At 61.3% G+C, this 56,702-nt stretch carries 56 protein-coding genes (1 of these 56 only partly in view); 28 read left to right on the top strand and 28 right to left on the bottom strand.

The annotated features are described in order from the left end of the window. The 4 genes from ASC97_RS07150 to ASC97_RS07135 all read right to left on the bottom strand — a co-directional run. Positions 1-322, bottom strand: partial view of a DUF2161 domain-containing phosphodiesterase gene (locus ASC97_RS07150; protein ID WP_057467656.1) — the 5' end (the start) only. It extends 401 nt beyond the left edge of the window; the window shows 322 of its 723 coding nt (coding positions 1-322); the start codon lies at positions 320-322; its stop codon lies beyond the left edge, outside the window. Between the two features lie 82 nt (positions 323-404). Then, positions 405-821, bottom strand: a complete 417-nt coding sequence (locus tag ASC97_RS07145) for a hypothetical protein (protein WP_057467694.1) — start codon at positions 819-821, stop codon at positions 405-407. A gap of 191 nt (positions 822-1,012) precedes the next feature. Continuing rightward, entirely contained in the window at positions 1,013-3,202 is a 2,190-nt protein-coding gene (locus ASC97_RS07140) for an anthranilate synthase (RefSeq protein WP_057467655.1), read from the bottom strand. Between the two features lie 263 nt (positions 3,203-3,465). Next, a complete protein-coding gene (locus ASC97_RS07135) occupies positions 3,466-5,706 on the bottom strand; it encodes a TonB-dependent hemoglobin/transferrin/lactoferrin family receptor (protein WP_057467654.1) in 2,241 nt (746 codons plus the stop codon). Positions 5,707-5,964: 258 nt separating this feature from the next. Between ASC97_RS07135 and ASC97_RS07130 the strand changes: the two genes are divergently transcribed. Continuing rightward, a complete protein-coding gene (locus ASC97_RS07130; RefSeq protein ID WP_244481403.1) occupies positions 5,965-6,822 on the top strand; it encodes an extensin-like domain-containing protein in 858 nt (285 codons plus the stop codon). Positions 6,823-6,917: 95 nt separating this feature from the next. Further along, positions 6,918-7,196 (top strand): hypothetical protein, encoded by a 279-nt coding sequence (locus ASC97_RS33785; protein WP_057467653.1) that lies wholly within the window; start codon positions 6,918-6,920, stop codon positions 7,194-7,196. Between the two features lie 21 nt (positions 7,197-7,217). Here the strand turns inward: ASC97_RS33785 and ASC97_RS07120 are convergent, their stop codons facing one another. Continuing rightward, entirely contained in the window at positions 7,218-8,897 is a 1,680-nt protein-coding gene (locus ASC97_RS07120) for a formate--tetrahydrofolate ligase (protein WP_057467652.1), read from the bottom strand. Between the two features lie 153 nt (positions 8,898-9,050). Between ASC97_RS07120 and ASC97_RS07115 the strand changes: the two genes are divergently transcribed. Together ASC97_RS07115 and ASC97_RS07110 are read left to right on the top strand one after the other, a co-directional pair. Further along, positions 9,051-9,563 carry a TIGR00645 family protein gene (locus tag ASC97_RS07115; protein ID WP_057467651.1) on the top strand — a complete coding sequence of 171 codons (513 nt, stop codon included), beginning with the start codon at positions 9,051-9,053 and terminating at the stop codon, positions 9,561-9,563. 287 nt (positions 9,564-9,850) lie between these two features. After that, entirely contained in the window at positions 9,851-10,570 is a 720-nt protein-coding gene (locus ASC97_RS07110; RefSeq protein ID WP_057467650.1) for a LuxR C-terminal-related transcriptional regulator, read from the top strand. 6 nt (positions 10,571-10,576) lie between these two features. Here ASC97_RS07110 and ASC97_RS07105 read toward each other — a convergent pair whose 3' ends face one another. From ASC97_RS07105 to ASC97_RS07095, 3 genes are all read right to left on the bottom strand, one after another. Beyond that, complete coding sequence (locus tag ASC97_RS07105) at positions 10,577-11,707, bottom strand: DUF2333 family protein (RefSeq protein WP_057467649.1); 1,131 nt, start codon at positions 11,705-11,707, stop codon at positions 10,577-10,579. 98 nt (positions 11,708-11,805) lie between these two features. Further along, positions 11,806-12,879, bottom strand: coding sequence for a hypothetical protein (locus ASC97_RS07100; protein ID WP_082529897.1), 1,074 nt, complete (start codon positions 12,877-12,879; stop codon positions 11,806-11,808). Positions 12,880-12,946: 67 nt separating this feature from the next. Continuing rightward, positions 12,947-13,549 carry a thymidine kinase gene (locus ASC97_RS07095; protein ID WP_057467648.1) on the bottom strand — a complete coding sequence of 201 codons (603 nt, stop codon included), beginning with the start codon at positions 13,547-13,549 and terminating at the stop codon, positions 12,947-12,949. 236 nt (positions 13,550-13,785) lie between these two features. Here ASC97_RS07095 and ASC97_RS07090 point away from each other — a divergent pair, with 236 nt between their 5' ends. The 7 genes from ASC97_RS07090 (at position 13,786) to ASC97_RS07060 (ending at position 20,863) form a co-directional block, all read left to right on the top strand. Next, on the top strand, positions 13,786-14,742 hold the full coding sequence (locus ASC97_RS07090) for a choline ABC transporter substrate-binding protein (protein ID WP_057467647.1): 957 nt from the start codon (positions 13,786-13,788) through the stop codon (positions 14,740-14,742). An 81-nt stretch (positions 14,743-14,823) separates the two neighbouring features. Further along, entirely contained in the window at positions 14,824-15,669 is an 846-nt protein-coding gene (gene choW / locus ASC97_RS07085; RefSeq protein ID WP_057467646.1) for a choline ABC transporter permease subunit, read from the top strand. Next, the gene (gene choV, locus ASC97_RS07080; protein WP_057467645.1) at positions 15,666-16,715 is read left to right on the top strand and encodes a choline ABC transporter ATP-binding protein; all 1,050 of its coding nucleotides are present in this window, start codon (positions 15,666-15,668) and stop codon (positions 16,713-16,715) included. The genes choW and choV overlap by 4 nt, the downstream gene beginning before the upstream one ends. A 31-nt stretch (positions 16,716-16,746) precedes the next feature. Further along, the gene (locus ASC97_RS07075) at positions 16,747-17,502 is read left to right on the top strand and encodes a HugZ family pyridoxamine 5'-phosphate oxidase (RefSeq protein WP_057467644.1); all 756 of its coding nucleotides are present in this window, start codon (positions 16,747-16,749) and stop codon (positions 17,500-17,502) included. A gap of 100 nt (positions 17,503-17,602) precedes the next feature. Then, on the top strand, positions 17,603-17,920 hold the full coding sequence (locus ASC97_RS07070) for an ArsR/SmtB family transcription factor (RefSeq protein WP_037058726.1): 318 nt from the start codon (positions 17,603-17,605) through the stop codon (positions 17,918-17,920). Between the two features lie 254 nt (positions 17,921-18,174). Next, positions 18,175-19,503 (top strand): aspartate aminotransferase family protein, encoded by a 1,329-nt coding sequence (locus tag ASC97_RS07065; protein ID WP_057467643.1) that lies wholly within the window; start codon positions 18,175-18,177, stop codon positions 19,501-19,503. A gap of 253 nt (positions 19,504-19,756) precedes the next feature. After that, positions 19,757-20,863, top strand: a complete 1,107-nt coding sequence (locus ASC97_RS07060) for a branched-chain amino acid ABC transporter substrate-binding protein (RefSeq protein ID WP_057467642.1) — start codon at positions 19,757-19,759, stop codon at positions 20,861-20,863. Between the two features lie 70 nt (positions 20,864-20,933). On the opposite strand, the gene bglA is transcribed toward ASC97_RS07060, so the two are convergent. Then, complete coding sequence (gene bglA, locus ASC97_RS07055) at positions 20,934-22,586, bottom strand: beta-galactosidase BglA (protein ID WP_057467641.1); 1,653 nt, start codon at positions 22,584-22,586, stop codon at positions 20,934-20,936. A gap of 106 nt (positions 22,587-22,692) precedes the next feature. Beyond that, positions 22,693-22,947: a hypothetical protein gene (locus ASC97_RS07050; protein WP_057467640.1), complete on the bottom strand. Its 255-nt coding sequence runs from the start codon at positions 22,945-22,947 to the stop codon at positions 22,693-22,695. Between the two features lie 140 nt (positions 22,948-23,087). On the opposite strand from ASC97_RS07050, the gene ASC97_RS07045 reads away from it, so the two are divergent. Both ASC97_RS07045 and ASC97_RS07040 read left to right on the top strand, forming a co-directional pair. Then, entirely contained in the window at positions 23,088-24,008 is a 921-nt protein-coding gene (locus ASC97_RS07045; protein WP_057467639.1) for a sugar kinase, read from the top strand. 140 nt (positions 24,009-24,148) lie between these two features. Continuing rightward, positions 24,149-25,321: a glycosyltransferase family 4 protein gene (locus ASC97_RS07040; RefSeq protein WP_057467638.1), complete on the top strand. Its 1,173-nt coding sequence runs from the start codon at positions 24,149-24,151 to the stop codon at positions 25,319-25,321. A 179-nt stretch (positions 25,322-25,500) separates the two neighbouring features. Here the strand turns inward: ASC97_RS07040 and ASC97_RS07035 are convergent, their stop codons facing one another. Beyond that, positions 25,501-26,715: an MFS transporter gene (locus ASC97_RS07035; protein WP_057467637.1), complete on the bottom strand. Its 1,215-nt coding sequence runs from the start codon at positions 26,713-26,715 to the stop codon at positions 25,501-25,503. Between the two features lie 259 nt (positions 26,716-26,974). On the opposite strand from ASC97_RS07035, the gene ASC97_RS07030 reads away from it, so the two are divergent. Continuing rightward, positions 26,975-27,208 (top strand): hypothetical protein, encoded by a 234-nt coding sequence (locus ASC97_RS07030; RefSeq protein ID WP_057467636.1) that lies wholly within the window; start codon positions 26,975-26,977, stop codon positions 27,206-27,208. 103 nt (positions 27,209-27,311) lie between these two features. Here ASC97_RS07030 and der read toward each other — a convergent pair whose 3' ends face one another. The 3 genes from der to ASC97_RS07015 all read right to left on the bottom strand — a co-directional run bounded on the left by der (position 27,312) and on the right by ASC97_RS07015 (position 30,121). Continuing rightward, positions 27,312-28,733 carry a ribosome biogenesis GTPase Der gene (gene der / locus ASC97_RS07025; protein ID WP_057467635.1) on the bottom strand — a complete coding sequence of 474 codons (1,422 nt, stop codon included), beginning with the start codon at positions 28,731-28,733 and terminating at the stop codon, positions 27,312-27,314. A gap of 15 nt (positions 28,734-28,748) precedes the next feature. Then, entirely contained in the window at positions 28,749-29,432 is a 684-nt protein-coding gene (locus ASC97_RS07020) for a tetratricopeptide repeat protein (RefSeq protein ID WP_057467634.1), read from the bottom strand. Positions 29,433-29,536: 104 nt separating this feature from the next. After that, a complete protein-coding gene (locus tag ASC97_RS07015; protein ID WP_057467633.1) occupies positions 29,537-30,121 on the bottom strand; it encodes an NnrU family protein in 585 nt (194 codons plus the stop codon). 117 nt (positions 30,122-30,238) lie between these two features. Here ASC97_RS07015 and ASC97_RS07010 point away from each other — a divergent pair, with 117 nt between their 5' ends. Next, positions 30,239-31,234 carry a hypothetical protein gene (locus tag ASC97_RS07010; protein ID WP_057467632.1) on the top strand — a complete coding sequence of 332 codons (996 nt, stop codon included), beginning with the start codon at positions 30,239-30,241 and terminating at the stop codon, positions 31,232-31,234. Between the two features lie 181 nt (positions 31,235-31,415). Here the strand turns inward: ASC97_RS07010 and bacA are convergent, their stop codons facing one another. After that, positions 31,416-32,681, bottom strand: coding sequence for a bacteroid development protein BacA (bacA, locus tag ASC97_RS07005; protein ID WP_057467631.1), 1,266 nt, complete (start codon positions 32,679-32,681; stop codon positions 31,416-31,418). A 123-nt stretch (positions 32,682-32,804) separates the two neighbouring features. Beyond that, positions 32,805-33,989 (bottom strand): YbfB/YjiJ family MFS transporter, encoded by a 1,185-nt coding sequence (locus tag ASC97_RS07000; RefSeq protein WP_057467691.1) that lies wholly within the window; start codon positions 33,987-33,989, stop codon positions 32,805-32,807. Between the two features lie 150 nt (positions 33,990-34,139). Here ASC97_RS07000 and ASC97_RS06995 point away from each other — a divergent pair, with 150 nt between their 5' ends. Beyond that, entirely contained in the window at positions 34,140-34,703 is a 564-nt protein-coding gene (locus ASC97_RS06995; RefSeq protein WP_057467630.1) for a PadR family transcriptional regulator, read from the top strand. Positions 34,704-34,812: 109 nt separating this feature from the next. Here the strand turns inward: ASC97_RS06995 and map are convergent, their stop codons facing one another. The 7 genes from map to ASC97_RS06960 form a co-directional block, all read right to left on the bottom strand. Beyond that, on the bottom strand, positions 34,813-35,571 hold the full coding sequence (gene map / locus ASC97_RS06990; RefSeq protein WP_057467629.1) for a type I methionyl aminopeptidase: 759 nt from the start codon (positions 35,569-35,571) through the stop codon (positions 34,813-34,815). A 107-nt stretch (positions 35,572-35,678) separates the two neighbouring features. Then, the gene (locus ASC97_RS06985) at positions 35,679-36,740 is read right to left on the bottom strand and encodes an LLM class flavin-dependent oxidoreductase (RefSeq protein WP_057467628.1); all 1,062 of its coding nucleotides are present in this window, start codon (positions 36,738-36,740) and stop codon (positions 35,679-35,681) included. A 286-nt stretch (positions 36,741-37,026) separates the two neighbouring features. After that, positions 37,027-37,452: a DoxX family protein gene (locus ASC97_RS06980; protein WP_082529896.1), complete on the bottom strand. Its 426-nt coding sequence runs from the start codon at positions 37,450-37,452 to the stop codon at positions 37,027-37,029. Positions 37,453-37,483: 31 nt separating this feature from the next. Further along, entirely contained in the window at positions 37,484-37,951 is a 468-nt protein-coding gene (locus tag ASC97_RS06975; protein WP_057467627.1) for an SRPBCC family protein, read from the bottom strand. Between the two features lie 102 nt (positions 37,952-38,053). Further along, complete coding sequence (locus ASC97_RS06970) at positions 38,054-39,313, bottom strand: RNA polymerase sigma factor (protein ID WP_057467626.1); 1,260 nt, start codon at positions 39,311-39,313, stop codon at positions 38,054-38,056. Next, positions 39,310-39,684 carry a YciI family protein gene (locus tag ASC97_RS06965; protein WP_057467625.1) on the bottom strand — a complete coding sequence of 125 codons (375 nt, stop codon included), beginning with the start codon at positions 39,682-39,684 and terminating at the stop codon, positions 39,310-39,312. The genes ASC97_RS06970 and ASC97_RS06965 overlap by 4 nt, the downstream gene beginning before the upstream one ends. Before the next feature lie 165 nt (positions 39,685-39,849). Then, a complete protein-coding gene (locus tag ASC97_RS06960; RefSeq protein WP_057467689.1) occupies positions 39,850-40,293 on the bottom strand; it encodes an SRPBCC family protein in 444 nt (147 codons plus the stop codon). A gap of 263 nt (positions 40,294-40,556) precedes the next feature. On the opposite strand from ASC97_RS06960, the gene ASC97_RS06955 reads away from it, so the two are divergent. Continuing rightward, a complete protein-coding gene (locus tag ASC97_RS06955) occupies positions 40,557-40,745 on the top strand; it encodes a hypothetical protein (RefSeq protein WP_057467624.1) in 189 nt (62 codons plus the stop codon). A gap of 176 nt (positions 40,746-40,921) precedes the next feature. Continuing rightward, the gene (locus ASC97_RS06950; protein ID WP_057467623.1) at positions 40,922-41,884 is read left to right on the top strand and encodes a hypothetical protein; all 963 of its coding nucleotides are present in this window, start codon (positions 40,922-40,924) and stop codon (positions 41,882-41,884) included. Positions 41,885-42,021: 137 nt separating this feature from the next. On the opposite strand, the gene ASC97_RS06945 is transcribed toward ASC97_RS06950, so the two are convergent. Then, the gene (locus ASC97_RS06945) at positions 42,022-42,954 is read right to left on the bottom strand and encodes a S66 peptidase family protein (RefSeq protein WP_057467622.1); all 933 of its coding nucleotides are present in this window, start codon (positions 42,952-42,954) and stop codon (positions 42,022-42,024) included. 9 nt (positions 42,955-42,963) lie between these two features. After that, positions 42,964-44,457 (bottom strand): glycerol kinase GlpK, encoded by a 1,494-nt coding sequence (gene glpK, locus ASC97_RS06940; RefSeq protein ID WP_057467621.1) that lies wholly within the window; start codon positions 44,455-44,457, stop codon positions 42,964-42,966. Between the two features lie 180 nt (positions 44,458-44,637). Between glpK and ASC97_RS06935 the strand changes: the two genes are divergently transcribed. From ASC97_RS06935 to xdhC, 4 genes are all read left to right on the top strand, one after another. Beyond that, a complete protein-coding gene (locus ASC97_RS06935; protein WP_057467620.1) occupies positions 44,638-45,414 on the top strand; it encodes a 3-hydroxybutyrate dehydrogenase in 777 nt (258 codons plus the stop codon). Positions 45,415-45,447: 33 nt separating this feature from the next. Next, on the top strand, positions 45,448-46,914 hold the full coding sequence (gene xdhA, locus ASC97_RS06930; protein WP_057467619.1) for a xanthine dehydrogenase small subunit: 1,467 nt from the start codon (positions 45,448-45,450) through the stop codon (positions 46,912-46,914). Between the two features lie 298 nt (positions 46,915-47,212). Further along, entirely contained in the window at positions 47,213-49,552 is a 2,340-nt protein-coding gene (xdhB, locus tag ASC97_RS06925; RefSeq protein WP_057467618.1) for a xanthine dehydrogenase molybdopterin binding subunit, read from the top strand. Between the two features lies 1 nt (position 49,553). Beyond that, on the top strand, positions 49,554-50,405 hold the full coding sequence (xdhC, locus tag ASC97_RS06920; RefSeq protein ID WP_057467617.1) for a xanthine dehydrogenase accessory protein XdhC: 852 nt from the start codon (positions 49,554-49,556) through the stop codon (positions 50,403-50,405). On the opposite strand, the gene ASC97_RS06915 is transcribed toward xdhC, so the two are convergent. Then, positions 50,381-50,584 (bottom strand): hypothetical protein, encoded by a 204-nt coding sequence (locus tag ASC97_RS06915; RefSeq protein WP_057467616.1) that lies wholly within the window; start codon positions 50,582-50,584, stop codon positions 50,381-50,383. The two genes, xdhC and ASC97_RS06915, sit on opposite strands and share 25 nt — an antisense overlap. Positions 50,585-50,662: 78 nt before the next feature. Between ASC97_RS06915 and ASC97_RS06910 the strand changes: the two genes are divergently transcribed. Then, positions 50,663-51,604 (top strand): LysR substrate-binding domain-containing protein, encoded by a 942-nt coding sequence (locus tag ASC97_RS06910; RefSeq protein WP_057467615.1) that lies wholly within the window; start codon positions 50,663-50,665, stop codon positions 51,602-51,604. Here ASC97_RS06910 and ASC97_RS06905 read toward each other — a convergent pair. Further along, entirely contained in the window at positions 51,601-51,933 is a 333-nt protein-coding gene (locus tag ASC97_RS06905) for a hypothetical protein (RefSeq protein WP_037058921.1), read from the bottom strand. The two genes, ASC97_RS06910 and ASC97_RS06905, sit on opposite strands and share 4 nt — an antisense overlap. A gap of 221 nt (positions 51,934-52,154) precedes the next feature. Between ASC97_RS06905 and ASC97_RS06900 the strand changes: the two genes are divergently transcribed. From ASC97_RS06900 to ASC97_RS06880, 5 genes are all read left to right on the top strand, one after another. Next, the gene (locus tag ASC97_RS06900) at positions 52,155-52,640 is read left to right on the top strand and encodes a hypothetical protein (RefSeq protein ID WP_156390315.1); all 486 of its coding nucleotides are present in this window, start codon (positions 52,155-52,157) and stop codon (positions 52,638-52,640) included. A 70-nt stretch (positions 52,641-52,710) separates the two neighbouring features. Beyond that, positions 52,711-53,955, top strand: coding sequence for a urate hydroxylase PuuD (gene puuD, locus ASC97_RS06895; RefSeq protein WP_057467613.1), 1,245 nt, complete (start codon positions 52,711-52,713; stop codon positions 53,953-53,955). A gap of 5 nt (positions 53,956-53,960) precedes the next feature. After that, positions 53,961-54,380, top strand: a complete 420-nt coding sequence (locus ASC97_RS06890; RefSeq protein ID WP_057467612.1) for a COG3650 family protein — start codon at positions 53,961-53,963, stop codon at positions 54,378-54,380. Positions 54,381-54,444: 64 nt separating this feature from the next. Next, the gene (gene guaD / locus ASC97_RS06885; RefSeq protein ID WP_057467611.1) at positions 54,445-55,752 is read left to right on the top strand and encodes a guanine deaminase; all 1,308 of its coding nucleotides are present in this window, start codon (positions 54,445-54,447) and stop codon (positions 55,750-55,752) included. A gap of 120 nt (positions 55,753-55,872) precedes the next feature. Further along, a complete protein-coding gene (locus tag ASC97_RS06880) occupies positions 55,873-56,181 on the top strand; it encodes a hypothetical protein (protein ID WP_113001173.1) in 309 nt (102 codons plus the stop codon). A gap of 150 nt (positions 56,182-56,331) precedes the next feature. Here the strand turns inward: ASC97_RS06880 and ASC97_RS06875 are convergent, their stop codons facing one another. Continuing rightward, positions 56,332-56,601 (bottom strand): antibiotic biosynthesis monooxygenase, encoded by a 270-nt coding sequence (locus ASC97_RS06875; protein ID WP_057467610.1) that lies wholly within the window; start codon positions 56,599-56,601, stop codon positions 56,332-56,334. Positions 56,602-56,702 lie beyond the last annotated feature (101 nt).

The raw sequence follows: 56,702 nt of genomic DNA, 5'->3' as shown, positions 1-56,702 counted from the left end.
TGCTGACCTCGCCGGCATCGGAGACGCCGAGCATGCCGATCCCGAGCCGGCGGCACAGGTCGCGATAGCGCTTGTCGGCCTCCCGCCCGCGACCTTTGGCCGAAACCCGCGCAGCGATCCACACCTCGTCGCTCGCCGCTGCGCGGTCGACCGCCTGGAGAATGAGTTCAAGATTGAAGGAAAGCTTGAGTTCGCAGACGACGACGACCGGCGGTTCCGCATCGCTGAGCCCGACGAGATCGCATGCGCCGATCTCACCCTTGACGATATAGCCGGCGGCTTCGAGGAAGGCCTTGACCGGCAGATACAACGATGTCTCCATTCGAACAGGTCCCCCTTTCCGATGTGATCGTTTCCGAACGTCCTGATTTGCCTCACGAAGTCAACAGGACTCTGCTGACACCCTAATCCTGGAAGATGTAGGAAGCGCACATCTCGTCGGAACTGCGCGGCGGTTGGCTGCCTGTAAACACCGCCACTGTTGAAAGGCCGTCGCCCGCAGACCAGGACGCCACATAGCTGACGTCTCCCGCCCCACAAAGCGCGTTGCCGTTGAGGAGCACCGGATCCGCCGGCTCTTCGACGCGATAGAGCGATGCTGGCACGCGCTGCCCATCGACGACGAAGTGATCGCCAAGGAGATCGGAGAATGCAAGGCTCTCGCCATTGGCGAAAGCGATGCCGAAATCGTCGAAGGATATATCGCCGGTCACGCTCTCGGCTGTCTTGCTGTAGGCGGTGTAGTCATCGCCACGGGCGACAACCGACCATGTCGCAGCCATGGCCAGAGCCAAGGCAATCGTCCGCAGGTGCAAAATCATTTCATAGCCTTCCTTGAAGAGCATTGCCTCTGGTTGGCAGCCTTGCGTCCCTGCAGTGCATCCTGTCAAGGCGATGGCGCAGCCGCCGACAAGGCCGGACGGTCCACGGCAATAATGCTGGCTGCGGCTCTTTCGCGGCGAGGCCGGGGAAGTGGCCACGCCGCGGGATCGTCCTGTCAAAGCCGGCTGCCTCAGGCTGCCTTGATCTTCGCCTTGCGCGCCAGATGCGCCACGACGTTCTCGATCATCCGCATGCCGGCATCGCCGCCGAGCGTCATGATCGATTCGGGGTGGAACTGGACCGCCGCAATCGGCTCCTTGGCATGCTCGATGCCCATGATCGTGCCGTCCTCGCTTTCCGCCGTGATGATGAACTCTCGCGGCAGCGTCGACGGATCGGCGAAGATCGAGTGGTATCGGCCGACGGTCACTTCTTTGCCGAGGCCGGAGAATACGAGACCCGGCTCCAGCACGCGGATGCGCGACGGCTTGCCGTGCATCGGCAGCGCCAGATGTCGAAGCTCGCCGCCATAGGCTTCCGCGATCGCCTGCAGGCCGAGGCAGACGCCGAAGATCGGAAGATTCCGCGCCCGCGCCTTCTTGATCGTCGCCTTGCAGTCGAAATCCTTCGGATTGCCCGGGCCTGGCGACAGCACGACGAGATCCGGGTCCAGCCGGTCGAAAATCTCCTCGGCAACCGGCGAGCGGACCGTCGAAACCGTCGCTCCCGTCTGGCGGAAATAGTTGGCGAGCGTGTGGACGAAGCTGTCTTCGTGGTCGACCAACAGAATTTTGACGCCCTTGCCGACGGCAGCGACGTCACGCTGGATTTTGCCGGAGTTGCCGGCCTTGGCATCACGGATGGCGGAAAGCATGGCAGACGCCTTCAGTTCGGTTTCGGCTTCTTCCTCGTCGGGAATGGAATCGTTGAGCAAGGTGGCCCCTGCCCTGACTTCCGCAATCCCGTCCTTGATCCGCACGGTTCGCAGCGTCAGGCCCGTGTTCATGTCGCCGTTGAAGCCGACCATGCCGATTGCGCCGCCATACCAGGCGCGCGGGCTCTTTTCATGGCTTTCGATGAAGCGCATGGCCCAGAGCTTTGGCGCACCCGTCACCGTCACCGCCCAGGCGTGGGACAGGAAGCCGTCGAAGGCATCCATGTCGTCGCGCAGGCGGCCTTCGATATGATCGACCGTGTGGATGAGACGCGAATACATCTCGATCTGGCGGCGGCCGATGACCTTGACCGAACCCGGCTCGCACACACGGCTCTTGTCGTTGCGGTCGACGTCGGAGCACATCGTCAGCTCGGACTCGTCCTTCTTGGAATTCAAGAGCTTCAGGATCTGCTCGCTGTCGGCGATCGGGTCGTCGCCGCGCTTGATCGTGCCCGAGATCGGGCAGGTCTCGATGCGGCGGCCTGACACGCGCACGAACATCTCGGGCGAGGCGCCGACCAGATACTCCTGGTTTCCAAGGTTGATGAAGAAGGAATAGGGCGACGGATTGATCGCCTTCAGCCGCTTGGAGATATCCGAAGGCTTGCTGTCGCAGCGCTCCATGAACTTCTGGCCGGGCACCACCTCGAAGAGATCGCCCTTGCGGAAACTTTCCTTGGCCTTGACGACCAGCTCGGCATATTCGCCCGGACGATGATCGCTCTTCGGCGGGATGGCATCGGTACGCTGGAACGGCTCCGGCGCGATGTCGCCCGCCTTGCCCTCGGTCGAGCGGCCGCCCTTCTCGAAGTCGTAGCGGTCGATCCACGCCTTGGCCGAGTAGTTGTCGACGACGAGAATTTCGTCCGGCAGGTAGAGCACCATGTCGCGCTGGTCGGACGAGCGCACGAGCTTCAGGTCGATGGCGTCGAACTGGAAGGCAAGATCGTAGCCGAACGCGCCGTAGAGGCCAAGGCTTGCGTCCGCCTGGGAATAGAAGAGATCGGTAACGGCGCGCAGCACCGTGAACACGGTCGGGATCTTCGAGCGCTCTTCCTCGGTGAAGGCGCGATCCGGCGTCTTGACCGTCAGGTCCAGCCGCCGCGCCGTGGACGCGCCGAGTACCAGGTCGGAAATCGTCTTCAGCCGTTCGGTGACGAAGCCGAGGATCACCTCGCCGCGCTCGTTATAGGCTTCGATCCAGACCTGGCGGCCATTGCACGAAATCCCGAGCGGCGGGTCGACCACGGCGGTATCCCAGCGGGTGTAGCGGCCCGGATACTCGTAGTTCGACGAAAACACCGCGCCGCGCCGCTCGTCGAGCTTGTCGATATAGGAGGAGACCGCATCGCCATAGGGGATAGCCCGGCGCTGCCGCGTGACTGATATCCCGCCCTTGGTCTCGTAGATCTCCGCTCCGTCATCCCGAAGGATCGTTACCATTGTTTCACTCCGTTATCGGCCTGGATGACAGACGGCCTTAAAAACAAAAAAGCCGCCTGGCGTTTTTCCGGGCGGCTCACTCGTCGTCTTTGGACACGATTGGTCGAGGCCGCTTCAGCGAGCCCACCACCAGATTGCAATGTTCAAGGACGTGTTCATGGGCGGAATTGTTAGCGTGAGATCACGGAATGCGCAAGAGGCTATTCCGGGAATGAAAAGGGCGGCACGAATGCCGCCCTCTGCTAAGCGATCGATCAGTGCGATCAGAAGATCTTCGTCAGCGAAATTTTGAACGTCCGGCCCGGTTCGGAGTAGTAATCGATCGGCTGGTTGCTCGTCGAACGAGGGTTGAGATCCCGAAGTGCAATCGCGTTGAAGTACTTCTGGTCGAAGATGTTGTAGATACCAGCTTGCACCCTCAAGCCCTTCAGGCTTTCCGGTGTCCACCAGCCCGTCAGATCGACCACGCCATACCCCGGTGCATCGAACGTGGTGTCGGGAACAACACCGTCGTCGGACATTGCAGCCGAAGCCGTCATTGAAAGGTCGATGCCGTAGCTTTCCTGGCTGTAACCGGCGCCGACGATCGCCTTGAACGGAGCGACCGTGCGCAGCCGCTTGTCGGTATCCTCGTTCTTGCCATAGGCATAGGCCAGCGCAGCATGGATGTTGAAACCGTTGTCGAAGCTCTTCATCGCGCTCGCTTCAACACCGGAGATCGTCACGCTAGAGACGTTGGTATAGTTGAACTCCGTGATACCCCCCACAGACGTCTGCACCGTATCGATGAAATTCTTGTATCGATTGTGGAAGAGCGCCACGCGTCCGCTCAGGTCGTCTTGGTTGAAGTTCGCGCCGATTTCGAATCCGTTGCCGGTTTCAGGCTTCAGATCTGGATTGCCAAGCTGCGCATAACGTCCACCGGCGTTGTAGAAACGGCTGTAGAGTTCATCGACGGTTGGAGCACGGAACGACATGGACCATTGCGCAAACAGTTCAACATCCGGCGTAATGTCGTAGGTTGCCAACAGCTTAGGCGAAACGCGAGCGCCGTCCTTGTCCTCAAGCGGACCGAACAAACCGAGCGCCGGGTTGCTGGCGAAGCCGCCGGTCGCCGCTGGCTCGTATCTGTACCAGTCAAAACGCGCACCGGGGGTCAACGCAAACCCGTTGCCGAAAGAAATGCGGTCCTCGATCGTCGCGCCGACGCTATAGCTTTGTACGTCGGGAACTTCAGCCTGATTGTTGAGCGAGGGGCAAGTTGTGGTGCAAAGCGCCCAACTATACTGGCTCCAATCCGTGACCGCGGTTTCCAGGCCGAAGCTGACCGAGTGATCGTAGCCGCCGTACTCGAACTCCTTGGTCGCGTTGCCCGTGGCGCCCCACGTCTTGCTGCTGATCGAATTGTCGCGACCGTAGCCGACGCCGGCCGCAGTTCGACCGAGCGAACCCGAGGATCGTTCAAGCTCCTGCCAATAGAGTGTCGCACGTGCGGTGGTGAAAAAGGAATCCGACGACACGGCCTCGTAGTCGTAGTCAAACGAGACACGCTTGCGAGATCGGTCGTCGGTACCGTTGTAGCCTCCGATCCTATAGAGAGGCAAAGCAAGGCCCTGGTCGCTCCGGAGGTCGATATCCGCATCGCGGCGGAAGCTTTCCGCCGTCAGCCCGATACGATGTCCGCCTTCGAGTTCCTGGCGGATCTTGACCATCAGGTTGCTTTGATCGAAGTCCAGCGGGTTGGGCTCGGTGCGGGAGCGGCCGTAGCTGTCGTTTGTGCCTTGATTGTCAATCTCATGTCCCGTGCGGTAGGTGCCCTGCAGGAGGATCGAGGTCTGGTCGATTTTCTTGGCAGCGGCGACGGAGCCCGCGATGCTTTCGTCTTCGCTGTCGTAAGTCGACTTGACGATCAGGCCCCAGTCGCGGCCTTCCGGAATGATGTCTTCCGGTTCGAGCGTCCGCACAACGATCGCGCCGCCCAGCATGCCGGAACCGCCGGTGCTTGAGTCGGAGCCGGCCACCACGTCAAACGCCGAGAGCGAGGAGAAGTCAAACAAATCGCTGCCGCTGCCGTTGGCATTGCTGCGCGCGAATGCGCCTTGGCGCGCGTTGTTCGAGAGATACGGGATCGGAATGCCGTCGATGACGGTTAGGATGCGAGGACCGGAAAGGCCGCGCAAATTGACGCCCGCGTCAGCGCGAGAGAAATTGACGCGGGGATCAATGCTGCGGCCGATATCCTCGAAGTTGGTGATTTGCTGTTGCTCGAGCTCTTTCTTGCCGATCTCGGTTGCGAGCGGCGTATCCGCGATGCTCCCTGCCGGCGCCGTCGTCGTGCGGCGGTTGCCCTTAACGACGATCTTCTGCAGCGGCGTGCCGTTTTCGTCAACGGCAGCCGCAGTCGTCGTTGCTGGTGCACTTTGTGCGAAAGCCTGCGACACCGGAAGTACGAAGATGGACGCCGCGCTGACCAAGAGCATCGAGCGCCAATACTGGATAATCATAACCAACCCCTCAGGAGAATTCACCGGGCTGGCTGGTCTTCACGCATTCGCGCTTCGAGGGGCTGGCTAGGCATTTCGGCGGAGAATTCCGCCTTCTTCTTGCCGCATAAAAAACATGAGTATGGTTGTCAATATATGTCGCGAAGATATCATGAATTATTAAGTCATGTTTTCATCGCCCCCACAAGCGTTGCGAAATTGCAACGAAATCCGTCTCCATACGTTCCTCTTTCGCTGAAACGACAGACGGATGGATGCGTGACGAGGACACTTGCAGTCACAACGGCGTTTTTATGCCTCACCATATTGACCGGTGCGCAATTGCCCACCACCGGTCCGACCCCTCAGACGAAGCCCGGCGAGCAGCAGGAAAAGCCGGCCGACATCGAAGTCGCCCCGAAGCCGCAGTCGAAGCCGGATGGCGGGGAAACCGGACCGGCTTCGGGTGCGGCGCCTGTGCCTGCCGATAAGCCGACCGCGCCGCCGGAAAAGCAGGGCCCCAAACTCCCGTCCCAGCAGACACTGGAAGAGCAGCACCTGACGATCGCGTCGGAAAGCGACGACGAGCACTCCGCATGCGTGGCCGAGCTTCGAAGCCTCGGCGTGGTCTTCCAGGACATTTCCCGTATCGACGGCGGCAACGGTTGCGGCATCGACAAACCGATCAAGGTCTCCGAAGCACTGCCCGGGATCAGGTTGAAGCCTGACGGCGTTTTCCGATGCCCGGTGGCATTGGCGCTGGCCCGCTGGATGAAGGAGAGCGTCATCCCGGCCGCAGCCGCGGCAGCGCCGGATCAGGGCAGGATAACCACTATCAATCAAGCCTCGTCCTACATCTGCCGGCTGCGAAACGGCGCCGACACCGGAAAGGTTTCGGAACATGCGCGCGGCAACGCGATCGATGTCGCAAGCTTCAGCTTCGAGAAGGGAAAGGACATTGCCGTCATGCCACGCCGGGAAGACCCGACCCTTGTCGGCGCATTCCAGCGCACCGTCAGCGCCTCAGGTTGCCTTTATTTCACGACCGTGCTCGATCCGGAAAGCGACGCCGCGCACGAAACCCACTTCCATCTCGACGTGATTGAACGCAAGGGCGGGTATCGCTATTGCCACTGATGAACGCCACAAAGGCTGCTTGCTCGGGCCAGAGGAAAGCACGCTCGGCGCCCGCTCACTGATCCCGGCGTCGCGTGCATATGTAAGCTTTCTTGATGCAGACGATCTTCGGCGTGGAGCAAACGGCTTTGCCGTTTTCCATGGCGCAGACCGAGCACCGGTCGCTGAATTCGATGCAATCGGGCTCGCTCTTGATAAAATCCGCCATGCTCTGTTCCACGACGGCCGGCTGGTCCGCCGTCGACGCATCCGATACGACCAGCACAAACACCGCTGCTGCGATAATGATCCGTCTTGAAGGCGACGAAAACGGCATGATCCATCCAATCAGTGTTTCCAAGCTGCCCGGCACTGCGCGTTCCGGGCGTCGCTGATCCGGAGTAACTCAATCAAAATCAGAACAACCCCTCGATATATCCTTGGTCGTTGAGGTAGATTCGTTCGGCCGAAGGCGATTTCGGCAGGCCGGGCATCGTCATGATCTCGCCGGTAATGGCAACGACGAAGCCTGCGCCGGCCGAAAGGCGGACCTCGCGGACGGACACGATATGCCCCTCTGGCGCACCGCGCAGATTGGGGTCCGTCGAAAAGGAATACTGCGTCTTCGCCATGCAGACGGGCAGATGGCCGTAGCCCTGCTCCTCCCAGGCGTGGAGCTGGTCACGCACCGCCTTGTCAGCCGTCACCTCGCCCGCATGATAGATCTTGGACGCGATGATCTCGATCTTCTCGAACAGCGAAACCTCGTCGGGATAGAGTGGCTCGAACTTCGCCTGCCCCGATTCCGCCAGCTCGACGACCTTGTAGGCAAGCTCTTCGATCCCGGCCGAGCCTTCGGCCCAGTGACGGCACAGGATCGCTTCGGCGCCCAGCCGCGAGACATATTCTTTGACGGCGGCGATCTCGGCCTCGGTGTCGGACACGAAATGGTTGATGGCGACGACGACCGGAACGCCGAACTTGCGAACATTGGCAACATGCCGCCCGAGATTGGAGCAGCCCTTTTTCAAGGCAGCGACATTCTCCGTTCCAAGTTCTTCCTTCTTGACGCCACCGTTCATCTTCAGTGCGCGCACTGTCGCGACGATGACCGCCGCAGCCGGCTTAAGCCCCGCCTTGCGACATTTGATGTCGAAGAACTTCTCTGCCCCGAGATCCGCCCCGAACCCTGCCTCCGTCACCACGTAGTCACCGAGCTTCAGCGCCGTCTTCGTCGCGATCACCGAATTGCAGCCGTGGGCGATATTGGCGAAAGGGCCGCCATGAACCAGGGCCGGGTTATTCTCCAGCGTCTGCACGAGGTTCGGCTGCATCGCGTCCTTGAGCAATACTGCCATCGCGCCGTCGGCCTTAAGGTCGCGGGCATAGACGGCCGTCCTGTCGCGCCGGTAGCCGACGATGATGTTGCCGAGCCGCATCTCCAGATCCTGGAGGTCGCCCGCAAGGCAGAGGATCGCCATCACCTCCGAGGCGACGGTGATGTCGAAACCGTTCTCGCGCGGGAAACCATTGGCGACGCCGCCGAGCGACGACACCATTTGGCGCAGCGCCCGGTCGTTCATGTCCATGACGCGCCGCCACGTAACGCGACGCAGGTCTATATCCTGCTCGTTCCCCCAGTAGATATGGTTGTCGATCATCGCCGCGAGCAGATTGTGCGCGGACGTGATGGCATGGAAATCGCCGGTGAAATGCAGGTTGATGTCTTCCATCGGAATGACCTGCGCATAGCCGCCGCCGGCTGCACCGCCCTTTACGCCGAAGCACGGCCCGAGCGACGCCTCGCGGATGCAGACGACGGCTTTCTTGCCAATGCGGTTCAGGCCGTCGCCGAGACCGACCGTCGTCGTCGTTTTCCCCTCGCCTGCCGGCGTCGGATTGATCGCTGTCACCAATATCAGCTTGCCGTCCGGCCTGTTCGCCTGCTCCGCGATGAACTGGGCGCTGATCTTTGCCTTGTCGTGGCCATAGGGTGCGAGATGCGTGGCCGGAATGCCGAGCGTTTCACCGATCTCGAAGATCGGTTTCTTTCTTGCCGCGCGCGCGATCTCGATGTCGGATTTGTGTTCTGCCATGTCCCTGCCCCCATCGTCTGCGCGTCCACCGGCACCAGATCTATTTCAACCGGATAGCGAAATATACCGAAAGTTTGAAGGGCGCCGCGGTTGCCGAGGGACCTCGGTGGCGTTTATGACCGGACATCGATTCTGCATTTGCGAGGCCAAGTCATGAAATCACTCGAACTCGTCGTCGAGCGCATCATCCTTTCCAGCCGATGGATACTCGTCGTCTTCTACATTGGCCTTGCTATGGCGTTGGCCGTCTATGCCGTTTCCTTCGGCTTCAAGTTCATGAAGGTCGCCGGCAATGTGTTCTTGCTCGACGAGGGAGAAATGATCCTGGCCATGCTCGGACTGATCGATGCCGCGCTGGTTGCGAGCCTGATCGTGATGGTCATGATTTCGGGATACGAAAATTTCGTCAGCCGCTTCGACGAGAGCGAAGACGATGTTTCCTTCATCGGCAAGCTCGACGCCGGCAGCCTCAAGATCAAGGTCGCATCGTCGATCGTTGCAATCTCGTCCATCCATCTCCTGCAGGTGTTCCTCAACGTGAACCAGTACAGGGATGGCCAGATCATGTGGTTGACGGCCATGCACCTCGCATTCGTCGTCTCCGCCGTGATGCTCGGCTTTCTCGAACAGATGATGAAGAAATCCAAGGGCGGCGACAAGATTTAACGCGACCGATTCGGTCCGACTGGACTGCCGATGACGCGGTGCGGGCAGGAGAAACGCCTCCTGAACCACTCGCCGTCACCTTCGAGCAGTCGCGACCTGCGCGTGAATTGAAACACCTGCGCGTATTGGTTGATTTTAGTGACACTAAAAAACAACCGATGGCAGCGCGCTGTGATTAAAAATCGCCACAACGCAATTTAATCACTGTGAAAGACGTTAATTCCGGCTAGCCAATATGGCACGACGCATATCTTATGTCCGAAATGCAGGCGGACAGGAACTTGTTGATGTCTTACGTAACGACCTCGGAAAGACAGTCGCTTTTGACGGCAGAGATTGCCGCCGTCAAAACTCGACCGGCGTTTGCGCAGGTCCTCAACCGCGTGTCCGATGCATTCGGCTTCAAATACATCACGCTGATGGATGCGCCATCCGCCGACAATGTCATGCTCAAGCCGTTGCTGATCGAGACCTCGCTTCCCGCAGCTTACGTCAACCAGTTCGATCGTTGCCGCTTCATGCAGCTGCCCGTCTTTTCGAAAGCGATGTCGGACTCAGTGGTGCCGAGCCTCTGGAACCTGTCGGACGCAGGCTGCGTTTTTCCGGCAGAACTGCGGTCCTTGAAGTACGACTTCGACATGCAGATCGGCATTGCCATTCCGGGGCGCGCGACCGATGGCCATCGGTTGCTGTTCAGATTGGCCGGCAAGCGCGCGCTGCCTGGCCAGACGGAGGTCAACGAACTGACCATGGTGATGCTGCACGTGCTGGACGCCTACAACCAGCTGAAGTCCTCCAGCCCAGCCGCACATCCCACGCTTTCGGTCCGTGAACGGGAGGTCCTTCGTTGGACTGCACAGGGCAAGACTTCCATCGAGATCGGCCAGATTCTGTCGCTGTCGGACCACACGGTAAATGCCTACATGACCAGCGCGATGAAGAAGCTTGATTGCGTCAACCGCACGCAGCTGGTCGCAAAGGCGATCCGCCAGAAGCTGATCAACTGATCCCGCCTATCGGTCGAGCACCGAACGGATTTCGACTAGGTTCGACCGCACCCTCAAGATATAGAATCCCATCGTTGCCAGGTGACTCGGCATGATCCAGCCGTCTTCGCGGCCGTTGGAGATGATCGCCGGCTGAATTTGCAGCGCCGCCTGAAACTGCTTGATGGTCGCGCCAAAAATCGCTCCGAGATTGCGCTCCGCCACCACCCGCGAAAAATCCGATTGGGCAGCACTGAGGATCGCGTAGTAGGCATACAGCTGGCCGTAGGCAAACCAGAAGCGGTCGTCGGCGCGCGTGTCGAACCAGCCGCTCGAATGGTTTGCGGAACGCTCCGCCAGCACGTCGGAGGTGCTGCCGAGATCGTTCGCAATACGATCGATGAACTGGGTCAGGTTGTCGGCGCGGCCGTCGAACACGGCGTCACACCTGGCAAGATCAGCATTGAATTTTCGCAGGCTTTCGATCGCCGATCGGTAGTAGCTCGGCGTCGGCGTCTTCGGGCCGAACGGATTGAGCCCGAAATACCAGCTGTATTCATCGAACTGCAGGTTTCCGCGCGCGTTTTGCAGGTCGTTGTTGATCCCCGATGTGCCCCGCACCCGGCCAAGCGAATCGACAAGCTCCACCGCCGTCCGTCGAACGGCCTGATTCACGCCGCGCTGAAAGGAAGCCTTGTTGTCGAGAAACGGTGTATGATCCCAGTCGATCCCGAAAAATCCAAGCCGATAGAGCAGCATGGAAGAGATCCAGGCATTCTGGTTGACGTTGAAATCGGTCAGATCGGCTGCGACGTCGACGATCGCCGACCGCTGGCAGGTCTTGGCAGCAGATGCGGCGACACCGGCGGCGGCGGGGATTTCCGTTCCAGCCGGCACGGTACGCTCGGACAGACGGTACTCGTCGACGAATGAAGGATTGAAACCCGACCAGGATTGGGTCTGCCAGACGAAATACCCATAGAGGCCGACGAGCAGCGCCGCAAATCCCATGATCGGCAGGCGGATCATCCACGTGCGCCGCGCGTACCAGCCGTGCGCAGCGAGGAACGGCCAGAGAGCCCACGCCGTGAAAAGCCGCGCCCAGCGGACGATTGTCCGGCCGATCGACCTGAAAAAACCGGCGATCCCGTCGAGCATCGTCCACTCCTATGCGGCAAGAGGTTTCATCGCACTGACATATGTGTTTGTCCGCGAAATCACAACATGACGCTGATATTATTGTTTCTTCGGCGCTGTTACCGCCGCTGCAGGCGGAAGCGGAACCTCGATGATATCTTCGTTGTGTCGATGAGCGGCGCACCCGGTTCGCCTTCGCCCTTGTGCGCGAAGGCCGAAAACTTCTTGTCGAAGGCAGCGTCGGCGGTGCGCTTGCGCTGTTCCAGCTCCAGCGGCAGCAGCATGTTGCGTTCGAAGAGCACGATGGCGTCGGCGATATTCGGAAACAGCTCCGTGGAGATCTGGACCTTCGATCCCGGAATGTCGGTATCCACCTGCGCCTCGTAGATCAGCAACCGTTCCTCGGTGTCGATCGTCAGCTTGCGCATGAGGGCATTGCAGCGGCCGACGTGGCCGTTCAGAGAATCCACCAGGAGCTGGAAGATGCCGATGAAACGTTCGCGGCGCTGGCTTTCCTCCCGCATCTCATGTTCCTGGGCTGAAATGCGCTCGGCCTCCTCCTTCAGTGTATGGCGGGCCTGCTCCATCCCGTCCCATTCGACCTTGCTGCCATAAAGGCCGATCCGACCCTGCGTCGTCAGCGCCTTGGCATTCAGCTCCTTGATGCGGAGCCGGGCGATGTCGATTTCGTCGACAAGCCGCCGACGGCGTCCGACGATGTCGACAAGTCCTCTCTCCGCCACCTTGTGCGCGGAAATCGCAGCGGCGCGATAGTTGGCGATCAACCCGGCGACGGCATCCGATTTATACATAAGATCGCGCAGCCTTTCGACCACGGGTGCGGCCCGCACGCGTGCGCCGTGGCGGCGCCACATACGCTGGCGCGAGAAACGTCCGATGAACCGTTCGGCCGCCGTTAGACCGCGAAAGCCGTCCAGATCGGCGGAAACCTTCACCGTCAGCACATCGAGACCCGAGACAAGCTCCGCAAGCAGATCTGTGAAATTCGTCCCATCGGCGACAAAGGCTTGGAACAGTTCGTTTTCGGCCAGGAACCGCTCATCGTCGATCTCGGTCGAACCACGCGCAAATTCGTCAATGAAGGCAGTGCAGGCGGCAGCGGCACCCGGCAGCACTTCCGCAAGCCCGCGAGCGGCTTCAAATGTCGTGTCGAACGAGAAAGGCTTACGCACCAGACGACCCCGGGAATCGATTGGCTTGAATCTAGCCCTTCGCTCGCACAAAGAAAACAGCGGCAGGCTAAACTGCCTCGGCAATCCATTCGCCGTTCATGGCGTCGTCCCAGTGGCGGCGGCACAGCGAGACATACTTTTCGTTGCCGCCGACCTCGATCTGCGCTCCCTCCCGCGCCACGTCTCCCTTCGCGTCGAGACGCACGACCATCGTCGCCTTGCGGCCGCAATGGCAGATGGTTCGGACTTCGCGCATCTCGTCGGCGATCGCCATGAGCTCCTCGGAAACGGGGAACAGCTTGCCGAGGAAATCGGTTCGTAGGCCATAGACCATGACAGGAATGTTCAGACGATCGACAACGCGTGCAAGCTGCCAGACATGCGCGCGCGTCATGAAATGTGCCTCGTCGACGAAGACGCAGGCAATCGGTTCGCCCTCCCGGTTGAGCCCGTCGATCAGAGCAAACAGATCTTCGTCCGGCTCGAACGCGATGGCATTGGCCTGAAGCCCGATGCGCGACCCGATGATGCCCTTGCCGGCTCTTTCGTCGAAGGCGGCGATCAGGAGAACGGCACGCATTCCACGCTCTTCGTAATTGTAGGCGGCCTGCAGCAGCATCGTCGACTTGCCGGCATTCATGGTCGAGTAGTTGAAATAGAGCTTTGCCATCGTTTTCTCCGTGTTTTCGTTCTTGAAAGCTCGAAACCGCGAAGAAAAGCCCCGCATTTTGTTAGCCACAGGAAATTTAAGCGCAAAAGTCATCGAAGCCCCTGAAATTCCGACATTCCAGGAAATGTGCGAGACGTCGCAATCGGGTACGTCGATGCGGCGCAAACGCACTGTGGTCGCTTGTAAAACTCGGCTATTGGTGATTGGCTTGGGAACGTAAGACTGGGAGTCTGTAAATGAAAACGACAAGCGCATTCAAACTGATCACCGCCACGGCTGTTGCTGCTCTCGCTGTTGCAACCGCCGCAATCGCAGCAGATCCGGACAGCTGTACGACCGTCCATTTTTCGGACGTGGGCTGGACCGACATCACCTCCACCACCGCAACCGCAGCTGTCGTCCTCAAGGGCCTCGGCTACACCCCCGACATCAAGGTTCTCTCCGTGCCGGTCACCTACCAGTCGTTGAAGAACAAGGACATGGACATCTTCCTCGGCAACTGGATGCCGACGCAGGAAAAGGACGTTCGCCCGTTCCTGGACGACAAGTCTGTTGAATCGTTCGGGCCGAACCTCGTCGGCGCAAAGTACACATTGGCGACCAACGCCAAGGGCGCGGAACTCGGCATCAAGGATTTCAAGGATATCGCCGCCCACAAGGAAGACCTGGACGGCAAGATCTACGGCATCGAACCGGGCAATGACGGCAACCGCCTCGTCATGGACATGATCGACAAGGACACCTTCGGCCTGAAGGGGATGGAAGTCGTCGAATCCTCGGAACAGGGCATGCTGGCACAGGTTGCCCGCTCCGAAAAGGAAGGCAAGGCTGTCGTCTTCCTCGGCTGGGAACCGCATCCGATGAACGAGAACTTCAAGCTCACCTACCTGACCGGCGGCGATGACGTCTTCGGGCCGGACTTCGGTGGCGCCAAGGTGTTCACCAACGTCCGCGCAGGCTATCTCAACGACTGCCCGAACGTCGGCGCCCTTCTGAAGAACATGGTTTTCTCGCTGGAAATGGAAAACCAGATCATGGGCAAGATCCTGAACGATGGGGAAGACCCGGAAAAGGCGGCGACGGAATGGCTGAAGGCCAACCCGTCGGCCATCGAGCCGTGGCTTGCCGGCGTGAAAACACGCGATGGCAGCGGCGACGGGCTTCCGGCCGTCAAGAAAAGCCTCGGCCTCTGATAACGACGAACGGGGTGGCGTGCGCCGCCCCGCTTCCGCTATCATCGCACTTGTTGTTGTTCTTTCTGGATAGGCGAGCCCTTGAACTGGATCACCGACGCTAAAATTCCCATCGGCCCCTGGGCGAAAGCCTTTGTGGATTGGCTCACTTCGAACGCCGATTGGTTCTTCAACCAGCTTGCCTTCGTCCTTTCGCACGTCATCGACGGCCTGCTGTTCGTACTGCAGAAGCCACACCCGCTGATCGTCGTTTTCGGGATCAGCGCCATTGCCTACTGGTTGCGCCGCTCGATCGTCGTCGCGGTCTTCACCTGTCTTGGGCTCCTGTTCATCATGAACCAGGGCTATTGGAAAGAGACGACGGCAACGCTGGCGCTGGTGCTCGCCTCAACCTTCGTCAGCATGATCGTGGGCATTCCGCTCGGCATCGCGGCCGCGCGCCGCCCATGGGTCAATTCCCTGCTGCGTCCCATTCTCGACCTTATGCAGACCATTCCGACATTCGTCTATCTGATTCCAGCACTTATTCTTTTCGGTCTCGGCATGGTGCCTGGCCTGATCGCGACCGTCATCTTCGCGATCCCCGCTCCCATCCGCCTCACCCGTCTCGGCATCATCTCGACGCCCCCCTCGCTCGTCGAGGCTGCCGAATCCTTCGGTGCCACGCCGATGCAGGTGCTGCGCAAGGTCGAGCTGCCCTTTGCCATGCCGCAGATCATGGCGGGCCTGACGCAGACGATCATGCTGTCGCTGTCGATGGTGGTCATAGCAGCCCTCGTCGGTGCGGACGGCCTCGGCGTGCCGGTGGTGCGCGCCCTCAATACCGTCAACATCGCCAAGGGCTTCGAGGCCGGCCTCTGCATCGTCATCCTGGCCATTATTCTCGACCGAATGTTCCGCGCGGCGGGTGAAGGAGATGGCTCATGACCGCGGTTCGCTTCGACAATGTCAGCATCGTCTTCGGCGACAAGCCGGAGAATGCCCTTGCACTCGCAGATCAGGGCAAGACACGCGACGAAATCGGCGCTGCGACCGGCTTGGTGCTGGGCGTCGCCGACGCCTCGCTCTCCATCGAGGAAGGAGAAATCCTGGTACTGATGGGCCTCTCCGGCTCCGGCAAATCGACGCTGCTGCGCGCCGTCAACGGGCTTGCACCGGTGGTGCGCGGCGAGGTTTCCGTGTCGACCGCCACCGGCCCCGTCAATCCGTACAGGACCAGTGCCAAAGGCCTGCGCGATCTGCGCATGCACACCGTCTCGATGGTGTTCCAGCAGTTTGCGCTGCTCCCCTGGCGCACCGTCGCCGACAATGTCGGCTTCGGCCTAGAACTTGCCGGAATGGCGGAATCCGAGCGCAAGAAGCGCGTCGGCGAACAGCTCGAACTGGTCAACCTGACGAAATGGGCCGACCGCAAGGTCAACGAGCTGTCGGGCGGCATGCAGCAGCGCGTGGGGCTCGCCCGTGCCTTCGCGACGGGTGCCCCGATCCTCTTGATGGACGAGCCGTTTTCGGCTCTCGATCCGCTGATCCGCACGCGTCTGCAGGACGAGCTTCTCGAGTTCCAGCGGCGATTGAAGAAGACGATCCTCTTCGTCAGCCACGACCTCGACGAAGCCTTCCGCATCGGCAACCGCATCGCCATCATGGAAGGCGGACGCATCATCCAGTGCGGCACGCCGCAGGATATCGTCAAGAACCCCGCCGACCAGTACGTCGCCGACTTCGTCCAGCATATGAACCCGATCAGCATGCTGACCGCGCAGGACGTGATGCAGCCCGGGCTCGGCAACGCTGCATCCGGCACCGTCAGCGGAACGGCACGCGCCCAGACGCCGCTGATCGACATTCTGGATGCTCTGGCGCGACAGCCCGGCAGCATCGGCGTTGTCGAAAACGGCGCGGTCATCGGCACCATCTCGGCTCAGGATATCGTTGCCGGCCTGACGCAACACAGGCGGAAAGAACAGGCTTGATCCGATCCGCCACTTCCGCCAGAAAGCGGATATGAAAGATCAAGCGTCCGTTCTCAGGGAAACGGACGGAGAGGCGCGCAAGCTTGCTCGCACCCTTCTCCGCTCCGCCCGCTATGCTGCCATCGCCGTTCTCGACCCGGAGACCGGGTTTCCATTCGCAAGCCGCGTTCTCCTCGGCACCGACATCGATGGCGTTCCCGTCATTCTCGTATCCGGCCTGTCGGCGCACACCCGCGCGCTGGACGCGGATGTCAGGGCATCGTTGCTGACGGGCGAACCCGGCAAAGGCGACCCGCTGGCATATGCCCGGCTGACGACACAGTGCCGTGCCGAACCGGTGGATCGGGACAGCGTGGTTCACGCCCGGATTCGCGGCCGCTTCCTCAACCGCCACGCCAAGGCGAAACTCTATATCGACTTCCCGGATTTCCGCTTCTTCCGGCTTGTACCGCAATCGGCGAGCATGAACGGCGGGTTCGGTCGGGCCTATGTTCTGGAGGGTGCCGACTTGGCGATTCGGTCGAGTGCGAACGAGACGGTGGCGGCCCAGGCGGACGAGATATTGCGCGATCTGCTGGACAAGAACCCCGACCTCGCACGAGACGCCGCTCTAACGCTCAAAGGCGCGGACCATAAAATATGGGGTATTTGCGGTTTGGATTGCGGTGGCCTCGACCTGATTTCCGGTGAAATCCTGCTGCGCTATGAGCTTGAAACCGTTGCACAGTCGGCTTCAGAACTTTATTCGCATATATCTAAAATAAAATACGCAATACCTCAAATTTAGCTATATACAATCTTGAGCCCGTGTTGATAGTTTTTAGCGTCGGTCAATTTGAGGCAGACGCATACGTTTTTGAAATCAGTTTCACACCGGGAAGACGATTATGGACACAATTGATTTGACCGCAAACGCAAACGTTGCGGCAGCTTTATTATCGGCAATGGCCAATCCCAAAAGGCTTCTTATTCTCTGCAATTTGGTAAAAGGCGAAATTCCGGTCGGCGCTTTGGCGACCGAGGTCGGCCTCAGCCAGTCTGCGCTGTCCCAGCACCTTTCGAAGCTCCGAGCCCAGAAGCTCGTCAAGACGCGCCGCGACGCGCAGACGATCTACTACTCGAGCACGTCCGATCAGGTTATCCGTATCCTCGAAACGCTGACGCAAATCTACGCCGAGCCTGTTCGCGCCAAATCTGCTGCCTGACTGGTCTATCGAGCAGTCGGTTACAAGCCTCTCCCAGCGAGAGGCATCTGTTTTTCAGTATCCCATTATATTTGCTGACCGGTAATCTCTGATTGCCGGTCGTTTTTCGCGATGCGTTCTTTCGCCGCCTGAGCGCAAAGTCTTCGGCCTCGGCTTGACGCCCTCGGATGCGCTGATAATTTGACCGGGCAGTAAAAAAATTACGGCGCTAGCCAATACCGGGAACGGCCTCCGAAACGGCCATGGAGAACAGCATGTCCAACCGCCTCAATGCCACGCCAAACGACCTTCGCGCCTTTTGGATGCCCTTTACCGCGAACCGTCAGTTCAAGAAGGAGCCCAGGCTCTTCGTCGGCGCCAAGGACATGTATTACACCACCCATGACGGCCGTCAGGTGCTGGACGGCACGGCCGGCCTCTGGTGCGTCAATGCGGGCCACTGCCGCACGAAGATCACCGAAGCGATCGCCGCACAGGCCGGCGAGCTCGATTACGCGCCGGCCTTTCAGCTCGGCCATCCCAAGGCCTTCGAACTGGCAAACCGTCTGGTCGATCTCGCACCGGAAGGCATGAACCACGTTCTCTATACCAACTCCGGTTCCGAATCCGTGGAGACGGCGCTGAAGGTGGCGCTTGCCTACCATCGGGTCAAAGGCAACGGCTCGCGTTTCCGCCTGATCGGCCGCGAGCGCGGCTATCACGGCGTCAACTTCGGCGGCATCTCCGTCGGCGGCATCGTTTCCAACCGCAAGATGTTCGGCACCCTGCTGACCGGTGTCGATCACATGCCGCACACCCATCAGCCCGGCAAGAACAGCTTCACCAAGGGCCAGCCCGAACACGGCGGCGACATCGCGTCAGAGCTGGAGCGCATCGTCACGCTGCATGATGCCTCCACCATTGCCGCCGTCATCGTCGAGCCGGTATCGGGCTCCACCGGCGTCCTCATCCCGCCGAAGGGCTATCTTCAGAAGCTTCGCGAGATCTGCACCAAGCACGGCATCCTCCTGATCTTCGACGAAGTCATCACCGGCTTCGGCCGTCTCGGCGCGCCTTTCGCCGCCCAGTACTACGACGTCAAGCCGGACATGATCACGACGGCCAAGGGCCTGACCAACGGCGTCATCCCCATGGGCGCGGTCCTCGTCACCTCAGAGATCCATGATGCCTTCATGGAAGGGCCGGAGCACATGATCGAGTTCATGCACGGCTACACCTACTCCGGCAACCCGATCGCCTCGGCTGCGGCTCTCGCGACGCTTGACGTCTACAAGGAAGAGGGCCTTCTCACCCGTGCCGCCGAGCTTTCGGATTACTGGACGGAGGCGCTGCACTCCCTGAAGGACTGCCCGAACGTCATAGATATCAGAAACACCGGCCTGATCGGTGCGATCGAGCTCGATCCGATTGCCGGTGAGCCGACGAAGCGCGCCTTTACCGCCTTCCTGAAGTCCTACGAGAAGGGATTGCTGATCCGCACGACAGGCGACATCATCGCACTCTCGCCGCCGTTGATCATCGAGAAGCACCACATCGACGAGCTTTTCGGCAAACTGCGCGAAATTCTGAAGAACAACATCTAAAGACGCCTTCCGGGGCTCGTTTTTGTCAATTCAGGCAAAAACGAGCCCTATTTTTTTATCTTCTTGCGTAATCGGCGGTAAATTCCTAAGAAACTTGCCGTGTGTCCATCGAAGCCAAACATGGCAGGCGGGCGCATTCGCCGCGCGCGATCCGTCGTCTCTTGGCGCATCCCCTTGAGGGCTGTTGTACGACTTGGGTAGCCGCCGCGGCCGAAAAGTCGCGGGTTTCAAACCCACCCAAGGAGATAGAGAAATGAACCTCAAGACATTGTCGGGTGCGACCGTCCTCGCCTCCCTCGCCTTTGCGCCGCTTGCCCATGCAGACATCACCATCGGGCTGATCGCGCCGTTGACTGGCCCCGTGGCCGCCTATGGCGACCAGGTGAAGAACGGCGCCCAGACCGCAGTTGACGAAATCAACAAAAGCGGCGGCATCCTCGGCGAAAAAGTCATTCTGAAATACGCTGACGACGCCGGCGAGCCCAAGCAGGGCGTCTCCGCGGCAAACCAGATCGTCGGCGACGGAATCCGCTTCGTGGTCGGCCCTGTTACGTCGGGCGTTGCCATTCCGGCTTCCGACGTGCTGGCCGAAAATGGCGTGCTGATGGTCACTCCGACGGCAACCGCCCCGGATCTGACGAAGCGCGGCCTCACGAACGTCCTGCGCACCTGCGGCCGCGACGACCAGCAGGCCGAAGTCGCCGCCAACTACGTCCTGAAGAACTTCAAGGACAAGCGCGTTGCGATCATCAACGACAAGGGCGCCTACGGCAAGGGTCTGGCCGACAGCTTCAAGGCGACACTCAACGCCGGCGGCATCAAGGAAGTTCTCGACGACGCGCTCAGCCCGGGCGACAAGGACTTCAGCGCGCTGACCACCCGCCTCAAGGCCGAGAAGGTCGATGTCGTCTATTTCGGCGGCTACCACCCGGAGGGCGGCCTTCTTGCACGCCAGCTGCATGACCTCTCGGTCAACGCCACGATCATCGGCGGCGATGGCCTGTCCAACAGCGAGTTCTGGAACATCGGTACGGACGCGGCCGCCGGCACGGTCTTCACCAACGCCATGGACGCAACCAAGAGCCCGGACTCCAAGGCAGCGGCCGATGCGCTGAAGGCCAAGGGCATCCCGGCCGAAGCCTTCACGCTCAACGCCTATGCGGCCGTCGAAGTGCTCAAGGCCGGCATCGAGAAGGCAGGCAGCGCCGAAGACGCAGAAGCCGTTGCAACGGCGTTGAAGGCAGGCGAACCGGTCGCGACCGCAATCGGCAAGCTGACCTATGGCGAGACCGGCGACCTGACTTCGCAGAGCTTTGCCCTTTACAAATGGGAAGACGGCAAGATCGTCCCGGCTGAATAAGCCTCGTATTCCACACGCAGAATCCGCCGGGCGCCTTCATTGGGCGCCCGGTTTCGTTTGTAGGTAAAGCTCAAGCCAGAATCCGGCCGCAAAATGCATCCAGCGCTGCGAGCTTCACCAGGCCCGCCGCGGCGACCGCGCCGGCACCGGGCATTTCAAGCCTTTCGCCTATCGTCATGCCGACCGGCAGTGCAAACTCCGCCGGCTGCCGCGTCAGGTTGAAGACGAAAAGCAGCGTCTCCCCGCCCTTTCGACGCGTAAATGCCAGCAGATCCTGGTTGGTGCCGATGAATTCCATGTCACTGTCGACAAGCGCCGGATGGCTTTTCCGGAAGGCGAGCGTCTGGCGATAATGGTTGAGCACCGAGGCTGCGTCCGCCTCCTGGGTATCCACGGAAAGGGCAGCCTGTTCATAGGGCACGGGCAGCCACGATTTCGCCGCTGACGTGAAACCGGCATGGGCCTTGGCGGCCTCCCACGGCATCGGGGTACGGCATCCGTCGCGCCCCTTGAAGGCGGGCCAGAAGCGGATGCCATAGGGATCTCGCAGGTCCTCGAAGGCAAGCTCGGCCTCCGGCAGTCCCAGCTCCTCGCCTTGATAAAGGCAGATCGAGCCACGCAACGCCGCAAGCACCGAGATCGCAAGCTTGGCGATGACAGACCGCTCCGCCTCGGTTTTCGCGAAGCGGCTGACATGCCGATTGACGTCGTGATTGGAAAAGGCCCAGCACACCCACCCGTCCGCCACGGCCTTGATGAAGGCGTCGACACAGTTGCGAATGTGCGCTGCGGTGAAGTCGGGCCCGAGCAGATCGAAGGTGTAGCACATATGCAGCTTGTCGCCGCCTGTCGTATAGGCCGCGACCGTCTTCAGCGACCGGGCGCCGTCGCCAACTTCGCCGATCGTCGCGCGGCTCTCATAGCGGTCCAGCAACGCGCGAAAACGCTGCAGGAAGCCAATGTTCTCAGGTTGCGTCTTGTCGTAGAGGTGGTTTTGCATGCCGTAGGGGTTGGAGTCCGGCGCATCGAGCCCGGCATCGCTCGTATCGGGCTCGTGCGGTGGATTGCTCCTGAGCAGCTTGTCGCAGAAGTAGTAATTCACCGTATCGAGACGGAAGCCGTCGACGCCGCGATCCAGCCAGAATTTGACTGTTTCAAGGAGGGCGTCCTGCACCTCCTTGCTGTGGAAATTGAGGTCCGGCTGCGAGGTCAGGAAGTTGTGCTGGTAGTATTGCCGGCGTACGCCGTCCCATTCCCAGCCCGGCCCGCCGAAGATCGAAAGCCAGTTGTTCGGCGCCGTGCCATCCGGCTTGGGATCCGCCCAGACGTACCAGTCGGCCTTGGAATTGGTGCGGCTTGAACGGCTCTCGACGAACCAGGGGTGGACGTCGGACGTGTGCGAAATCACCTGGTCGATGATGACCTTGATGCCGAGCGAATGCGCGGCGGTCATCATCTCGTCGAAGTCGGCAAGCGTCCCGAAGATCGGGTCGACCTCGCAATAGTCCGACACGTCGTAGCCCATATCGGCCATCGGCGATTTGAAAAAGGGCGACAGCCAGATCGCGTCAACGCCAAGGGATGCGATGTAAGGCAGGCGCCGGGTAACGCCTTTCAGATCGCCGAGGCCATCGCCGTTGGTGTCTTGAAACGACCGGGGATAAACCTGATAGACAACCGCGCCACGCCACCAATCCGCATTCCCGCTCGCCTGCAATGCCATCTGTCGCCGTTCCTCGCACCAATCAACTCGGGTGCAGACTAAGGCGAACGGCACAAAACACAACCGCGGTCGCGCCGTTTTGCCGGCCCGGAACGCAATCGCCTTCTCAGGCTGTCGGCACCGGACAGCCGATCCTCTCCATCTTCCTTTGCACTTTGTCGCGTTTGTTCAGGACACTGCGCATGTGGTGGTTCTCCCCGGCCTGCCTCCACTTTCCCGTGAGCGTCCGGCACTTTGCCGCATCGCCGCTGCCGGTCCGCGGTGCATTGTCACTCCCGCTTCCCTTGCCCGCGACGGATGGCAGGGCGATGAGCGGTTGCACCAGCAGCAAGGCGAGCGCTATGCGCGCCAGCGTCTTCATTCGAGCCTCCTCCGACCGGGATCCCGCAGCGGTTCGACTTTACGCCGGGTCGGCTACCCGAGCAAACCTTGCGCGCTATGCGCTTGTCACGATCCCTCTCTACGGGTATCAGCGAAATGAAGTGAACTGGGAGGCCGACGTTGAGCGCACGTTTTCTATCAATCGGGGAGTGCATGGTGGAGCTTTCGCAGGCCGGAGCCGGCTTGCTGAGAAAGGGCTTTGCGGGCGATACGCTGAACACGGCCTGGTACGCCCGCGCCTGCCTGCCGCCGGCATGGACGGTCGACTACTGCACGGCACTGGGCGACGATGCCATGTCCGACGAAATGATTGCGTTCTTCAAGGACGCCGGCATCGGCACCGAGCTGATCCGCCGCGTCAAGGGCAAGGCGCCCGGCCTCTACATGATCAGCCTCAGGGACGGCGAGCGTTCGTTCAGCTATTGGCGCGACAGCTCGGCGGCCCGCCAGCTCGCCGCCGATCCTGATTTCCTCCGCCAGGCGATCGAGATGAGCGACGTGATCTATTTCTCAGGCATCACGCTCGCGATCCTGTCGCGCGGCGACGCCGATACTCTGCTCGCCGAGGTTCGACGCGCCAAAGCCGCCGGCAAGCTGGTCGCCTTCGACCCAAACATCCGCCCGCGGCTCTGGTCGAGCTATGACGAGATGCACGCGACGATCAGCGAAGGCGCGCGCGCCTCGACGCTTGTTATGCCCGGGTTCGACGACGAGGCGGCACATTTCGGCGACGTATCCATCGACGCGACGATCAGCCGATATAAGGCGCTTGGCGCGACCCACGTCCTGGTGAAGAACGGAGCGGAAGGTGCGACCCTGAATTTTGACGGGAGCGAAAGCCTCGTACCGGCGGAAAAGGTATCCAAGGTCGTGGATACCACGAGCGCCGGCGACAGCTTCAACGGCGCGTTCCTGGCCCGCTACCTCGAAACGAAGGATGCCCCGGCGGCAGCCCGCTTTGCGGCAAGGGTTGCTGCGCGCGTGGTCAGCGAACACGGCGCGCTGGTGCCCAGGGAAAAGCTCGGGCTGGAACACGCGTAGGCGGCTGACCGCGCGCTTGGCAGAACTGTAATATTTCCATCATCGACGCCCTTCAAAATAAGGTCGCGGGAATCGATCATCGAGCCCGCCCGGGGCTATGCGCCGTCATCCGGTAATCGGCGCGGATGAAGGTCGGGGTCATGCTGCAACGTCTGTCGAACATCCCTCACGGCGTAGATGCCGGCGTATTGCCATTGGACAAACCGGAGCGACTGGTCATCGTCAGCGATGCCTGGCACCCTCAGGTCAACGGCGTCGTTCGCTCGATCGAGAATACCAACCGTGAGCTGGCGAAGATGGCGATCGAGGTTGCGATGGTGACACCGCAAGGCTTCAGAAGCGTCGCCTGCCCGACCTATCCGGAAATCCGCCTCTCGATCGCCAGCTACCGCAGGATCGCAAGAGAGATACGCAAGCACAAGCCGTCCTATGTGCACATCGCCACGGAAGGGCCGCTGGGGCTGACGGCGCGGCGCTGGTGCCTCAAGAATCGGATGCCTTTTTCCACCAGCTACCACACGCGTTTCCCGGAGTATGTCGCCGCTCGCCTGCCGATTCCGAAGAGCTGGCTCTATGCCTTCGTGCGATGGTTCCACAATGCAGGCGCTGCCTGCATGGTCGCAACGCCGAGCCTCGCGCTTGAACTCTCCGAAAAAGGCATTCGCAACCTGGTGCCGTGGAGCCGCGGCATTGACGCCAACCAGTTTCACCCGGAGGCATTGGAGGAAAAGCCGTTCGGCCTGCAGCGCCCGATCTTCATGACGGTCGGCCGCGTTGCGCTGGAGAAGAACCTGCCTGCCTTTCTCGATCTCGACCTTCCAGGATCGAAGGTCGTTGTCGGCGACGGCCCTGCCCGCGCCGAGCTCGAGAAACGCTATCCCGGCGTGCTCTTCACGGGTCTGAAATTCGGGGAGGAGCTGGCGCGCATCTATGCCCAGGCCGACGTCTTCGTCTTCCCGTCGCTGACCGACACCTTCGGCAATACGATCCTCGAAGCGTTGGCGTCCGGCGTTCCGGTTGCCGCCTACCCCGTCACCGGACCGCTCGACATTATCGGCGAAGACAGCGACGTCGGCGCACTCGACGATGACCTTCGATCTGCCTGCCTTGCCGCGCTATCCTGCTCGCGCGAACAAGCGCGAGCACTTGCAATGCAGTATTCCTGGGAGGCGGCAACCCAACAGTTCATCAACAATATCCGCGCCGCCAATGGTGTCATCACGCCAAAATGGAAGAAAGCATGGCAGTTCGCCGCCAACTCGCTTCCCAGAACCAGAAGGCCCGCCGACAGGGATGCTGCATCGACGGTTTAATACGCAGCATGTCGCCTTCCAATCTCTCCCTCATTCTCGCCCTTTTGGCGGGAATCCAGCCACGACGCGTCTGCGTCGTGAGAGGAGTCTGGTGCGTTCAGCGACTTGAACACGCGGGGATACCTGTGACGAGCATAAGGACGCGGCGATAGAGAAGAAGGCTCAGCGGGGAATCTCTATCAGCCCTGCGCCACGACCGCCTGCCTGCCTCTCTCGCTCGGCAGGGCGGGAAATGCGAGTGCAACCGCTGCGGCGCCAAGACCGACCATTGCAGAACCGATGAACAGCCACGAATAGTTGGCGAGGGTATCGAATATCCAGCCGCCCATCAGGGGACCGAATGCCATGCCCAGGCTGGAGAGCATCGTCGCAGCACCGAACACCGTACCGATGATGCGCGGTCCGAAATACTCGCGCGCCAGAACCGCATAGAGCGGCATGACGCCGCCGTAAGCGCTGCCGAAGATGACGGCCAGCAGGTAGAATTCGCCCAGCTGGCTGACGAAGAGATAGGCAGCCAGCGCGACGGCCTGCACCAGCAAGCCGGCGACGATCACTGGTTTCACGCCGATCCTGTCGGCCAGCCCACCGTAGAGCAGCCGGCCGCCAAGCCCCGCCAGTCCCTCGACGCTATAGATGCTGACCGCCGCCATCGGCGCAACGCCGCAGATCGTGGCATAGCTCACCATGTGGAAGATCGGTCCGGAATGGGCGGCACAGCAGGCGAAGAAGGTCAGCCCAAGGACGATGAACTGCGGCGAACGGAACACTTGCGCCAACGCGGGCCGACCGTTCTCGATCGCGATGCCGGGCTCGCCCTCATCGTGGACGACCGCCGGCTTGCGTACGAGCAGAGCTGCCGGCACCAGAAGAGCCCAGGCCGAAACGCCGATGATGAGCATCGCCGTGCGCCAGTCGTAAGCGGAAATCAGCCAGCGGGCGATTGGCGAGATGGTCATCGGTGCAACGCCCATGCCGGCGGAAACCAAGGAGACCGCAAGGCTGCGGTTGGTGTCGAACCATGCCGTCGTGGCAGCAATCATCGGAGCGAAGAACGTGCTGGCGGCAAGGCCTACCAGAATGCCGTAGGTCAGCTGAAATTGCAGGAGTGTCCCCGCCCGGCTCGCCAGCACCAGCGCGAGGCCGAGCAGCGCCGATCCGATCAGCACGACGACGCGGGGACCGAAACGGTCGCTTGCCGCGCCCCACATGAACCCGCCGATCCCCATGACGATGAAGTTGAGCGTCATCGCGCTCGCAATACCGACATGTGACCAGCCGGTATCCGTTGCGATCGGCCCTTGGAAGATGGCCAACGAAAACATCGCACCAAGCGCAACGCAGGTCATCAACGCACCCGCGCCGACGATAACCCAGCGATAGGAATTACTCATAGCTCGCAACCTCCGTGTCGATGTTGTCAGATCCACTCGCGGGCACTGGACCTGCCGTCCCCGGCCCTACGACCATAAGACGTTTGATCGTCCGCATATTCGACATCCCCGGACAATTTTCTACTTCGGAACTTTGAGGTTGCAAGGACCCCGTACTTTCTGGTCGCACCTCGCCGAAACAAATCCACTGTCTAAGACAGTAATATTAGACAAGTCAGGGATGTCGTGAGATTGTAGCAACAATAGAATCGGAAGGTACATGTCCGGAGAACGTTATCTATTCGACGCCAAATCGCATAAGGCCATCATGTATCAGGCCGGCGACCATCTATACCCAATCGCGGGCAATAAAGCCGAGCACTGGGTGTCCGGTGACTATATTTTCTGCTTGAACACCCAAAAAATTTCGTTCTGGATTCTCGGAAATGACGTCTACGGCCACCTTGGCAGCGGTGAATTGACCCGCGAACCGATCTATTATTTTGGCAGCTAAAGCCCCCTTGGCATCAAGGTGGACGGGGAGCAAAATCCCCTCGCCCGGGGCGACGGCGAATGTTCGGCCGCAAGACGCGGCCGAACCAGTCTCTATCGCAGGCCTACGTCCGCCGCTTCTTTGACTCGTACGGATTTTCCGGGGAGCGGTAGTGGATCCGAATTGGCACGCTTGGCATGTCGAAATCCACGCGCAGGCTGTTGATCAGGTAACGCGTGTAGGATTCCGGCAGCGCGTCGGAGCGCGTGCAGGAGATCATGAACGCCGGTGGGCGAGCCTTGACCTGCGTCATGTACTTGAGCTTGAGACGGCGCCCGGAAACGGCCGGTGGTGGATGCTGCACCTGCTGCTGCTCGAGCCAGCGATTGAGCTTGGCTGTCGAGATGCGCTTGTTCCAGACCATGTCCGTATCGATGATCGCCTGCATCAGCTTGTCGAGGCCGCGGCCGGTTTGGCCGGAGATCGGCACCGCTCGGATTCCGCGTGCCTGCGGCAGCAACCGCTCGGTCTTTTCGCGCAGGTCGGCAAGCACCGCCTGCTGGTCTTCGATCATGTCCCACTTGTTGAAGGCGAGAACGGCCGCGCGACCTTCGCGGATGACCAGATCCACCAATTGCAGGTCCTGCTTCTCGAACGGAATGGTCGAATCGAACACGATGACCACGGTTTCGGCAAAGCGGATGGAGCGCAGGGCATCTGCGACGGACAGCTTTTCAAGCTTTTCCGTCACGCGCGCCTTGCGGCGCATGCCTGCGGTATCGAACATCTTGATGGTACGGCCGCGCCAGTCCCATTCAACCGAGATACTGTCGCGGGTGATACCGGCTTCCGGACCAGTCAACAGACGATCTTCGCCGAGGAAGCGGTTGATGAGCGTCGACTTGCCGGCATTGGGGCGACCGATGATCGCCACGCGCAGCGGCTTTGTGTCGTCATAGGCAGGCTCGAAATCCTCGTCTTCTTCCAGATCCTGCGGAATGTCGACGTTGGTAACGGCGACGTCTTCCTTTTCCTTCGGATAGGCGCGGTCCTCGCCGATCGCCGCGACGATGGCGTCGCGCAGATCGAGCATCCCCTGCCCGTGTTCGGCCGAGATCGGCGTCGGTTCGCCGAGGCCGAGCGTGTAGGCATCGTAAAAGCCGCCGTCGGAACCCTTGGCTTCCGCCTTGTTGGCAACGAGCACGACGGGCTTGCCGCGACGCCGAAGCATCTCCGCCAGATCCTTGTCCACGGGAGTCAGGCCGAATTTGGCATCGACGACGAACAGCGACAGGTCCGCCTCGTCGATCGCCGCTTCCGTCTGGGCCCGCATACGGCCCAGCAGGCTTTCCTCATGTGCCTCTTCGAGACCGGCGGTATCGATGATCGTGAAATTCAGCCCCATGAGCCGCGCATCGCCGGGGCGGCGGTCGCGGGTGACGCCGGGCGTGTCGTCGACAAGGGCCAGCTTCTTTCCAACCAGACGATTGAAAAGGGTCGACTTGCCGACATTCGGGCGACCAACGATCGCAACCGTAAAGCTCATTGAAATTCCCTAATCTCAGCCCTGTGCGGCGGGCGCCTTGCCGGATGCGGTAATATTATCAAGCATCATCTGGGCGCGATTGGCAACATTGCGCGGGCTTTGCGCATCGTCGGCGATCGCCTGGAACCACTGGCGCGCCTGGGTCATGTTGCCGGCCTTGTAGGCGGCAAGGCCGAGCGCTTCGCGAGCGGAGTGGCGGAATGCATTGGTCGGGACGGCCATTTCCTCGACGTGAGCCGAGACCTGCTCGTAGGTCCCGGTCTCGATCAGCAGCCAGCCGGCCCGCATCTTGGCGGCATCGCGAATGGCCTGCGGTGCGGCAGCATCCTTGCCGATCACATCGAGGGCAGCAACGGCACCCGCAGTATCGCCCTTCTGCGATAGCACGGTGGCAGCGCGCAGGCGGGCAAGGATCGGATAGGCGCCATGGCCTTGCTTTTCCAGCTTGTCGAGCGCAGCGATCGCCTCGTCGTTCTTGTTTGCGTCGGCAAGCTTCAGCGCGGCGATGAACTGGTCGCCGGTGCCTGACGACTGGTTGTCGTCCCAGTATTCGTAGACCTTGTAGCCGACGGTGCCGAGCACGATCAGAACGGCGATCGTAATCAGGTAGCGTCCGAACCGGCGCCACGCGCCCTTCATCTGGTCGGAACGCAGTTCCTCATTGACTTCACGAATGAAGCTGTCGTCGTTGAATGCCATTCTCGTCTCCGGCCGCGGATATGCCTAGTCATGCGGGTTGCACGCACATTGTCGGGCCTTCTACCCCATTTTTCGGCAGTTGTAAGGGGGATGTGAAAGAATCGTTACATGGCGAGCGGGGAAACGCCGATCAAAACCTCGTGCAGCTTGAAGGTGATCAGCGCCCAGGCGACCACGCCGATGACAACCGCGTAGAGATCGTATTTGGCCGAGACGAAGGGCCGCAAGGTGATTTCCCCTGCCCGCTGGCGCCGTTTCAGCGAAATCCGCAGGATGACGCCCCAAGCCAGGAAGGCCCCGAACAGCAGCACCGAGGATGTCTCGCCATTGGCGAGCAGATGCGAAAGCGCCCAGATCTTCACCGACAGCACCATCGGATGCTTGGTCTTGACCGCGATATGCCCCGCCGGCAACAGCGAGGCGACCAGACAGATGACCGCGATCAGCATCAGCGTTATCGTGATGTGCGCCATCCAGACGGGAGGATTGTAGAGCATCCCCGTGACCTGACGCGCCTGGCCGAAGCCATAGATCAGCAGCACCAGCGTGAGGATGCTGGCGACCGAATAAGCGATCTTCCAGCCGCGCTCCCCAATGCTTGCGATCATGGACTGGCGAAAGCCGGGTGCGACGACCCGCACGAGATGAAGCCCGAGGAAAAGTACGATGCCTGCGATAAGCAATGTCATGGATGCGCCTCCTGTGCGTCACCTGACTTAACGGTGGCCGGCAAAAAACGCCAGCGCCACCGCAGCTTCGCCGCAATTCTGTAACAGGAAAGCCGCAAACAAATTGTCGCGGTGCCCATGTTTCGTTCCCTTTTCCAAGCCTCCCTTGCCGTTTCCCTGCTGACCCCCGCCATCGCGGGTGCTACCGACCAACCCAGGCAGTTGGTCATCATTTCGTTCGACGGGGCGCACGACAACACATTGTGGCAAAAGAGCCGCGAGATGGCGGCGAAGAACGGCGCACACTTCACCTATTTTCTCTCCTGCACCTTCCTGATGAACCAGCAAGCCAAGAAGGCATACCAGGCACCGCACCAGAAACTGGGAAAGTCGAATGTCGGCTTTGCCCAGAACGACGACGAAATCCGCGAACGCCTGGGCAACATCTGGCATGCCCATCTCGAAGGCCACGACATCTCCAGCCATGCCTGCGGTCATTTCGACGGCCGGCAGTGGAGCGAGGCCGACTGGTCCGCGGAGTACGCGACTTTCCGCACGACGCTGAAGAACGCCTGGAAGGGCGTCGATCTCGATGAGCCGAAAGGCTGGCAGGAGCTGGTCGACCACGGCATCCACGGCTTTCGCGCTCCCTACCTCTCGGCCACGGCAGGCGCCGACATGATCTCGGCGGAGAAGAAGGCGGGCTTCAGCTATGATGCGAGCCTGGTGACCAAGGGTCCCGCCATGCCCGTCGAAGAAAACGGCATCATCCGCTTCGGTCTGCCTCTGATCCCGGAAGGACCGCGCGAAAAGCCTGTGATCGGCATGGACTACAATCTGTTCGTCCGCCACTCCAAGGGCGAAGAAGACAAGGCCGACACGAAGGAATTCGAAGACCGCGCCTACGCTGCCTTCAAGGAGGCGTTCGACAAGCAGTATGCGGGCGACCGCATTCCGCTGCAGCTCGGCTTCCATTTCGTCGAGATGAATGGCGGCGCCTATTGGCGGGCGCTCGACAGGCTGGTGAGCGACGTGTGCCACCGCCGGGACGTCGCCTGCGTCAGCTATTCCGAAGCGATCCCGATGATCGAGGCACGCGGCAAGCTGCAACAGGCCTCGGCATCGGGGCTGTAGGCCGACTCCTTGGAGCTTTGCGCAAGCAGCCCCTCATCCGCCCTCTGGGCACCTTCTCCCCGCTGGGGAGAAGGGAATAGCGGCACCCACGCAGCTTATCTCAACAATGACTTCGGCGCTCGCGGCATATCCCTTCTCCCTCGGGGAGAAGGTGGCAGCAGCCGGATGAGGGGGCACACCCCTAACCGTCGGCGTGGACGATGCCGGCCTCGCGCTCGAGATAGTGCTGGTCGATCTCGGGCAGCGGCTCGCCGCCGATCGCCGATTCGAACGTCCGCAGGCGCTTGTAGATCGACAGCAGCTCGACGATCGTCGTCCACGAATTGACGAGATACTGGAATGAACCGCGCACCTGGTCGAAGACGTTGTTGATCTGCGTCAGCAGGCCTAGCGTCAGCTTGCCGGCAACGATGGAAGGCACGAGGACGATCAGACTGAAGAGGTTGTCGGCCTGCAGGTAGAAAATGCGGGCGACGTTGAAGTACATATAATTGAAATAGAGGCGGAAGTAGTTCCGGCGCACATTGGCGAACAGTTCGGCGACGGTCGGGGGCGTGGCGCGGTCCGCATGGTCTTCGCCGTAGACCAGTTCCTTGCGGTAGGACGCCTCAACGCGCTGATTGCGGAACTCCAGACCGGGCAGCTTGATGCCGACCAATCCGAGAAACACAGTGCCGAAGATCGACCAGAAGAGCGCCGCCCAGACGAGCGCATGTGGCACTTCGCCGATCAACGGCAGTTCGGTGATGTTCGCGCCGATCTTGAAGAGCACCGGCAGGAAGGCGATCAGCGTCATGACGGAGCTGACGAGGCTGACGCCGAGGCTCTCGACGGTCGACGAGAAGCGCATCGTGTCTTCCTGAACGCGCTGCGACGCGCCTTCGATATGGCGAAGCTGCGGCCAGTGCGCCATGTAATATTCGTTCATCGCCGTGCGCCAGCGGAAGATCCAGTGGCTGACGAAGAACAGGTTGAGCACGCCGACCGTGATCGCGATGAAGGCGATGCCGGCAAAGCCGAGCATCCCCATATAGAGTTGTGGTGCCGTCACCGGCGCGGTCTTTGCCAACGCCTGCTGGATGAGGTCGTAGAACGGCCCGTACCAGGCGTTGATGGCGACGCTGACCTGAACGGAGAAATAGGTGTTGAAGATGATCAGCGCGGAGCCCAGCACCGACCACATCTGCCACCGGTGCGGGCTGTAGCTGAACCAGAAACCGGAAAACAGCGCAACCGCGATGGCATAGTAGATGTAGAACCACAGGAACGGCGTCGACCAGAAGACCGAGGCGCCGATCGGAGCTTCCTGGCCCGCTGGGAGCGGCGGCAGGCCGATGACGGAACCGAAGCCGGAGCCTCCGAGATACCAGACGAAAACGGCAAGAAGCGCCCATGCCACGGCAGAGATGAAGAAGAATTTCGGCTTTGGGAAATACGATACGAACACGGGAGACTTTGCTTTCCTGAACGGGAGTCTTCGGGGTCACTAATAGACCAATTGCGGCGAAAACTACGGCAGTTCGCTGGAAGCGGCAATGGCTTCGTCCCATTGTTACGCAATTGTAACGCCTTAAGAGACCTTCTTGACGACGGGCAGGACCAGCAGCGCGCACACCACCAGCGCCACGGCCGCCATGTAGGTCGGTGTCGTGAAGCTCCCTGTCCGCTCCGCGATCCAGCCCGCGACGACGGGGCCGACGATCTGGCCGACACCGAACGCTGCTGTCATCATCGCAAGCGTCCGGCGCGGGCTTGCAGGCGAAAGCTTGCGGCCGATCTGCAGTCCGTAGGCGGTGATCGCCAGGAAGGTAGCCCCGAACAGCGCGCCGCCGATCAGCGGCGCTACGGAGCGCGGCAGGAGCACGGTTGCCAGCACGCCCGCGGTTTCGACCAGCAAGGCCGCCACATAGACGTTCCCCAGCCCGAGCGGACGGACGAGAGGTTTCCACGCGAAAAGGGCGACCGCCGCTGTGAGACCCGCGATGAACCAGCAGAGGAATTCCACCATCTGTCCCGCGGCGTCCATGCGCGCGATGGTCACCAGGAAGGTGCCGGTGATGACGTAGCCGAACCCGAAAAGACCATAGGACGCCGTCAGCAGGAGCATCGGACGGTTCCAGACGATCGCCGGTTCCTTGCCGGTTTGCGCCGAACTGGCCGGGCCTGACGGCAGAAGGTACCAGACCGCCAGGAGACTGAGTGCCGAATAGATTGCGCCGCCGATCCAGTTGGCCCGCCAGGCATCGGAGCTGCCGTGGTAGGCAATGCCGATCAGCATCACCATGACGGACGACAGCGCAATGCCGGCGCCGGGACCACCGAAATGCGCGGCCTGCACATGATCGTTGCCAGCCGCTGCCCCGTGGCTCAAGACGATCGACGAGGTGAAGACCAGCGCAAACGCGCTTGCGACACCCGCGAGAAAGCGGATCGCGGCAAAGATCGCGACGGAACTCGTCATTGCCATGGCCGCCAGCAACAGCGCCGTTGTCGCCAGCGCCAGAAGCGCCACCTTGCGTTCGCGCCCGGCTGCCCAGCCATAGGCGGCCAGCACAGCACCGACGAGATAGCCAACGAAGTTTGCCGACGCGATGAAGCCCGCATCGGCTGCCGAAAGCGGGACGCCGCTCATCATCCCGGGCAGGATCGGCGTGTAGGAGAAACGGCCGAAGCCCATGGCCGCGGCCATGGCGATTGCGCCGGCAAGGGCGGTGCGGAACAGATCTGTCGGGAAAGTTTCATTGCGTGCCAACATCCTCTGGTTATCGCGCTGCACAATGATGGCGACAATCAAGATTTTCTGATCGATCGATCAATTTCGGAAAACCCTTGCCCGCCCTTGAATTCGATTATCTTACGATATATGTTTTACGACATAGTGAACGATACATCTAAGGAGTGACTTATGAGAGGTTTTCGAGGCGGAATGATGGGTGGCGGCGGCTTTCGCATGGGGCGAAAGTTCGCGGCAGGCGACCTGCAGCTGGTGATTCTGGCCCTGCTCTCCGAGCAGCCGCGCCACGGTTACGAATTGATCAAGCTCCTGGAGGAGCGTTCGGGTGGCTTCTATGTGCCAAGCCCGGGCGTCATCTATCCCGCGTTGACATATCTGGAAGAAACGGGCCTGGCGGACGTCGAAAGCGAAGGGACGAAGAAGCTCTACCGCATTACCGAGAGCGGCCGCAAACTGGTCGCGGACAACAGTTCCATGATCGAGATGACGCTTGGAAAGCTGGAAGGCATCGGCGCCAAGATGGCGCATGTGCGCCGCATATTCGACCCCGAGAGCCGCGGCGGCGACCGTGAGGACGAGGCCTTTCCGGACGACAAGAGCGAGGTCGCGGCCGCCCGCATGTTGCTGAAATCCGCCCTGCGCCTGCGCTATCCCTGGTCGAAAGAGGAAGCCAAGCGCATCGCCGGCATCCTGGAACGCGCGGCCGCAGAGATTTTACAGGGAAAACGCGACTAAGGCTGACGCCTGCCTCCAGACGGCAGCGCCAGGAGAAAATCTCGCTCCTGTGCGCGCCACCGGAGCGAGCAAGCGGCATATGCGTGCCGTGAAAGTTGGCCGCGGATCGTTACGCCTCGCCGTCCGGCAGCGTCAGGATCAACGGCCCGTTTCGCGTGGCAACCACCGTATGCTCATACTGAACAGTCGGCGCCTGCGGATCGGCATAGAGCGTCCAGGCGTCGTCCCCACCTTCGGCCCATGTGGCGCCGAGCGACAGGAACGGCTCGACCGTGAACACGAGACCGTCCGTCATGATCCGCTTTTCGGAGGGATCAGGCCACGTCGACAGCTCGCCCGGCTCCTCATGCAGCGACCGCCCGACACCGTGACTCGCAAGGTTTGCGACCAGCGTGTAGCGGTTCCTCGCGGCAAAGGCGCCGACCGCCTGACCGATCTTGGCAAGCGAGTCGCCGGATTTCACCTGGTTGAGACCGACCCAGAGCGCGCGCTTGCCGTCGCGGCAAAGCCTCTCGATCTTCGGCTTGAATGGAGGCACGCTGAACGATGCTCCGGTATCGGAAAAGAAACCGTCCTTTTCTGCCGACACATCAATATTGACGAGATCGCCCGGCCGAATGACGCGCGGCCCGGGGATGCCGTGAGCGATCTCCTCGTTCACGCTGATGCAGGTGGCGCCTGGAAACTGGTAGCAGAACTCGGGCGCGGAACGGGCGCCGGCCTCTTCCAGCACCTTGCGGCCGATCTGGTCGAGTTCCAGCGTCGTGATGCCGGGCTCAAGGGAATCAGCCATGATCTGCAGGGCATTGGCGCAGATTCGGCCGATTTCCTTCAGCTTGAGAAGTTCGTCTTCACTTTCGATGATCATGGATCCGTTCCCGGCCTCCGCGGGGCCGGTCGGCCGGCTCTCGGTCAAAATGAGAGCACGACGTCGGTAGAAATCCAACTCATCCTTTACGGCATCATGCTCTTGCTTTAGGCGGTGGCTTTCGCCCCTTCGTCGCTTTCAGTCAATGCCTTTCTGACGATTGGCGCGACTTTTGTGCCGTAAAGCTCGATGCCGCGCATGATCTGGTCGTGCGGCATCAGCCCGATTGCCATCTGCAGCAGGAACCGATCATTCTTGAACAGCCGATGATGGGCGACGATCTTCTCGGCGACGAGTTCCGGGTCGCCGATGAAGAGCGCACCGTTCGGGCCGCGGGATACATCGAAGTGCTGGCGGTTCGTCGGACCCCAGCCTCGCTCACGACCGATGCGGTTCATGACGTCCGCCTGCGGACCGTAGAACTGGTCGGCAGCCGCATCGGTCGTATCGGCAATGAAACCGTGGACGTTGATGCTGGTCTTGAGCTTCGCCGCATCCTGCCCTGCCCTGCGGGCAGCCTCGCGATAGAGGTCGAACAACGGCGCAAATCGTCGCGGTTCACCGCCGATGATCGCCAGTGCCACCGGCAGCCCAAGTGCGCCGGCGCGGGCCACCGACTGCGGCGTTCCGCCGACGGCGATCCAGATCGGCAGCGGATCCTGCAACGGCCGCGGATAGACGCCGCGGCCATTGATGGGCGCGCGCATGGCACCGGACCATGTCACCGTCTCGCCATCGCGCAGCGCCATCAGCAGGTCGAGCTTTTCCTCGAACAGCTGGTCGTAATCTTCGAGATTATAGCCGAACAATGGGAAGGACTCGATAAAGGAGCCGCGACCGGCCATGATCTCGGCGCGGCCTTCGGAGAGCAGATCGAGCGTGGAAAACTGCTGGAACACCCGCACCGGATCGTCGGAGCTGAGTACCGTGACGGCGCTCGTCAACCGGATGTTCTTCGTCTTCACCGCGGCTGCGGCAAGTGCCACCGCCGGTGCCGATGCCGCATAGTCCGGCCGGTGATGCTCGCCGAGCCCAAAGACATCGAGCCCGACCTGGTCGGCCAATTCGATCTCCTCGATCAGATGCTTGAGCCGCTCGGCCGCCTCCGCACCTTTGCTCCGGCTCGGATCGGGGTTCACGTCGGCAAAGGTATAGAGGCCCAGTTCCATGGCTTGCATCCCGTTGAATTCATTCCTTCAGATAAGGATGGGGCAGAGCAGGAGCAAATACAAATTCTCGAAGGAATTGTTCGTGAATGTTGATGGGCGAGCTAGAATTGGGCGATCCATGGATTGACGATCTCGATCTCCTGCCCTTGAAAATCCTTCACGTTCCGTGTGACCAGAACAAAATCCCGCTCTCTCGCCGTCGCGCCGGTGAACCTGTCTCGCAGGGGCCCGCATCAGCGACACTCAACACGGCGGAATATGAGCATTGCCAAATCCGATTCCAAGTTCAACCACTTCGGCGCTTGAACGGAACCATCCTGCGAACCTCTTCAAACCGGAGATAAAGCCCGCCCCAGGCGATGAGGCCCATGTAGACCCCAAACAGCAGGTGCGAGAACACCGGGCTCCCGACGCGCAGGTGCGTGGCGATCGCGCCGCCAAGCAGCCCGGTGAGCAGGATGGCACCGAGCACGGACGTCCGCGGGACGGCATAGAGCAGCGCGCAGAGGAGCGTGATGACACCGAGACCTCGGGCAAGGATGGGATCGCCGGAATAGCCGAGTGCCGTCAGCGTTTCGGTGACCGGCGCTATCGGCACCATCTTGATCGCCCCGTCGAAGACGAGGAACGCCACGATCAGGCCGCTCATGGCGGTCCCGGTAGCGGTCTGCCAGCGCGGCAGACTTGTGCTTGATTCGATCATTGCAGACATGGATAGATCCCCCTGTTTCGACTCTTGAAATTCACATCCTGGAGAGGAGCTCGGCGAGCTGGTCGGCGCATTTGCCCCAGCCCTCGTGGAAGCCCATCTCCTCGTGCGTTTTCTTGTCCTCTGCCGTCCAGTGCACGGCCTTGGCGGTGTACCGAGTCCGGCCGCTGCCGAGATCTTCCAGAAGAATGATGCCTGTCATGAAGGGCTTTTCCGACGGCACCCAGGCGCTGGTGAAGGCATCGGTGAAGACGATCTTCTCGTTCTCGACGATTTCGAGATAGACGCCGCGGTTCGGAAATTCCTGGCCCTCGGGGCTGCGCATGACGATCACGTTGGCGCCTCCCGGGCGAACGTCGAGCGTGGCTTCGGCGACGCTCCACGGGCGCGGCACGAACCACTCCTTCATCAGTTCGGGATCGGTCCAGGCCTTGTAGATCTTCTCGCGCGGCGCATCGAATTCGCGGACGAGAACCAGTTCATGGTCGGCATTGGCGGTCATTTCAGCATTTCCTCCTGTTGAGCGAAACCTGTTTTGCATCAGGTTGTTACAAGGACGTCGGACGGCTTGCCGTTCCGACATAGGTGCAGGATTTTTCAGATTTTATTTTACCGCAGGAAGGGCCGGCCCGTTTTGCAGGCTGTCGATCTGCCCGCGGATATGGGCCGCTTCAGCCGCCGAATGGGCAAGGGCAATGGCGCGGTCGAAGGCTTCGTGCGCCTCGCGCGCCCGGCCGATCTGCTTCAGCAGGCCGCCCCGCAGGCCGTGATAATAGAAATAGCCGTCGAGCTTCTCACCGAGCGTTTCGACCAGCCTCAGAGCCTCCTCCGGTCCCCTCAGCTTCGACACCGCGACGGCGCGGTTAAGCGTGACGACAGGCGACGGCTGGATGCGTTCCAGCGCGCGGTAGAGGAGTTCGATCTCCTCCCAGTCGGTATCTTCGGCACGCTTGGCGCGCGAGTGCAATGCCGCGATCGCCGCCTGAAACTGATAGGGCCCAGGCTGGCGATGGCGGATCGCCTTGTCGAGCAGGGCAAGCGCCTCGTTGATGAGTTCCCTGTTCCACAGCGAACGATCCTGATCTTCGAGCAGCACGATGTCGTTCTCGCCATTGAAGCGTGCTTCCCGGCGGGAGATCTGCAGCAGCATCAATGCCAGCAGTCCCATGATCTCCGGCTCGCCGGGAAAGATCCGCAGCAGCAGCCTGCCGAGACGGATCGCTTCGCCGCTGAAGGTGCAGGCCTCGTGTTTCGGATCCGCCTGGCTGTAGCCCTCGTTGAAGACGAGATAGATCATCGTGCTGACGATAGAGAGCCGTTCCGCGCGCTCGGCCGCATCGGGCGTCTCGAAGGGCACGCCCGCCTTGGCGACGCGGGCCTTCGCACGGGTGATGCGCTGTTCCATTGCGCTGTCGCCGACGAGAAATGCGCGGGCGATCTGCTGCACGGACAGCCCGGAGACGATCCGCAGCGCCAGCGCGATCTGCTGCGTGGCAGGCAGGTCCGGATGGCAGCAGATGAAGAGCAGCCGCAGGATATCGTCGCGATAGTTGGAATCGTCCAGCCGCTCGGCGATATTGCTTTCGGCGTCTCCCGTGTCGGAGATCAGCTCTTCGTCCGGCAATGCCTGGGTCTTCGACCGCTTGCGCACGGCATCGATTCCGCTGTTGCGGCCGACGAAGATCAGCCACGCCGTTGGATCGCGCGGCGGCCCCTTGTCCGGCCATGTGCGGATGGCGCGCAGGCAGGCCTCCTGAAAGGCCTCCTCCGCGATATCGAGATCGCGGAAGTATCTGAGCAGCGCGCCAAGCGCCTTCGGCCGGGCCGAAGAAAGCGTCACGTCGATCCAGGCAATGTCTGTCATGTCGAAGTTTCTCCCGGCCTGAAGACGTAGAACGGCCGAATTTCATAGGAGGTGGAACCGGGATTGACCGCTGAAAGCTCCTTCGAAAAGGCAACGGCCTCCTCCAGAGTATCGAAATCAACCACATAGAAGCCAAGCAGCGCTTCCTTCGTTTCGGCAAAGGGACCGTCGAGAACCAGAGGCTCTTCCTTGCCCTTTCGCACCGTCGTCGCCGCCGTCGTCGGCATCAGCCGGCCGACCGGCCCGAGCTTGCCCGCCTTGGCAATAGGGTCCTGAACGGCATGGAGCTTCGCCATCACGGCATCCTCCTCCTCCTTGGTCCAGGAGAACACCGTCTCTTCATTGGCATAGCAAAGGATCGCATAAAGCATGTCTGTCCTACTCCTCTTCCTGAATGACGAAGGAGTAGCGCGACAACCGACAAGGTGCAGCAAAAATTTGCGAACGGCCTGAAGGACATGCGCGCTTTTCGCTGCCAGCTGCCGCCGCCTCGGCGGCGGCTTCGCGCCAAGACTGTCTTGCTCGCTCCTGGTGGGCTATTCTTCAATCTTCGGCTCGACGAGCCTTGCCAGGTTTCTCAGCGATTCCTGCCAACCGAGATAGCAGGCCTCCAGAGGAATGACGTCCGGTATGCCTGCCTGCGTTATATCAAGCTCGGTCCCGACCGACACCTTCTTCAACGTCACGGTGACCTCCATTTCGCCGCGAAGGTTGGGGTCGTCGAACCTGTCTGTGTAGCGCAGGCGCTCGCCAGGAACGAGCTCGACATATTCGCCGCCAAACGCGTGGCTGTTGCCCGTTGTAAAGTTCCGGAAGGACATCCTGAACGTCCCGCCGACCTTTGGCTCCAAGCCGTGCACCGTGCAGGCAAAGCCGTTTGGCGGGAGCCACTTGGCGAGCGCGTCCGCCTCGAGGAAAGCGCGGTAAACCTTGTCTGGACTGGTTGCCAGAACGCGGTGCAGGCGTACGGTATTCGGCATGATCATCATCCTTTTATAGTGATGGAATGGACGATCCCAGGACGAACGAGGCTTTGTCAATCCGACACGGGATCGATCTGTTCTCCAAGTAATCTGACACCGCAGGATTTGACAACGATCGAATGTGGACGGCTTCGTCCGAAGGACGGACGTGATGACTCGACGCCCGACACCAGTGCGCCCGGGGATCGACGGGCCATCACGTGCACCTCCCCGCTTTCATGCTAGACTGGTCTTCGACAACGGCCGCGAAAGAGGAGAGCATGGCTGAACTCAAGAAACCCCCTCAAACCGCTGCTGCCCACAAGCGGCGACACAAGTTCAACCCCAAGCGCGACGTCAGACCCCAGGTTTTGACAAGAGCCAATCGCCTCGTCGCCTGGGCGGCTTCGCTCGTCGTCATCGCGTTCCTCGCGATCCTCGCGGTTCATGCGATGCTTGTCAGGTGGTAGTTGGAGGCGGCAGGGGCGGACCGGTGCGCTATGAGAACTGCCGCAACTGTCGGAGAAAGCTGAAGCGAGCCACGCGTCCCGTTTGAAGCGCATTGCCATCAAGCCGCCCACTTTGCCCCGGATTGCTCTGCAGCCGACCGCCATCGGCCGAATCACAGAGGCATCCGAGACGAGACATGAAGACGCTGCCGAGCCTGCTTGCCGCCTGCGCCCTGTTGACTGGCGTGTACGACACCGCGATTGCCGGTAACGCTCCGGAGAATTTCATCTACACGAGTTCCGGCGATCTCCCGTCGGCCGGCGCCCTTCTCGGCCGGCCCGATATCGGCGGCGTGCAGATCGTCTACAACTGGCGAAAGCTCGAAACCGTCAAGGGAGAGTACGACTTCTCCGCCATCGAGGCCGACCTTGCCATCGTCAGGGGCTTGAACAAGAAGCTCTTCATCCAGATCCAGGACCGCTTCTTCGAGCCCGATGCGCGAAACGTGCCCGACTACCTCATGACCCATCCGGAATACGGCGGCGGTATCTCCCCTCAGTTCGACAATCCCGGCGAAAACAAGCCCGTCGGCTCCGGCTGGGTGGCGCAGCAATGGAACCCCGCCGTGAGAGCGCGCTATCAGGCCCTTCTCAAGGCGCTGGCAGAGAAATTCGACGGTGAGGTCTATGGCGTCAACCTGCCGGAAACGGCAATCGACCTTGATCCGAAGCACGAACCGGAAGGCTATAGCTGCGACGCCTATTTCCAGGGCGAAATGGAAAACCTCGCCTTCGCCCGCAAGGCCTTCCGCAAGAGCAAGGTCGTCCAGTACGTCAACTTCTGGCCCTGCGAATGGGACAACGACCACGACTACATGGGCAGGCTCTTCGATTTCGCCGCAAACAACGACATCGGCCTGGGCGGCCCCGACATCGTTCCCTATCGCAAGGGACAGATGAAGAACTCCTATCCGTTCTTCAACAAATACAAAGGCAAGCTCGCTTTCGTCGGTCTCGCGGTACAGGAGCCCACCCTGACCTACAAGAACCCGAAAACCAAGAAGCCGTTCACCAAGGCCGAGTTCACCGCCTTTGCTGGCAACTATCTCGGCGCCGACGCGATCTTCTGGAGCACCGCGACCCCCTGGCTGAGGAAATAGAGAGCGCGGTCGGCGGCGCCCGCAGTGCCGACACCGCGCCTATAGCAAAGAGATACCTCATGCTCCTCGCAGGTGCTCGTCACAGGCGCCGGATGAGGCGGCCGGCACTGTCGTAAAGCCCCGGCGCGGCACCGTTTTTAATTCAAGGCCGATTGCGACACCGTGAGCCGCAGGTCTGTCGCATCGAGCACCGCCATCGCGCCGATTGGCACGCTGAGCGGTCGCTCACCGTGACCAAGCGGCAATCCGCCAAGGATGGGCACACCGAACCTCCCAAGATGGTCGCGCAGAAGACCGACCAGTACGGGATAGCGAGCATCCTCGAAGCCGGTGAACTGTCCGATCGCCACCCCCGCAATGCGGTCGAGGTGCCTCGCTTTGCGCAGCATCGTCAGTTCGCGATCCACCTGTCCGATGCCGATGCCAGCGGCCTCGATCAGCAGGATCGCCCCGGTGAGATCAGGCAATGCCCAGCCGGCGCAGGTCGCGATCATGCTGAGATTGCCGCCGATCAGCCGGCCCCGCGCCACCCCTTCCGTCGTTGCGGCGATGGTCGGTTCGCTCTCCCGCGCATGGAGCGTCAGATCCGCCTCGCTCATCAGCAGCTGCAGCAGGCAATCGCGGCTCCTTTCTTCTGCCGGCCATTCCGCATCGCTCATCAAGGCTCCATGGATGCCGATCAGCCGACACTCTTTCCAAAGCATCAGATGCAGGGCGGTGATGTCGCTGAAGCCGACGAGCGGCTTCGGATCTCGCCGCGCGGCCTCGAAATCGAGCTGCTCCGAAATGCGGAAGGAGCCTTTGCCGCCGCGCGTTGCAAAGATCGCCCTGACATGGGGGTCCCGCAGCGCATCATTGAGATCGGCAAGCCGGTCCTCGTCCCTGCCGGCAAGATAGGCGAACTTGTCGAAGGCATGCGGCCCGAAATCGACGTGGAAACCCAGGCATTCCAGCACTCTCGCCCGCTCCAGGATCAATTCCTTGTCCGGCGTGCTCGCCGGGGAAACGAAGCGGATAGTGTCTCCCGCCTTCAGTCGCGGCGGCAGCAATACCGACGGTTCGATCGCCATGTCGCCTCCTCACATCTCGCTCAGCGTCCGCTTCACAGCACTTCGCCAGCCCTTGAGCTTCACGGCGCGCGTCTTCTCGTCCATGTCGGGTTCGAAGCGGTGGTTGCGTTTCCAGCTCTTGGCAAAGCCTGCGCGATCCGGCCACACCCCGGCCCTGCTGCCGGCGAGCCACGCGGCGCCGAGAGCGGTGGTCTCCAGGATCATCGGCCGATCGACGGGCGCGTCGAGGATGTCGGCAAGCCGCTGCATCGTCCAGTCGGAAGCCACCATGCCGCCGTCGACGCGCAGAACGGTGCTTTCCACGCCGCCCTTCCAGTCCTTGTGCATGGCATCGAGCAGGTCGCGCGACTGGTAGCAGACCGCCTCAAGTGCCGCGCGGGCAAATTCCCGCGGACCGCTGTTGCGCGTCAGGCCGAAGATCGCGCCGCGGGCGTTGGCATCCCAATGAGGCGCGCCGAGGCCGGTGAAGGCGGGCACCAGATAGACCTCCTGCGTCGGATCCGCCTGGTCGGCGAGTTCCCCGGTTCGCGAGGCGCTGTCAATGATGCCCAGACCGTCGCGCAGCCACTGCACGGCCGCGCCGGCAATGAAGATCGAGCCTTCGAGCGCATAGGTGGTCTCGCCGTTCAGCCGGTAGGCGATGGTCGTGAGCAGCCGGTTCCTGGAGCGGACCATGTCGCCGCCGGTGTTCAGCAACGCAAAGCAGCCGGTTCCGTATGTGGATTTCATCATCCCGGGCTCGAAGCAGGCCTGCCCGATCGTCGCAGCGTGCTGGTCGCCGGCAACGCCGAGGATCGGGATCGCGGCACCGAGAATATCGGGATCGGTGACGCCGAAATCGTCGGCGCAGTCCTTCACCTCCGGCAACATCGCCACCGGCACCCGCAGAATGTCGAGGAGGTCCTTGTCCCACTTATTGTCGCCAATGTTGTACATCAGCGTGCGCGACGCATTGGTCGCATCGGTCGCGAAGCTCTTGCCGCCCGTCAGGCGCCAGATGAGGAAGGTATCGATCGTGCCGAAGCAAAGTTCGCCCTTGGCGGCGCGCGCCCGCGCGCCCTTCACATTGGCGAGCATCCAGGAAAGCTTGGTTCCGGAGAAGTAGGGGTCGAGAAGCAGCCCGGTCTTCTTCGTGAACGTCTTTTCGAGATCCTGCTTCTTCAGCTTCTCGCAATAGCTTGCCGTGCGGCGGTCCTGCCAGACGACAGCGTTGTGGATCGGCCTGCCGCTGTCGCGCTCCCAGACGACCACCGTCTCGCGCTGATTGGTGATGCCGAGCGCCGCGATGTCCTTGGCCTCGATCCTTGCCTCGCGGATCGCCATTTTGATCGTGGAAACGACCGAATCCCAGATTTCCTCCGGGTCGTGCTCCACCCAGCCGGAGCGCGGATAGATCTGCGTGAACTCCTTCTGTCCGGCGCCCGCGATCTTCATCTCGCTATCGAACACGATCGCCCGCGTCGACGTCGTCCCCTGATCGATCGCCAGAACATATCCGCTCATGCCAGTCCTCCCCGCATCGTGATTATTGCATCAAATCAATAGGACAGAGGGGCAAGCGAGGAAAGCGCCCCGTGTTCGTTTCGACACAAGAGATTTGCCGGGAACGCAATTGCCAGGACAGGCGCTTTGCGCATACCCTCGTATGCTGATGTATCGCACATTGCCCAGCAGGAGCAGAGCATGGCCAGAACTGTCGTCGTCACCGGATCCACCAGCGGCATCGGGCTTGCAATCGCCACCGCATTTGCCGGCAAGGGCGACAACGTCGTCATCAACGGCTTCGGAAAAGCCGAGGAAATCAGGGCGATAACCGAGCGTCTTGAATCGGCGTCGAAAGCAAAGGCGATCTACCATCCTGCCGACATGAGCAAGCCGGCCGAAATCGCCGAGCTGATCGGCACGGCCGCCCGCGTCTTCGGTTCGGTCGACGTGCTCGTCAACAATGCCGGTATCCAGCATGTCGAGAAGATCGAGGATTTCCCGATCGACAAATGGGACCAGATTATTGCCATCAATCTGTCCAGCTCGTTCCATACCATGCGCGCCGCCATACCGCTGATGAAGGCGAAGAAGAACGGCCGCATCGTCAACATCGCCTCTGCCCACGGCTTGGTCGCCTCGCCGTTCAAATCGGCCTATGTGGCGGCAAAACATGGTATATTGGGCCTGACGAAGACGGCAGCGCTGGAGCTTGCGGAATTCGGCATCACGGTAAACGCCATCTGCCCAGGCTATGTGCTGACCCCGCTGGTCGAAAAGCAGATACCTGACACCGCCAAGGCGCGCGGCATGACCGAGGAACAGGTCAAGACCGAGGTGATCCTCAAGGCCCAGCCGACGCACGAATTCGTCAAGGCCGAAGAGATTGGCGCGCTGGCCCTCTATCTCGCCAGCGACGATGCCCGCCAGATCACCGGCACTCACATCTCGATTGACGGTGGCTGGACGGCGGCATAACCTTCAAAAAAACGATAAAAAACAAGGAACATCATGAACGACTGCATCCGCTTCATCCTGAATGGCGAAGACATTTCGCTAAGAGACGTCCGACCGACCGAGACGCTTCTCGACTTTCTCCGGTTGAAGCGCCGGCTGACTGGCACGAAGGAGGGATGCGCGGAGGGCGACTGCGGCGCATGCACCGTCCTCGTCGGTCGGCTGATCGACGGCAAGCTCGCTTATGAATCGGTGAACGCCTGCATCCGCTTCGTGGGATCGCTGAACGCCACCCATGTCGTCACGATCGAACATCTGGCGGCAAGAGACGGCACGTTGCATCCGGTGCAGCAGGCCATGGTCGATTGCCACGGCTCGCAATGCGGCTTCTGCACGCCGGGCTTCGTGATGTCGATGTACGGCCTTTGGCTCTCCAACGAGATGCCGAGTCGGGCCGATATCGAAAAGGCACTGCAGGGCAATCTCTGTCGCTGCACGGGCTATGAGCCGATCGTCAAGGCGGCCGAGCAGGTGAGCCGCGCCCGGCCGAGCGCCATTTTCGATCCGCTTGAACGGACCCGCTCCGACATCGTTGCCCGCCTCTGGGCGATGAAGGGCGGCGACACCATCTCGATTGCCTCGGGCGGGGACCGGCTCATCGTGCCGAACTCGGAGGAGGCGCTGGCAAGGGTCCTCGCCGAGGAACCGGACGCCACCATCGTTGCCGGCTGCACCGACGTCGGCCTCTGGGTCACCAAACAGATGCGGACGCTGAGCCCGGTCGTTTTCATCAACCATTTGCCGGAATTGCAGTCGATCGCCGCCGGCGAAGGCGGCCTCACCATCGGCGCAGGCGTCACCTACAGCCGCGCCTTCGACGCCATCGCCCGCAAGGTGCCGACGCTCGGCCGCCTGATCGACCGGATCGGTGGCGAACAGGTCCGCAACATGGGCACGATCGGCGGCAACATCGCCAACGGCTCGCCGATCGGCGACAGCCCGCCGCCGCTGATCGCGCTCGGCGCCACCGTCAAGCTCCGTTCCGTGTCGGGCACCCGCATGCTGCGGCTTGAGGACTTCTTTATCGACTACGGCAAGCAGGACCGCCGTCCCGGCGAATTCGTTGAGAGTGTCTTCGTGCCCTACCCCGCCGAAGACACCCAATTCGCCGTCTACAAGATCACCAAGCGCCGTGACGAAGACATCACCGCCGTGCTCGGCGCTTTCTATCTGACACTGGATACCGAGGGCGACGTCAACGACATCCGCATCGCCTTCGGAGGCATGGCCGGAACGCCGAAGCGGGCCCGCGCCGTCGAGACCGCACTGATGGGCAGGCCCTGGAGCGAGGCGACGATCGAGGCTGCCCGCGACGCTTTCGATGCCGACTACCAGCCGCTCAGCGACTGGCGTGCGACGGCGGAATACCGCCGATTGACGGCAAAGAACCTGTTGATGCGTTTTTACCTGGAAACCTCGGGGACGCCCGCCGAACTGAAGCGTTTCGAGGAGGTCGCCTGATGGCTGACATGACCCAAGGTACAAGCCGCCTCCCTCATGCGGCTGCCGCCACCTTCTCCCTGCTGGGGAGAAGAGACAAGCAACGCGGCCGCCTGTCTCGCACACTTCCGTCATTCCTGTGCCCGTCACAGGAATCCAGCATGCCCAAGTCCTTGGGCATACAAGACTCTTCGTCGAGAAAACGTGGTTCTCTCGCGGCGCACAGGCGCCGTGGCTGGATTCCTGTGACAAGCACAGGAATGAAGGCATCAAGTGTGCTCGGTTCGAACGAGCGCCGCGATCTCGGAGGCCAGAACTAATGGATAAGTCCACCTTCGCGGATCCGAAAGTCGTTATATCAGGCCCGATGCACGGATCTGTTCGACACGATTCCGCTCACAAGCACGTCACCGGCACCGCCGACTATATCGATGATCTGCCGGAACCCGCCGGCCTGTTGCATGGGGCGCTCGGCCTCTCCGACCGCGCGCACGCCGAAATAACAGGCATCGATCTGTCGGAAGTCGCGGCAACTCCCGGCGTCGTCTGGGTCTTCACCGGCAAGGACGTGCCCGGCGTCAACGATGTCAGCTCCAATGGCAGCCATGACGAGCCGCTGCTCGCCATCAGCAAGGTCGAATTCCACAACCAGCCGATCTTCGCCGTCATCGCGGAAACCCGCGACATCGCCCGCCGGGCCGCCCGCAAGGCAAAGATCGAGTATCGCGATCTTCCGCACTGGAGCGACATCGACGGCGCGCTCGCAAACGGCAGCCCGCTCGTCATCACGCCGATGACGCTCAAGCGTGGCGAGGCAAAGGAGGAAATGGGCAACGCCCCGCGCCGCCTGAAGGGCCAGATGCGCATCGGTGGCCAGGAGCATTTCTATCTCGAGAGCCATATCGCCATGGCGATCCCCGGCGAGGACGACGAGGTGACGGTCTGGTCTTCCACCCAGCACCCGAGCGAGATCCAGCACATCGTCGGCCATGTCCTGAACATTCCGTCCAACGCGGTGACCGTGAACGTGCGCCGCATGGGCGGCGGCTTCGGCGGCAAGGAAACGCAGGGCAACCAGTTTGCGGCGCTCGCCGCCATCGCCGCCAAGAAACTGAAGCGCGCCATCAAGTTCCGTCCCGACCGCGACGAGGACATGACGGCAACCGGCAAGCGTCACGACTTTCTGGTCGACTACGAACTCGGTTTCGACGGGGAAGGTCGTATCCACGCCGTCGACGCGACCTACGCCGCGCGTTGCGGCTTCTCCTCCGACCTCTCCGGCCCGGTCACCGACCGCGCGCTTTTCCATGCCGATTCCAGCTACTTCTATCCGCATGTGCACCTTGCGTCGAAGCCGCTGAAGACCCACACAGTATCGAACACCGCCTTCCGCGGCTTCGGCGGTCCGCAGGGCATGCTTGGCGCCGAACGGTTCATAGAGGAGATCGCCTATGCTGTCGGCAAGGATCCACTCGACATCCGCAAGCTGAACTTTTATGGGCAGCCGGGCTCCGGTCGCACGCTCACCCCCTATCACCAGGAAGTCGAGGATAGCATTCTCGAGCGGATCGTCGGCGAACTGGAAGAAAGCGCCGATTATCAGGGCCGCCGCAACGCCATCATCGCGTTCAACCGGGACAGCCGCTTTATCCGCAAGGGCATCGCCCTGACGCCGGTAAAATTCGGCATCTCCTTCACCATGACCGCCTTCAACCAGGCGGGTGCGCTCGTCCATGTCTACCAGGATGGCTCGATCCACCTGAACCACGGCGGCACCGAAATGGGCCAGGGCCTTTACATCAAGGTCGCCCAGGTTCTGGCCGACAGCTTCCAGGTCGATATCGAGCGGGTGAAGATCACCGCGACGACCACGGGCAAGGTGCCCAATACCTCGGCCACCGCCGCATCCTCGGGCTCCGATCTCAACGGCATGGCGGCATTCGACGCCGCACGCCAGATCAAGGAACGGCTGGTCGCATTTGCCGCCGAAAAGTGGGGCGTACCGGCATCGGAGGTGATTTTCCTGCCGAACCGCGTACGCGTCGGGGACAGGGAAATCCCCTTCCCCGATTTCGTCAAGCAGGCCTACTTCGCACGTGTCCAGCTCTCGGCAGCCGGTTTCTACAAGACGCCGAAGATCCACTGGGATCGCGCCGCCGGCCGCGGCACGCCGTTCTACTACTTCTCCTACGGTGCATCCTGCACCGAAGTCTCCATCGACACCCTGACCGGCGAATACCTCATCGACCGCACCGACATCCTGCACGATGTCGGCCGTTCGCTGAACCCGGCGATCGATATCGGCCAGGTGGAAGGCGCCTTCGTGCAGGGAATGGGCTGGCTGACGACGGAAGAGCTGTGGTGGGATGCCAAGGGGCGGTTGCGCACCCATGCGCCGTCCACCTACAAGATCCCGCTTGCCTCCGACCGGCCGAAGATCTTCAACGTTCGCCTGGCCGAATGGTCGACCAATGCCGAGGCCACCATCGGCCGCTCCAAGGCCGTCGGCGAGCCGCCCTTCATGCTGGCGATCTCGGTGCTGGAAGCCCTCTCGATGGCTGTCGCCAGCGTCGCCGACTACAAGGTCTGCCCGCAACTCGACGCCCCTGCAACGCCGGAGCGCGTGCTCATGGCCGTCGAGCGGATGAAGAAGGTGTGATATGGCGATCCGCGAGGTGCTTTCCGGCGTCATACCCAGAAGCGACTTCCGCGGCTTTCTCGCCACTCGCCCCGTTGCGATCCTGATCGAGATAACCCGCACCCAAGGCTCGACGCCGCGCGAAGCCGGGACATTCATGCTCGTCTCCGGCGATGCGATCTGGGGCACGATCGGCGGCGGGCAGTTCGAATACATGGCAATCCGCAACGCGCGGCAGTTGCTCGATGGAAGCGGCGGCACGGAGACGATGGACATTCCTCTCGGCCCGGAGATTGGCCAGTGCTGCGGCGGGCGCACGCAGTTGCGCTTCCGTCGCGTGACGGATGCGATCGTCTCAACACTGGAGAGAAAGCGAAGCGGCGAAGCCGACCACCTGCCGGAAGTCTATTTGTTCGGCGCCGGCCACGTCGGCAGGGCGCTTGCGGCGGCGCTTGCGCCCCTGCCGGTTTCCGTCACCGTCGTCGAAACCCGTGAGAGCGAGCTCGCCAATCTGCCGGCCGAGACGGCGACGCGTCTCGTCCCGATGCCGGAAGCGCTGGTCAAGGATATGCCCGCGGGCACCGCAGTGGTGATCCTGACGCATGACCACGCTCTGGATTTTCTGATCGCCAGCGAAGCCCTGTCACGCACCGATCTCGCCTACACCGGCATGATCGGCTCGGCCACCAAGCGCGCCACCTTCGCAAGCTGGCTGGCGCGCGAGGGCGGCGGCGACAAGTCTTGGACCGGGCGGCTGACGCTGCCGATCGGGGGCACCGCGGTCAGGGACAAGCGCCCGGAGGTGATCGCCGCCATGACCGCCGCTGAAATCCTCACCGCGCTTGCTGCTTACCGCCAGGGTTCCGCCTCGTAGCGCGGCTCGCGGCCGTCCATGAAGCCGAGGTCACGCTTGACGCGATCCGGCATGCCTTCCAGATCCAGCCGCTCCCGTCGCACGATGCGCCGTACAACGGTCCTGGCGAGACCTGAAAGCCAGAAAGAGGGCTTGGACGCTGCTCTCGTCTCAGCCTGTTCAATCGTTACGCAATCCATGACATCACCTCGATAATCTTGTCTTGGCTTGCAGTCTGTGGGATAAAATGCTGCAATTCCAATCGAACAACCGTCTGGATGCATAAAGAGAACTTATCCATGAAGCTGTCGAAGCAATTCCCGCTCAACGCCTTGCGCGTGTTTGAGGCAGTCGCCCGGCTCGGCAGCTTCACAAGGGCCGGCGAAGAGCTGGGTATGACCCAGACCGCCGTCAGCTATCAGGTGAAGCTGCTGGAAGAGAATATCGGCGAACCGCTTTTCCTGCGCCGTCCCCGCCAGATCAGCCTGACGGACGCCGGCACGAGGCTGGCGCCGAAGGTGACGGAAGCATTTGCCATGCTCAGCGATGCGATGGCGTCGGTGCGCGAGGCCGTCGAGGAAACGCTGATCATCCATTCCACGCCGACATTCGCCTCGCAGTGGCTGGCGCGGAATTTGGGTTCCTTCCAACTGCGGCATCCGAACATCGCCGTACGTTTGATGACCTCGGACACGTTGATCGACTTCACGCGCGAGCCGGCGGACGTCGCGATCAGGAGCGGCAAGGGCGACTGGCTCGGTCTGGCTGCCCATCGGCTGATGAAGGTCGATTTCACGCCGATGCTGAGCCCTGGGCTTGCAGAGAGCATCGGCGGCGTGAAAGATCCGAGCGACCTGCTGAAGCTCAGGATCATCGATGCCGGCGATCCCTGGTGGGTGGTGTGGTTCGAGGCTGCTGGCGTGCCCGATCCCGACCTCGCCGGTCGACCGCGCAGCCGGCTCGGTGCGCAGTCCTTCGAGGCAAGCGCCGCGATTGCCGGGCAAGGCGCAGCAATCCTGACGCCGGAATTCTACCGAGACGATCTTGCCGCCGGGCGGCTTCTGCAACCCTTCCCGCTCGTCTGCAACGATGGCGTGGATTACTGGCTCGCCTACCCGGAGGGCCGTCGCAACGTCCCGAAGATCAAGGCGTTCCGCAACTGGATCCTTGAAAACATGAACGGAACAACGCCGGATCAGGCCAGTGGCCCGTCAGCCTAGTACCCCATTTCCGGGGCATAGAAGCAACGAGGCGTATCCTCGTTCGGAAAAAGGCACAGATGATAGTCGCCATCGCCGGATTTCATGGCCTTGGTCATCGGCAGCAGAAAGACATGGGCATGGGTGACGAGACGATGATCGCCGGGCAGCAAGGTCACGCGGTAGCCGCGCGGCGTAACCGCCACGCTCTTGGAAGGGATCATCTGGCAATCACCGGTCTCGTTGTCGCCATTGCAACAGAAGGGTTCGTAACTCCAGCCGGAAGGAGCGTCGTGTGCTTCGACACATGTCGCAAAGGCAATCATCAAAAACACAAGAATGCTGCGCATCGGCATCTTCTCCGTCGATGAATGCGCCGCCGTGAGCAAACCGATCCTCAACCCGGCGGCCTCAAACGAAAGTGTAACCGAGTCTTAACATTTCAAGGACTGCTAAAATTCAAAGTGAAGCATGCGGAGGAAATGTAGGCGGCAAATGCATGGACTAAATACAACCCATAATATACATCTCCATGATATGATCGTGCGCCGCAAAGCGATGTGGAGTGTTCATGCGAGCTATTTCATTTGCCGTTTCCATTCTGTTCGCAGCGTCGGCGAACGCTACGGCCCTAAGCTATTTTCATACGAACCCCGTTGACTTCGAGAGACTTAAGGCGGGAGGAATGATGCCGGCCCACGCACTCCTGGAACAGCGCTTTGACAGCCTGTGCGTCATGGGACCCTATCAGGACAAGGTGCGCGAAGACGTTGCCGCGCGCGACAGGATCAATGCTTACCTCTCAGATATCGGATACACCGGCGACGAAGGCGAGTGGGCACTCGTTCTGGTGCGCAGCGCCGACGTAGAGGCGCTGCGGTTCAGGAGTTCCGCGAAACTCGATTTCATATCGCCATGGGAGGTCCAACAGTCCCGTATCGTCGGTCTCCCTGAGCGCTTCGCGCCAGCATCGTGCGTCGATGGCAACGCCGCAATGTTTGCGAAAACGGAGAAGGACGGTCGCACCTATATCAGCTTGGGAACGAGCGCCGAATAACGCGTTTCCCCTTTCCTCCGGGCCCAACTTTTTGCATGGTGCTGCACCGGAGGAAGAATAGGGGAACTGAATGTATGAATACGCCATAGCGTGGGAATGGCTGGCTTTTGCCGCCCGTTGGTTCCACGTCATCACTGCGATCGCCTGGATCGGCTCGTCGTTCTATTTCATCGCGCTCGATCTCGGCCTGGTGAAGCGCCCGCACCTTCCGCCGGGCGCCTATGGCGAGGAATGGCAGGTCCACGGCGGTGGCTTCTACCACATCCAGAAGTACCTGGTGGCACCCGCGCAGATGCCGGAGCATCTGACCTGGTTCAAGTACGAAAGCTATTTCACCTGGCTCTCCGGCTTCCTGATGCTCTGTATCGTCTATTATGGCGGCGCCGATCTCTTGCTGATCGATCGGCACGTGCTCGACGTCAGCGCTCCCGTCGCGATCCTGATTTCGCTCGCCTCGCTCGCCGTCGGCTGGATCGTCTACGACCTGCTCTGCAAGTCCCCTATCGGCAGGAACACCTGGGGGCTGATGATCGTGCTCTATGCCGTACTCGTCTTCATGGCATGGGGCTATACTCAGCTCTTTACCGGCCGCGCCGCTTTCCTGCACCTCGGCGCGTTTACGGCGACGATCATGTCGGCCAACGTCTTCATGATCATCATCCCCAACCAGAAGATCGTCGTCGCCGACCTCATCGCCGGTCGCACGCCGGACGCGAAGTATGGCGCGATTGCAAAGCAGCGCTCGCTGCACAACAACTATCTGACGCTGCCCGTCATCTTCTTCATGCTGTCGAACCACTATCCGCTGGCCTTCGGCACTGCCTACAACTGGGTGATTGCGGCGCTGGTCTTCCTGATGGGCGTCACCATCCGCCACTGGTTCAACACGACGCACGCCCGCAAGGGCCGCCCGACCTGGACCTGGATCGCCACCGTCGTCATCTTCATCCTGATCATGTGGCTTTCGACCGTACCGAAGGTACTGACCGGGGAGAAGGATGCTGCGGCAGAAACCGTTGCCCCCGCCTTCCAGCAGTTTGCCGGAGACGCACACTTTCCTGCCGTCAAGCAGCTGGTCTCGACGCGCTGTTCCATGTGCCACGCCGCCGAACCCGTCTATGAAGGCCTAGCGCGGCCGCCGAAGGACGTCGTCTTCGAAACCGACGCCGAAATTGCCGCGCATGCCCGCGAGATCTATATACAGGCGGGGCGCAGCCACGCGATGCCGCCAGGCAACGTGACCGACATGACGTCAGACGAGCGCAAGCTGCTGGTCGCCTGGTTCGAAAGCGCAGTCGAAGGCAAACAGGAATAGCGGGAATGATATCGACCCTCCGCGCCATTCTCCTGGCATCTGCCCTGACCATGTGCGGCCAGAGCGTTGTCGATGCGGTGGCGGCCGATGCTCCTGTGGCGGCCGGGTTTTCCGGCGACCTCAACGCCCTCGGGACCGAACCATTCTGGGCCGTGACGATCCGCGCGGACGGCCTGACCTTCAGCCGTCCGGGGGAGGATGACGTCAGGAATGCGAACCCCGGTGCGGTGTTCGCCCAGGAGGCGGCCACATGGACGATCGCGGGCGGATCGGCGCCTTTCGAGCTGACGTTGACGAAGGAGGCTTGCTCCGACGGAATGTCCGATCGCCACTACGCGTTCAAGGCGGTTCTGGCGTTTCAGGACAAGACGCTGTACGGCTGCGCCGACACGCCGGCGGCGATCGCCGCCCAGCCAGCGCCCTGACGCCAAGCCAACCCTGGCGGAGCAGGAACCGCAGCATGAAAACCGCATAGAAAAGGCAGAGCCCATGACACACACCCTTCTCCGCGGCCGGCTGCTGTCTTTCCTGCGTTCCCCGCAGAGCCTGACGGACACCGAGAGCTACCTCTACGAAAGCGACGGGGGGCTGCTCGTCGAAAACGGCCTGATCGTCGCCTCTGGCCCGTATGACAAAGTCCGCGCCGAAGCACCGGCCGATACCCTGACGATTGACCATCGCCCGCATCTCCTCATGCCGGGTTTCATCGACACGCACCTGCATTTCCCGCAGATGCAGGTCATCGCCTCCTATGCCGCGAACCTCTTGGAATGGCTGAATACCTACACCTTCCCCGAGGAATGCCGCTTCGTGGAAAGCGCCCACGCGCAGAAGATCGCCACGCATTTCTACGACGAGCTCATCCGTCACGGCACGACGACGGCGGTCGCCTATTGCTCCGTCCACAAGACGTCAGCCGATGCCTTCTTCGGCGAGGCGATGCGACGCAACATGCGCATGGTCGGCGGCAAGGTGATGATGGACCGCAATGCCCCCCAGGGCCTGCTCGACACGCCGCAGATGGGCTACGACGAAACGCGGCAGGTCATATCGGACTGGCACGGCAAGGGCCGCAACCATGTCGCCATCACGCCGCGCTTCGCGATCACCTCGACGCCGGCGCAGATGGAGGCGACGCAGGCGCTCGCCCGCGAGTTCCCCGATCTGCATATCCAGACGCACCTTTCGGAAAACCACGACGAAATCAAGTATACCTGCGAGCTCTATCCGGAAGCGATCGACTACACCGATATTTACGCCCGCTACGGCCTGCTGGGCGACAGGACGCTCTTCGGCCACTGCATCCACCTCTCGGAGCGCGAGGCCGACGCGATGAGCGACGCCGGCGCCGTCGCCGTCCACTGCCCGACCTCGAACCTCTTCCTCGGCTCGGGCCTGTTTCCGCTAAAGGCGCTGGCGCGCCGCGAAAAGCCGGTGAGAATAGGCGTCGCCACCGATATCGGCGGCGGCTCGAGCTACTCCATGCTGCGCACCATGGACGAGGCCTACAAGATCCAGCAGCTGCTCGGCGAGCGACTGAACCCGCTGGAAAGCTACTACCTGATGACGCTGGGCAACGCCCAATCCCTGGCGCTGGCCGACAGGATCGGCACGCTGGAAGCCGGAACCGACGCCGACATCGTCGTGCTGAACGCCGCCGCGACCCCGGCCATGGCGCTCAAGATGGACGTGGTGAAGACCCTGCCCGAAGAACTCTTCCTGCTGCAGACGATGGGCGACGACCGGGCCATCGTGGAGACCTACGTTGCGGGCGTGGCGGCGAAAAGCGCTATCTAGGCGTGTGAGACCAAGACGCCTGATCGATGATGAAACCTTGCACCGCTGACGATCTTGACGACGATCCGTCAAACGCTGACTATCGACACGATTGCTTCCACCGGCCGCATGGAGTGAGCATTGCGCAACAAAATCCCGACAATTCTCGCATTTGTGGTCTGCCTGCTCGCGATGCCCCTGGCGTTTCCGGCACCGGCACAGGCCGTCACCATCAACATCAACATCGGAACCAACCTCAACAACGGCAGGCCGATCACCTGCCGCGAGGGCGAATGGCGTCTGCGCAACCGCGGCTTCCGCGATGTGCGGCGCGTAGATTGCCGAGGCCGCATCTTTCTGTACCGCGCATGGCGCGGCAACCAAAGGTTCGAGATAGCACTGAACAGTCGCGATGGCCGCGTTTCAGACGTGCGCCGCATCCGGCGCTAGCCGCCGGGCAATGCCGTCAACCTGCGCCGCCGTCGTCTCTTCGAGCCAGGCCTCGAAATGTGCCGCACCGAGACGTGCGTTGTCGCCGGGCGTCAGCGACCGGGCGCGCGTTCTCGCGGGGCCTTCGCGTGGCCGGATTGCCTGGGTGACTCACGTCTTCTGCGTAAACCAGACAGTCGGTGCCCCGACAACGCCTCCCCTCTGCATTGCCTTTGCCAATTCTTCAATCCTCGTGAAGGCTTTGGCCGCCTCCAGCGTCGCGAATTCGTGCGTAACGGTCACGTCGTTGGGATCGTCGGTCGATTGATAGACCGCCTCCGATAGAACGCCGTTTGCCTTCTGGATCGGCAAGAAGCCATCATAGGTCTTCCGCCATGCCGCGTAATCGGAAACTGCGTGTCTCACGAACAAAGTCGTCATGTCGCGCTCCTTGTTGGGTTGGGTTCGCATTCGCGATCGTTCGGTAGCCACGCGCAACGAGAGACGGCAACGATCTCGACGCATGTCACAAACAGGCCGGC

Source organism: Rhizobium sp. Root1203, from assembly GCF_001424945.1.
In the GTDB taxonomy this organism is placed as follows: Bacteria; Pseudomonadota; Alphaproteobacteria; order Rhizobiales; family Rhizobiaceae; genus Rhizobium.
Note: the sequence above shows the minus strand (reverse complement) of the source record. Positions and strands in the feature narration are given on the sequence as shown.

Excerpts from the sequence above, each read along its gene's own strand:
- ASC97_RS06980 (WP_082529896.1), bottom strand. The coding sequence starts at position 37,452 with ATGTCTGCAATGATCGAATCAAGCACAAGTCTGCCGCGCTGGCAGACC.
- map (WP_057467629.1), bottom strand. The coding sequence starts at position 35,571 with ATGATCATCGAAAGTGAAGACGAACTTCTCAAGCTGAAGGAAATCGGC.
- guaD (WP_057467611.1), top strand. The coding sequence starts at position 54,445 with ATGACACACACCCTTCTCCGCGGCCGGCTGCTGTCTTTCCTGCGTTCC.
- ASC97_RS07000 (WP_057467691.1), bottom strand. The coding sequence starts at position 33,989 with ATGTTGGCACGCAATGAAACTTTCCCGACAGATCTGTTCCGCACCGCC.
- ASC97_RS07010 (WP_057467632.1), top strand. The coding sequence starts at position 30,239 with ATGTTTCGTTCCCTTTTCCAAGCCTCCCTTGCCGTTTCCCTGCTGACC.
- ASC97_RS07110 (WP_057467650.1), top strand. The coding sequence starts at position 9,851 with ATGTCTTACGTAACGACCTCGGAAAGACAGTCGCTTTTGACGGCAGAG.
- ASC97_RS06985 (WP_057467628.1), bottom strand. The coding sequence starts at position 36,740 with ATGGAACTGGGCCTCTATACCTTTGCCGACGTGAACCCCGATCCGAGC.
- ASC97_RS07050 (WP_057467640.1), bottom strand. The coding sequence starts at position 22,947 with ATGAAGACGCTGGCGCGCATAGCGCTCGCCTTGCTGCTGGTGCAACCG.
- ASC97_RS06935 (WP_057467620.1), top strand. The coding sequence starts at position 44,638 with ATGGCCAGAACTGTCGTCGTCACCGGATCCACCAGCGGCATCGGGCTT.
- ASC97_RS06910 (WP_057467615.1), top strand. The coding sequence starts at position 50,663 with ATGCATAAAGAGAACTTATCCATGAAGCTGTCGAAGCAATTCCCGCTC.
- ASC97_RS07090 (WP_057467647.1), top strand. The coding sequence starts at position 13,786 with ATGAAAACGACAAGCGCATTCAAACTGATCACCGCCACGGCTGTTGCT.
- ASC97_RS07035 (WP_057467637.1), bottom strand. The coding sequence starts at position 26,715 with ATGAGTAATTCCTATCGCTGGGTTATCGTCGGCGCGGGTGCGTTGATG.
- ASC97_RS33785 (WP_057467653.1), top strand. The coding sequence starts at position 6,918 with ATGCAGACGATCTTCGGCGTGGAGCAAACGGCTTTGCCGTTTTCCATG.
- xdhB (WP_057467618.1), top strand. The coding sequence starts at position 47,213 with ATGGATAAGTCCACCTTCGCGGATCCGAAAGTCGTTATATCAGGCCCG.
- ASC97_RS07115 (WP_057467651.1), top strand. The coding sequence starts at position 9,051 with ATGAAATCACTCGAACTCGTCGTCGAGCGCATCATCCTTTCCAGCCGA.
- ASC97_RS06915 (WP_057467616.1), bottom strand. The coding sequence starts at position 50,584 with ATGGATTGCGTAACGATTGAACAGGCTGAGACGAGAGCAGCGTCCAAG.
- ASC97_RS06950 (WP_057467623.1), top strand. The coding sequence starts at position 40,922 with ATGAAGACGCTGCCGAGCCTGCTTGCCGCCTGCGCCCTGTTGACTGGC.
- ASC97_RS07075 (WP_057467644.1), top strand. The coding sequence starts at position 16,747 with ATGAAAGATCAAGCGTCCGTTCTCAGGGAAACGGACGGAGAGGCGCGC.
- puuD (WP_057467613.1), top strand. The coding sequence starts at position 52,711 with ATGTATGAATACGCCATAGCGTGGGAATGGCTGGCTTTTGCCGCCCGT.
- ASC97_RS06900 (WP_156390315.1), top strand. The coding sequence starts at position 52,155 with ATGCGAGCTATTTCATTTGCCGTTTCCATTCTGTTCGCAGCGTCGGCG.
- ASC97_RS07065 (WP_057467643.1), top strand. The coding sequence starts at position 18,175 with ATGTCCAACCGCCTCAATGCCACGCCAAACGACCTTCGCGCCTTTTGG.
- ASC97_RS06960 (WP_057467689.1), bottom strand. The coding sequence starts at position 40,293 with ATGCCGAATACCGTACGCCTGCACCGCGTTCTGGCAACCAGTCCAGAC.
- ASC97_RS07145 (WP_057467694.1), bottom strand. The coding sequence starts at position 821 with ATGATTTTGCACCTGCGGACGATTGCCTTGGCTCTGGCCATGGCTGCG.
- ASC97_RS07135 (WP_057467654.1), bottom strand. The coding sequence starts at position 5,706 with ATGATTATCCAGTATTGGCGCTCGATGCTCTTGGTCAGCGCGGCGTCC.
- ASC97_RS07015 (WP_057467633.1), bottom strand. The coding sequence starts at position 30,121 with ATGACATTGCTTATCGCAGGCATCGTACTTTTCCTCGGGCTTCATCTC.
- ASC97_RS06965 (WP_057467625.1), bottom strand. The coding sequence starts at position 39,684 with ATGCTTTATGCGATCCTTTGCTATGCCAATGAAGAGACGGTGTTCTCC.
- ASC97_RS07140 (WP_057467655.1), bottom strand. The coding sequence starts at position 3,202 with ATGGTAACGATCCTTCGGGATGACGGAGCGGAGATCTACGAGACCAAG.
- xdhC (WP_057467617.1), top strand. The coding sequence starts at position 49,554 with ATGGCGATCCGCGAGGTGCTTTCCGGCGTCATACCCAGAAGCGACTTC.
- ASC97_RS07095 (WP_057467648.1), bottom strand. The coding sequence starts at position 13,549 with ATGGCAAAGCTCTATTTCAACTACTCGACCATGAATGCCGGCAAGTCG.
- ASC97_RS06890 (WP_057467612.1), top strand. The coding sequence starts at position 53,961 with ATGATATCGACCCTCCGCGCCATTCTCCTGGCATCTGCCCTGACCATG.
- xdhA (WP_057467619.1), top strand. The coding sequence starts at position 45,448 with ATGAACGACTGCATCCGCTTCATCCTGAATGGCGAAGACATTTCGCTA.
- ASC97_RS07105 (WP_057467649.1), bottom strand. The coding sequence starts at position 11,707 with ATGCTCGACGGGATCGCCGGTTTTTTCAGGTCGATCGGCCGGACAATC.
- ASC97_RS06970 (WP_057467626.1), bottom strand. The coding sequence starts at position 39,313 with ATGACAGACATTGCCTGGATCGACGTGACGCTTTCTTCGGCCCGGCCG.
- der (WP_057467635.1), bottom strand. The coding sequence starts at position 28,733 with ATGAGCTTTACGGTTGCGATCGTTGGTCGCCCGAATGTCGGCAAGTCG.
- ASC97_RS06975 (WP_057467627.1), bottom strand. The coding sequence starts at position 37,951 with ATGACCGCCAATGCCGACCATGAACTGGTTCTCGTCCGCGAATTCGAT.
- glpK (WP_057467621.1), bottom strand. The coding sequence starts at position 44,457 with ATGAGCGGATATGTTCTGGCGATCGATCAGGGGACGACGTCGACGCGG.
- ASC97_RS07120 (WP_057467652.1), bottom strand. The coding sequence starts at position 8,897 with ATGGCAGAACACAAATCCGACATCGAGATCGCGCGCGCGGCAAGAAAG.
- bglA (WP_057467641.1), bottom strand. The coding sequence starts at position 22,586 with ATGGCATTGCAGGCGAGCGGGAATGCGGATTGGTGGCGTGGCGCGGTT.
- ASC97_RS06955 (WP_057467624.1), top strand. The coding sequence starts at position 40,557 with ATGGCTGAACTCAAGAAACCCCCTCAAACCGCTGCTGCCCACAAGCGG.
- ASC97_RS06875 (WP_057467610.1), bottom strand. The coding sequence starts at position 56,601 with ATGACGACTTTGTTCGTGAGACACGCAGTTTCCGATTACGCGGCATGG.
- ASC97_RS07040 (WP_057467638.1), top strand. The coding sequence starts at position 24,149 with ATGCTGCAACGTCTGTCGAACATCCCTCACGGCGTAGATGCCGGCGTA.
- ASC97_RS06905 (WP_037058921.1), bottom strand. The coding sequence starts at position 51,933 with ATGCGCAGCATTCTTGTGTTTTTGATGATTGCCTTTGCGACATGTGTC.
- ASC97_RS07070 (WP_037058726.1), top strand. The coding sequence starts at position 17,603 with ATGGACACAATTGATTTGACCGCAAACGCAAACGTTGCGGCAGCTTTA.
- choV (WP_057467645.1), top strand. The coding sequence starts at position 15,666 with ATGACCGCGGTTCGCTTCGACAATGTCAGCATCGTCTTCGGCGACAAG.
- ASC97_RS06945 (WP_057467622.1), bottom strand. The coding sequence starts at position 42,954 with ATGGCGATCGAACCGTCGGTATTGCTGCCGCCGCGACTGAAGGCGGGA.
- ASC97_RS07060 (WP_057467642.1), top strand. The coding sequence starts at position 19,757 with ATGAACCTCAAGACATTGTCGGGTGCGACCGTCCTCGCCTCCCTCGCC.
- ASC97_RS06995 (WP_057467630.1), top strand. The coding sequence starts at position 34,140 with ATGAGAGGTTTTCGAGGCGGAATGATGGGTGGCGGCGGCTTTCGCATG.
- ASC97_RS07020 (WP_057467634.1), bottom strand. The coding sequence starts at position 29,432 with ATGGCATTCAACGACGACAGCTTCATTCGTGAAGTCAATGAGGAACTG.
- ASC97_RS07030 (WP_057467636.1), top strand. The coding sequence starts at position 26,975 with ATGTCCGGAGAACGTTATCTATTCGACGCCAAATCGCATAAGGCCATC.